Source organism: Intrasporangium mesophilum (assembly GCF_054783095.1).
The window spans coordinates 1-42,105 of the sequence record NZ_BAAGRF010000056.1 but is presented as its reverse complement, the minus strand read 5'-3'; the positions used below and the strand labels follow the sequence as shown (position 1 = coordinate 42,105).

At 68.0% G+C, this 42,105-nt stretch carries 34 protein-coding genes, 2 tRNA genes and 3 pseudogenes; 27 read left to right on the top strand and 12 right to left on the bottom strand.

The genetic code is table 11. From position 1 onward, the window contains the following. Positions 1–2,050 precede the first annotated feature (2,050 nt). The 7 genes from ACYVLP_RS24100 to rpmH form a co-directional block, all read right to left on the bottom strand. A complete protein-coding gene (locus ACYVLP_RS24100; protein WP_460629818.1) occupies positions 2,051–2,800 on the bottom strand; it encodes a ParA family protein in 750 nt (249 codons plus the stop codon). 1,288 nt (positions 2,801–4,088) lie between these two features. Next, positions 4,089–4,880: a 16S rRNA (guanine(527)-N(7))-methyltransferase RsmG gene (gene rsmG, locus ACYVLP_RS24095; protein WP_460629817.1), complete on the bottom strand. Its 792-nt coding sequence runs from the start codon at positions 4,878–4,880 to the stop codon at positions 4,089–4,091. An 84-nt stretch (positions 4,881–4,964) separates the two neighbouring features. Beyond that, entirely contained in the window at positions 4,965–5,522 is a 558-nt protein-coding gene (locus ACYVLP_RS24090) for a Jag family protein (RefSeq protein WP_460629820.1), read from the bottom strand. Between the two features lie 309 nt (positions 5,523–5,831). Continuing rightward, complete coding sequence (gene yidC / locus ACYVLP_RS24085) at positions 5,832–6,821, bottom strand: membrane protein insertase YidC (protein WP_460629816.1); 990 nt, start codon at positions 6,819–6,821, stop codon at positions 5,832–5,834. Between the two features lie 84 nt (positions 6,822–6,905). After that, positions 6,906–7,226: a membrane protein insertion efficiency factor YidD gene (yidD, locus tag ACYVLP_RS24080; protein ID WP_452271870.1), complete on the bottom strand. Its 321-nt coding sequence runs from the start codon at positions 7,224–7,226 to the stop codon at positions 6,906–6,908. Next, complete coding sequence (gene rnpA / locus ACYVLP_RS24075; protein WP_460629815.1) at positions 7,223–7,573, bottom strand: ribonuclease P protein component; 351 nt, start codon at positions 7,571–7,573, stop codon at positions 7,223–7,225. The genes yidD and rnpA overlap by 4 nt, the downstream gene beginning before the upstream one ends. Before the next feature lie 18 nt (positions 7,574–7,591). Next, positions 7,592–7,729, bottom strand: coding sequence for a 50S ribosomal protein L34 (rpmH, locus tag ACYVLP_RS24070; protein ID WP_010849920.1), 138 nt, complete (start codon positions 7,727–7,729; stop codon positions 7,592–7,594). A 563-nt stretch (positions 7,730–8,292) separates the two neighbouring features. Here rpmH and dnaA point away from each other — a divergent pair. Then, positions 8,293–10,062 carry a chromosomal replication initiator protein DnaA gene (gene dnaA / locus ACYVLP_RS24065; protein ID WP_460629814.1) on the top strand — a complete coding sequence of 590 codons (1,770 nt, stop codon included), beginning with the start codon at positions 8,293–8,295 and terminating at the stop codon, positions 10,060–10,062. Between the two features lie 40 nt (positions 10,063–10,102). Here the strand turns inward: dnaA and ACYVLP_RS24060 are convergent, their stop codons facing one another. Beyond that, positions 10,103–11,074 carry an NAD-dependent epimerase/dehydratase family protein gene (locus ACYVLP_RS24060; protein ID WP_460629813.1) on the bottom strand — a complete coding sequence of 324 codons (972 nt, stop codon included), beginning with the start codon at positions 11,072–11,074 and terminating at the stop codon, positions 10,103–10,105. A 117-nt stretch (positions 11,075–11,191) separates the two neighbouring features. Here ACYVLP_RS24060 and ACYVLP_RS24055 point away from each other — a divergent pair, with 117 nt between their 5' ends. The 17 genes and pseudogenes from ACYVLP_RS24055 to ACYVLP_RS23975 all read left to right on the top strand — a co-directional run. Further along, complete coding sequence (locus ACYVLP_RS24055) at positions 11,192–11,881, top strand: TetR/AcrR family transcriptional regulator (protein WP_460629812.1); 690 nt, start codon at positions 11,192–11,194, stop codon at positions 11,879–11,881. A 654-nt stretch (positions 11,882–12,535) separates the two neighbouring features. Then, entirely contained in the window at positions 12,536–13,663 is a 1,128-nt protein-coding gene (gene dnaN, locus ACYVLP_RS24050; RefSeq protein WP_460629811.1) for a DNA polymerase III subunit beta, read from the top strand. A 187-nt stretch (positions 13,664–13,850) separates the two neighbouring features. Then, positions 13,851–14,990, top strand: a complete 1,140-nt coding sequence (gnd, locus tag ACYVLP_RS24045; RefSeq protein WP_460629810.1) for a phosphogluconate dehydrogenase (NAD(+)-dependent, decarboxylating) — start codon at positions 13,851–13,853, stop codon at positions 14,988–14,990. A 48-nt stretch (positions 14,991–15,038) separates the two neighbouring features. Further along, positions 15,039–16,280 carry a DNA replication/repair protein RecF gene (gene recF, locus ACYVLP_RS24040; RefSeq protein WP_460629809.1) on the top strand — a complete coding sequence of 414 codons (1,242 nt, stop codon included), beginning with the start codon at positions 15,039–15,041 and terminating at the stop codon, positions 16,278–16,280. Beyond that, on the top strand, positions 16,273–16,887 hold the full coding sequence (locus tag ACYVLP_RS24035) for a DciA family protein (protein WP_460629808.1): 615 nt from the start codon (positions 16,273–16,275) through the stop codon (positions 16,885–16,887). Before recF ends, ACYVLP_RS24035 begins: the two co-directional genes overlap by 8 nt. 194 nt (positions 16,888–17,081) lie before the next feature. After that, on the top strand, positions 17,082–17,549 hold the full coding sequence (locus ACYVLP_RS24030; protein WP_460629807.1) for a hypothetical protein: 468 nt from the start codon (positions 17,082–17,084) through the stop codon (positions 17,547–17,549). A 104-nt stretch (positions 17,550–17,653) separates the two neighbouring features. Then, positions 17,654–19,420, top strand: coding sequence for a hypothetical protein (locus tag ACYVLP_RS24025; RefSeq protein WP_460629806.1), 1,767 nt, complete (start codon positions 17,654–17,656; stop codon positions 19,418–19,420). Continuing rightward, positions 19,417–20,073 carry an ABC transporter ATP-binding protein gene (locus ACYVLP_RS24020; protein ID WP_460629805.1) on the top strand — a complete coding sequence of 219 codons (657 nt, stop codon included), beginning with the start codon at positions 19,417–19,419 and terminating at the stop codon, positions 20,071–20,073. The genes ACYVLP_RS24025 and ACYVLP_RS24020 overlap by 4 nt, the downstream gene beginning before the upstream one ends. Next, the gene (locus ACYVLP_RS24015; RefSeq protein ID WP_460629804.1) at positions 20,073–21,263 is read left to right on the top strand and encodes an FtsX-like permease family protein; all 1,191 of its coding nucleotides are present in this window, start codon (positions 20,073–20,075) and stop codon (positions 21,261–21,263) included. The genes ACYVLP_RS24020 and ACYVLP_RS24015 overlap by 1 nt, the downstream gene beginning before the upstream one ends. 78 nt (positions 21,264–21,341) lie before the next feature. Next, on the top strand, positions 21,342–22,850 hold the full coding sequence (locus tag ACYVLP_RS24010; protein ID WP_460629803.1) for a protealysin inhibitor emfourin: 1,509 nt from the start codon (positions 21,342–21,344) through the stop codon (positions 22,848–22,850). Between the two features lie 450 nt (positions 22,851–23,300). Beyond that, positions 23,301–25,382: a DNA topoisomerase (ATP-hydrolyzing) subunit B gene (gene gyrB / locus ACYVLP_RS24005; RefSeq protein WP_460629819.1), complete on the top strand. Its 2,082-nt coding sequence runs from the start codon at positions 23,301–23,303 to the stop codon at positions 25,380–25,382. A gap of 147 nt (positions 25,383–25,529) precedes the next feature. Further along, positions 25,530–28,388 (top strand): DNA gyrase subunit A, encoded by a 2,859-nt coding sequence (gene gyrA, locus ACYVLP_RS24000; protein WP_460629802.1) that lies wholly within the window; start codon positions 25,530–25,532, stop codon positions 28,386–28,388. Next, on the top strand, positions 28,385–29,308 hold the full coding sequence (locus ACYVLP_RS23995; RefSeq protein ID WP_460629801.1) for a DUF3566 domain-containing protein: 924 nt from the start codon (positions 28,385–28,387) through the stop codon (positions 29,306–29,308). Before gyrA ends, ACYVLP_RS23995 begins: the two co-directional genes overlap by 4 nt. 326 nt (positions 29,309–29,634) lie before the next feature. Further along, positions 29,635–29,711 (top strand) — tRNA-Ile (locus tag ACYVLP_RS23990). Between the two features lie 29 nt (positions 29,712–29,740). Next, positions 29,741–29,971: a DLW-39 family protein gene (locus ACYVLP_RS23985; RefSeq protein ID WP_460629800.1), complete on the top strand. Its 231-nt coding sequence runs from the start codon at positions 29,741–29,743 to the stop codon at positions 29,969–29,971. 30 nt (positions 29,972–30,001) lie between these two features. Then, a tRNA-Ala gene (locus ACYVLP_RS23980) sits at positions 30,002–30,077 on the top strand. Positions 30,078–30,365: 288 nt separating this feature from the next. Beyond that, positions 30,366–30,905: pseudogene (locus tag ACYVLP_RS23975) on the top strand (helix-turn-helix domain-containing protein); the annotation flags it as partial. A gap of 254 nt (positions 30,906–31,159) precedes the next feature. Here the strand turns inward: ACYVLP_RS23975 and ACYVLP_RS23970 are convergent. Next, positions 31,160–31,258: pseudogene (locus ACYVLP_RS23970) on the bottom strand (transposase); the annotation flags it as partial. Between the two features lie 54 nt (positions 31,259–31,312). Further along, positions 31,313–31,801, bottom strand: coding sequence for a helix-turn-helix domain-containing protein (locus tag ACYVLP_RS23965; protein WP_460629799.1), 489 nt, complete (start codon positions 31,799–31,801; stop codon positions 31,313–31,315). 132 nt (positions 31,802–31,933) lie between these two features. Here ACYVLP_RS23965 and ACYVLP_RS23960 point away from each other — a divergent pair, with 132 nt between their 5' ends. The 9 genes from ACYVLP_RS23960 (at position 31,934) to ACYVLP_RS23920 (ending at position 40,248) form a co-directional block, all read left to right on the top strand. Next, the gene (locus ACYVLP_RS23960; protein WP_460629798.1) at positions 31,934–33,154 is read left to right on the top strand and encodes a P-loop NTPase family protein; all 1,221 of its coding nucleotides are present in this window, start codon (positions 31,934–31,936) and stop codon (positions 33,152–33,154) included. Beyond that, entirely contained in the window at positions 33,151–34,527 is a 1,377-nt protein-coding gene (locus tag ACYVLP_RS23955) for an ATP-binding protein (protein WP_460629797.1), read from the top strand. Before ACYVLP_RS23960 ends, ACYVLP_RS23955 begins: the two co-directional genes overlap by 4 nt. A gap of 26 nt (positions 34,528–34,553) precedes the next feature. After that, a complete protein-coding gene (locus tag ACYVLP_RS23950) occupies positions 34,554–35,762 on the top strand; it encodes a hypothetical protein (protein WP_460629796.1) in 1,209 nt (402 codons plus the stop codon). Further along, positions 35,755–36,828, top strand: coding sequence for an ATP-binding protein (locus tag ACYVLP_RS23945; RefSeq protein ID WP_460629795.1), 1,074 nt, complete (start codon positions 35,755–35,757; stop codon positions 36,826–36,828). The genes ACYVLP_RS23950 and ACYVLP_RS23945 overlap by 8 nt, the downstream gene beginning before the upstream one ends. Before the next feature lie 19 nt (positions 36,829–36,847). After that, complete coding sequence (locus tag ACYVLP_RS23940) at positions 36,848–37,414, top strand: hypothetical protein (RefSeq protein ID WP_460629794.1); 567 nt, start codon at positions 36,848–36,850, stop codon at positions 37,412–37,414. 92 nt (positions 37,415–37,506) lie between these two features. Then, positions 37,507–38,322 (top strand): hypothetical protein, encoded by an 816-nt coding sequence (locus ACYVLP_RS23935; RefSeq protein WP_460629793.1) that lies wholly within the window; start codon positions 37,507–37,509, stop codon positions 38,320–38,322. Positions 38,323–38,354: 32 nt separating this feature from the next. Then, positions 38,355–38,852 (top strand): NYN domain-containing protein, encoded by a 498-nt coding sequence (locus tag ACYVLP_RS23930; RefSeq protein ID WP_460629792.1) that lies wholly within the window; start codon positions 38,355–38,357, stop codon positions 38,850–38,852. Next, the gene (locus ACYVLP_RS23925; RefSeq protein WP_460629791.1) at positions 38,849–39,205 is read left to right on the top strand and encodes a hypothetical protein; all 357 of its coding nucleotides are present in this window, start codon (positions 38,849–38,851) and stop codon (positions 39,203–39,205) included. Before ACYVLP_RS23930 ends, ACYVLP_RS23925 begins: the two co-directional genes overlap by 4 nt. Positions 39,206–39,444: 239 nt before the next feature. After that, positions 39,445–40,248, top strand: coding sequence for a protein NO VEIN domain-containing protein (locus ACYVLP_RS23920; RefSeq protein WP_460629790.1), 804 nt, complete (start codon positions 39,445–39,447; stop codon positions 40,246–40,248). A 578-nt stretch (positions 40,249–40,826) separates the two neighbouring features. Here the strand turns inward: ACYVLP_RS23920 and ACYVLP_RS23915 are convergent. Both ACYVLP_RS23915 and ACYVLP_RS23910 read right to left on the bottom strand, forming a co-directional pair. Continuing rightward, positions 40,827–41,123 carry a hypothetical protein gene (locus ACYVLP_RS23915; RefSeq protein WP_460629789.1) on the bottom strand — a complete coding sequence of 99 codons (297 nt, stop codon included), beginning with the start codon at positions 41,121–41,123 and terminating at the stop codon, positions 40,827–40,829. A gap of 278 nt (positions 41,124–41,401) precedes the next feature. Then, positions 41,402–41,919 (bottom strand): annotated as a pseudogene (locus tag ACYVLP_RS23910) (helix-turn-helix domain-containing protein); the annotation flags it as partial. Between the last annotated feature and the right edge of the window lie 186 nt (positions 41,920–42,105).

Genomic DNA, 42,105 nt, shown 5'->3' with positions numbered 1-42,105 from the left:
CGGTCGGGCCTCGTCTCGGTCGGGCCTCGTCTCGGTCGGGCCTCGTCTCGGTCGGGCCTCGTCTCGGTCGGGCCTCGTCTCGGGTCTGCCACATCGCTGAACGCCAAGGCCGGCCTTCGGCGTGCGCTCGCTGCCGGGACTACAGACCACGAGGGTGCGCCCGGCACCTTAGAGACGCCGTTCTGTTTCACGTGAAACACTCGCGCGCCTGGACCGGCTCCTGAGTTCGCCCCACCCTCGGTTCGACTGAGTACCGCCGCTCAGCGCTCGGGAGCGGTGCGAGGCCGAAGCTGCCCTCGCCGCCGGACTGGACCAGCACCAGGCATCGCGCGTGGGCCGACGGTCAACCACTGCCAGAACGCCGCGCCAGACACCAGACAGGATCGGTGCTGGCGACTGCCGGGCGCTCCCCTGCCGTTGCCAGCGCATGTCCAGCTCGAGGGATGCTGTGTCGGACAGGAGCACCACCGGCCCGGGAACCTCCGAGGCCGCGCCCGACACGCCTCACGCCCGACACCCCCCTCGCCCGACCCCTCGCCCGACCCCTCGCCCGACACGCCCCTCGCCCCACTGGCCAAGCTCTTCAACGTCCGTGGCAATTACAGGGCCGCTCCAAGGCATCAGCTCCTCGTGTCCGCGTAGTGCGTTGAGCCCTGTGAATCGGGGGGCCCAGCCCGTACGAGAAGATCCCTCGCCGCATCAATGGCCTTGCTGGGCGGGGCTGCCATGCCCGGCCCACCGTGCGCGGCCCACCGTTTCACGTGAAACGCCCACCAGCGCCGACCGGCTCATGGTTCGACCTGGGAGCGGATGGGCTGAAGCCGCCCATACCTCGACGGCTGTATCCGTAGCCATCGGACTCGACCACCCCTCCCCGCGTCGTCGCCGCGTGCCCGCCGGTCCAGCCGCCGACGGCTGCGAATGCGCTGGCCGTGACTCCACGCCATCGGTGGTGGCGGCCGCCAGGCACTTCGCGGCCACACCAGGCGCATGATCAGTTCGCGGCGGAGCCGGACGGCCTGGCCGATCACGCGGTAGCCAAGCTGCCGCAGTTGGGGCATCGCCGGAGCGACGGCATACAGCGCATCTTCGAGGGTTGTCGCAGCACCCAGGTCCGCTGGAGCGTCCGCAATCACACCCCTGGTGCGGACCGGCCTTGCCCTGTTCTCACGGACACCCGTCACAGTGGGCTTCGGCCAGACGGCACCACGTTAACCTCCCGCCCGGCAGCGGGATCCCCTTCGGGGCGTGCGGGTGTCGATCCTGCGATCGACTCACTGGGGACGCGCCTCGTTTCACGTGAAACGCTTGCGGCGCCGCGATGCTTCTACAGCCTCGCCAGACCCGAACACGCCATGGTCACGACACGTTGGCCCTCGCCCGAGTCCCCAGTCGCTGCGCAGCTCTCGGCCGTCCCCGGGCCGGAGGGAGCCCCAACGACGCCGACGGGTGGGGTTGGTCCATCACCCCATAGGCAGAGCCCGCCGGCTCACTGCGCCGGTCACTCGTCGCCCGATTCGCATCCCGCCCAGCATCCGGCTGGGGGTCCGGGCTGGACGTCACGTCCGCAGTCTTCGGCGGCCGTTCCGCCTCCACCCGATCGCGCCTTACCGCACCGAGGTGGTAGCGCGAGACGTGGCGACCCTCGGCGAGGTGGCGACTGCCCTGCGGTCACGACCGCCGTGACGCGCCCGCTGATCGCTCTCGACACCCTCACCTCGTCACACCCCTCCCCCGTCGACCAGCTCAGGGTCCGCGAGCCGAGCCGTCCCGCTGCGCCCGCGGAGCGCCCTCGGAGGCCGAACCACGGCAGTGCCCCGCCGCTGGACCGATGCACGTGACAGGTCACCCGCCAGGTTTGACCACACCACCGCATCATGACCGCCTCACCACCACAGCGACGACCAGCGACGACCAGCGACGACCAGCGACGACCAGCGACGACCAGCGACGACGACCACCCAATTCGCCGGCCCCCGACGCGGTTTCACGTGAAACGGGGCCGCCACCAGGCGGTGGCGACCCCGTTTCACGGGTAGTACGTCGCTCGTCAGACGCGACCCTGCGCGCCCCGGTCGGCGATCTCACCGGCGGCCTCGAGGTAGGCGAGGGCACCACTGCTGGTCGGGTCATAGGTCATGACCGTCTCGCCGAAGCTCGGGGCCTCGGACACGCGGACCGAACGGGGGACCGTCGTCCGAAGCACCTGCTCGGGGAAGTGCTCCCGGACCTCGTCTGCCACCTGCGCGGACAGCCGGGTTCGGCCGTCATACATCGTGAGCAGGATCGTCGAGACGTGCAGCGGTGGGTTCAGGTGAGCCTTGACCAGCTCGATGTTCTTGAGCAGCTGCGACAGGCCCTCGAGTGCGTAGTACTCGCACTGGATCGGGATGAACACCTCGCTGGCCGCCACCATCGCGTTGACGGTGAGCAGGCCCAGGCTCGGCGGGCAGTCGATGAGGATGTAGTCGAAGGAATGTCCGGTCTCGGTGGCAGCGGCGATCGCCTTCTGGAGGCGCGACTCGCGGGCGACGAGGGAGACCAGCTCGATCTCCGCTCCTGCGAGGTCGATGGTCGCCGGGGCGCAGTAGAGGTTGTCAACCGTCGTGCACGGCTGGATCACCTCCAGCAACGGCGTGCCCTCGACAATGACGTCGTAGATCGATGGCACCTCCGCGTGGTGGTCGATGCCGAGGGCGGTGCTGGCGTTGCCCTGAGGATCCAGGTCGATCACCAGCGCTCGGAGACCTGCCTGAGCGAGTGCGGCTGCCACGTTGACGGTCGTCGTGGTCTTTCCCACGCCACCCTTCTGGTTGGCCACGGTGAGGACGCGGGGGGCCGCCGGCTTGGGAAATGGACGCCCTGTCAGCTGAATGCGTCGGTGTGCGTTCTCGGCTAGATCTCGTGCATGCGGGGCGTCGTCGTCATCGACACTGGCGGTCGTAGGAAGCGCATCTCGGTCAACGATGCGGCTACCGAAACGGTGTGCACCAATGCGGTCATCCACAGCGTTTTCCCCAACCTCTGAAATGCCCATTTCCCGTTCGGAGGCCCCGATTTCGGCCCCGTCATCCACGGCGCTGTCCACAGGCTCACGAACCACCAGGGAGTCTTGCGAAGCGTCCGACAAGGGTTCCGTCGCACGGGTCGAAGCACTCCCGGTGACCGTCCCGAACGAGTCTCGGTCGAGGTCCTGGGGTGCGCTCTCAGCGACCCCGTCCGTCAGTTCAGACCCTGCGCCGGGCACCTCCACCTCGACCACCTTCGCCTCATCCAGCTCCCCGACGGGGCGCCCCGCTTCCGCCATCTGTTCGTCCTGCGAGTCGAGCTCTGCCCATGAGCCGGCGGCGTCACCCGTCGCCGCCGCCGCGGTCATGGCGCCAGGGTCCATCGAACCTGCGGTCTGTCCCTGAGGCGCTGACAACGCCTCGTGCCACCCGTCCGTCGGGCCGTCAAGATCCCCACGCGCTGGATCTCCCGCCGCGGCCGGGTCCGGGTGAGTCACCGCTTCTGACCAGTCGTCGACGCCAGGTGCGACCACGGACACGGACTCAGGTCCCGACGGCCCGTGCTCGTCCGCGGCCGGCTCGGCCGGCTCCGGGCGCGTCTCCGCTTCTGACCAGTCGTCGACGCCAGGTGCGACCACGGACGCCGACTCAAGTCCCGACCGCTCGTGCTCGGACGGGGCTGGCTCGGTCGACTCCACGTCCCCGGCCGAGCCGCCACCCGGAGCCACAGACATCGGCGTGGCGCCCGCGGGAGCGTTGCCCCCGGGCGCGGCATCACCCGGCGCGACCTCTGTGGAGGAGGCATCCGCGATGGCCGGATCAGCCACCGGCTCCACCGCAGCACCAACCCCCGGCGCAGCATCCGCCCCCGGCGCAGGAGGCGCCGACATGGCGCCCGTTTCACGTGAAACGCCAAGCATGCGAGCCAACCAGCCAAGTCGACGGTGCTCCGGACCGGGCTCTGGCTCGCTCGGCCATCCGAGGTTGGTCGACATCGTCACGAGGGGAGCACCTCCGGTCTCGGGGGTCGAACCGCAGGCCACGTCACGCGCGGCGGCCTACGAAAGGGTCTGGACACGATCATGGCTGATGACGACGGCGGGTGGTTGCCGCCGGGCCGGACTGGCGCGATCCGCCTCGCCGATCCGCCCGCCGACGGGCGGAACCCGCGCTGCTCGTGGGCCGCGATCGAAAGCGCCGACGGTCCAGCGTCTCGCCGATAGTCGCGCGCAGCACGATCGTCGGCTCCTCCAACAGCCCGTCACCGTACTGGTCGACCGCCGCCTCCACCACGCCGAGCCGGGTCAGTGCAGTTCTCGACTCTTCGAGCTCCGAGGCTGCTCGTGAGCCCTTGAGTGCGAGCAAGCTGCCCCTCGGCATCAGCAGCGGAAGGGTCCACTCGGCCAGCTGCACGATGCCAGACACGGCCCGGGCAGTGACCCAGGGCGCCGCGATCCGGTCCCACATCGACTCGGCGCGCGCGGTGTGCACCGAGACGTTGGTCAGTCCGAGCTGTGCCACTGTTCCCGAGAGCCAGCCCGTGCGACGTGCGAGGGGTTCGACGAGATGGAGGTCCAGGTCGGGGCGGACGATGGCCAGGGCGAGGCCCGGCAGGCCGGCGCCTGACCCGATGTCGATGACCTGCTGCGCTTCCCCGGTAGGCGGGATGGCGTCCGCGACGACCGCGCAGTTGAGCACGTGACGATCCCAGAGACGCGGCGCCTCCCGGGGCCCGATCAGACCATGGCTGATGCCGGTGTCCGCCAGGATGGCGACGAACTCCTCGGCCAGCCCGAGCCGGTCGCCGAAGATCGGCGCCGCCACGGCGGGAGTCTCCGGCACGCCGGTCGGTCTGTCGGTGCCCTCGTCCACGCCCTACGCCTCCATCTCAGGACCAGCGATGCGGCGGCCTCCAGCGGAGGCCACCGGTCACACGAAAGGAACGGGCGCTGCGACTCAGTCGCCGGCCGGCAGGATCACGACGTACCGCTTGGGCTCGACACCCTCGGACTCGGAGACCAGCCCGGCGGCGGCGACCTCGTCATGCACCACCTTGCGCTCGAAGGCGCTCATCGGCTCCAGGGATCGCTTGGACCCGGACTCCTTGACCTCGGCGATGGCCTGCTTCGCGAGGGCCACGAGCGTGGACCGGCGATGCGCCCGGTGGCCCGCGATGTCGAGCATGAGCCGGCTCCGCTCGCCCGTCTCGGCCTGAACCGCCAGCCGCGTCAGCTCCTGCAGCGCCTCGAGCACCTTGCCGTCAGCCCCGACCAGGCGCCTGGGCACGCGCCCCTCCTCGGAGTCGACGATCGCCACGGCCGCGCGGTCACCGTCCACATCGACGTCGATGTCGCCGTCGAGATCGGCAATGTCGAGCAGCGTCTCGAGGAAGTCAGCCGCAACCTCGCCCTCGCGCTCCAACTGGCGGACGCGGGTCTTGCGGTCGACCTTCCCGGACGCCGCCGGCTCAGCCCCCGCCTGGTCGCTGTCGCCGCCATCAGCGGTCGGCGCTATCGAGTCGTCGTCGCGGTCCGACCCGGCGGCCGCGAGCTCCTCGACATCCGGCACATCGGCATCCGGCACGTCCACGTCCGGCACATCGGCATCCGGCGCGTGGTGGCTCGCGAGGCCCTGCTCGTCGGAGTCGCTGGCCGACTCGACCGAGTCTGCCTGGTCGTCCTGCGCGTGCGGGTCGAGATGGGTTGCCTGTGTGTCGCTCATAGCGAGACTCCTTCGTTCATCATGGCCCACCGACCTGTGGAAAACTTACGTTTCCGCAGGTCAGAGGCCCGATGGTCCTGTGGATAAGATGGTGGGTAACCGCTATCGCCGGGTCTTCGGCGGCGCCGTCTTCGAGCGCTTCTTACCCTTCGGCTGCTGCCGCTGGCCAGTCCTTGGCGCATCGTCCGGCACGGTCTCAGCGGCGCTGTCGAGACCGGGGACCGTGAGCTCCTCGAAGGTCTTGCCCTGGCGCTCCAGTCGCCTCCGCCGCGCTGCCTCGGCCTCCGACCCCGGAGCGGGCATGTTGCGGATGACGTAGAACTGCTGACCCATGGTCCACAGGTTCGTCGTGAGCCAGTAGATGAGGACACCGATCGGGAAGTTGATGCCGGAGATCGCGAAGAAGAACGGCATCACGTAGAGCAGGACCTTCTGCTGCTTCGCGAACGGGTTGTCGAGCGCAGCCGCCGGCATGTTCTTGCGCATCAGCTGGTACTGCGTCGTGAACGTCGTGGCCGACATGAGGACGATGAGGACGGCCGACAGAATCTTGACGTTGAGGTTGCCGTTGGCGGTGACGAAGCTGTCGGACAGGTGCACGCCGAAGATCGTCGAGCCCTCGATCTGCGCCGCGACCTGCTGCGTGATCGGCCCGATGCCCGGCTGCTTGCCCTCGGCCTGGGCCTTGAGGTTGTTGAGCAGCTGGAACAGCGCGAAGAAGAACGGGCTCTGGATGAGGATCGGCAGACAGCTGCTGAACGGGTTGGTCCCCGTGCGCCGGTAGAGATCCATGATCTCCTGCTGCTGCGCCTTCTGGGACTCCGGGTCGCGCTTGCCCTTGTACTTCTTCTGGATCTTCTGCATCTCGGGCTGGATGAGCTGCATCCGCCGCGAGGAGTGGATCTGCCTGACGAACAGGGGAATGAGCAGGATCCGCACGACCACGGTGAGGCCGACGATCGACAGCGCCCACGCCCAGCCGGACCAGTCCCCCTTGAGACCGAGGGTCTCGAAGAACCAGTGCCATCCGTACATGACCCATGCTTCACCGAGCTTGATCGGATAGAGCAGGGTGTTGAAGAACTCGCTCAACGTGCTTCCTCTGTCATCTGGTGCGGCGGCGACATCCGGGCCGGACGGCCGCTCACCACTGGTCGGCAACGATATGCCGCTTGGTCAGGTCGTGTGATCTTGGTGCTCGTCCGCGTCGGCATCACGCGGACGGAAGTCCTCGGGCTTCCAGTCGTTGCGCTCGGCCCATGTCATCGGAACGGGGTCGACGCCGCCGGGGTTCCACGGATGGCACCGCCCGAGCCGGCGAAGGGCCAGCCAGCCCCCGCGGATCGGGCCGAACCGCGTCAGGGCGGTGACGGCATACGCCGAGCAGCTGGGGTAGAAGCGGCAGCTGGGCGGGGACAGCGGGGAGATGAACCGCTGGTACAGGCGCACGCCGAGCACCAGCGGCGCGGCCAGGACCTGGTTGACGGTGACGCTCATCGCGCACACGCCTTCTCGATCTGTCGGCCGAGGGCCGTGTCAAGGTCGGCGAAGGTCGCCGCGGCAGCGGCCGGGTTTGCGCGCACGACGACGTCGAACCCCGAGGGTATGCCGCTCAGCCGGGTCGCGACGCCAGCGCGCAGGCGACGCTTGGTGCGGTTGCGCACGACGGCGTTGCCGACGGCGCGCGACACAACAAAACCGACACGCGGCGGAAGATCCGCACGCGCATCGGTCCGGTTGGCATGCACGACGATGAGTCGCCCGCCTGCTCTGCTGGCGCCGGGCCCTCGGACTGCCGACGTGAAGTCCGCCCGGTCACGCAGGCGGTGACGTGCCGGCAGCACGTCGAGGCCCTCGGCGGCTCAGGCCGAGAGCTCGGCGCGGCCCTTGCGACGGCGGGCGGCGAGGATGGCGCGGCCGGCGCGGGTGCGCATGCGCAGGCGGAAGCCGTGCGTCTTGGCGCGGCGACGGTTGTTCGGCTGGAAGGTGCGCTTGCTCACGAGGATCTCCGTAGGTCGCGGGTGTCCGGTCGACGGGCATCGACCGCACTCCCGTGGGGTGGGGCTGGCTGTGGTCTTCGGCGACCGCAATCGGCAAACCCGTGGAGTTCCGAGGAGGTGGTCCGGCCAGGGCTCTGGCTGGACCCGGCGATCGGGGCCATGGGCATGCGAAAGAGGTCGCAGACACGCTCGGTCAACGATACGGGAGCCGCTGAAGGAGGGTCAAACCGGCCAGGTCGGCCTGCGGCGCCACACCCCAAACGACCGATCTTCGGATGCGTCCGTCAGAATGCAAGACGACACGCCGAACAGTGCGAGGATCTGTGGACAAGCCGATTGTCAGGCCCGTCGGTGGGTTGTAGGTTTTCGAGCCTTACGAGCCTTGGCAAGCCATACACAGGCTGTGGACAAACGTGTGGACAACAAGGCATCGTTCAGCAGGAACGCCGTATGTCGGACCGCCCGGAGGCGCTGTCGCCGCAGCTCCGAGGGGCACCGAGGTCCCGAGCCGACTTGCCAAATCCGAACGGGCGCAACCGAATCAGCAGGGGTAGGTGGATCAGGTGGCCGAGGCAGGCGTCGACTACGCGGAGATCTGGCAGCAGACTCTCGGCACCCTGGACTCGATCGGCCTGTCCAATCGTGAGCGAGCCTTCGTCCGGCTCTGTCGCCTGGTCGGCGTGCTCGACCAGACAGCCGTCGTCCGCGCGCCGAACTCCTTCACGAAGGACTTCCTCGAGGACCGCGTCCGCGACCAGGTCAACGCGGCCCTGGCCGACCAGCTCGGCCACCCGGTTCAGCTGGCCGTCTCGGTCGACGAGAGCCTCGAGACCGACCTCGGGATGATCACCGACGAGCCCACCGGCCAGCCGGCGCTGTCGGACGCCGCCCGGGGCCCCGTGCGGGGCTACACCTCGGGCGGCCTGCCCGGCCAGACGGCATACAACCCGCTGCGGGACCTCGAGGAGAGCGCTCCCGCGCTCAATGGCGCAGACCTCGACGACCCCTACCAGCTCGGCTACACCGACTCACCGCTCGCGCCGCCCTACCGTCCCGGGATGCCGCCGGCCACGAGGCCCGGCATCAACCCGGCGCTGGGTCACGCGCCGGCACACGGACCCACCTCCCTCGACGCCCACGCGTCGACCCATCCCGGCACGCACCCGGCGACCCATGCACCGAGCCATCCGGCGCAGCGCCTTGCCGGCGGGAACGGTCACGGGATGGACACCGACCACCCGCTCAGCGGCGGGGAGAGCGGCCCCCTGCGCCAGCAGCGACCTGAGCCCACGGTGTCCGGGGACACCCGGCTCAACCCGAAGTACACGTTCGACACCTTCGTCATCGGTGCGAGCAACCGCTTCGCCCACGCGGCCGCGGTCGCCGTCGCGGAGGCGCCCGCCAAGGCCTACAACCCGCTCTTCGTCTACGGCGAGTCGGGCCTGGGCAAGACCCACCTGCTGCACGCGATCGGCCACTACGCGCGCACGATGTTTCCCAACGTCCGGGTCCGCTACGTCAACTCCGAAGAGTTCACCAACGACTTCATCAACAGCATCCGCGACGACAAGGCCAGCGCCTTCCAGGCCCGCTACCGCAGCGTCGATGTGCTGCTCATCGACGACATCCAGTTCCTCCAGGGCAAGCTGCAGACGCAGGAGGAGTTCTTCCACACCTTCAACACGCTGCACAACGCCAACAAGCAGATCGTCATCACGAGCGACCTGCCGCCGCGCGAGCTGTCCGGCTTCGAGGACCGCATGCGCACCCGGTTCGAGTCGGGCCTGCTCACCGACGTCCAGCCGCCTGACCTCGAGACCCGCATCGCCATCCTGCGCAAGAAGGCCATCCAGGACCGCATGAAGGTCCCGGACGACGTCCTGGAGTACATCGCCACGAACTTCTCGACCAACATCCGCGAGCTCGAGGGCGCGCTGATCCGGGTCACCGCGTTCAGCAACCTCAACCGGCAGTCGATCGACCTGCCGCTCGCCGAGATCGTGCTCAAGGACGTCCTGCCCAACGAGACCCCGAACCAGGTCACGGCGGCGACGATCATGGCGGTCACCGCCGCCTACTACGCGGTGACCCTGGAGGACCTCTGTGGCTCGTCGCGCTCACGACAGCTGGTGACCGCTCGGCAGATCGCGATGTACCTGTGCCGCGAGATGACCGACCTGTCGCTGCCCAAGATCGGCCAGCACTTCGGTGGCCGCGACCATACGACGGTCATGCACGCCGACCGCAAGATCCGCGAGCTGATGGGCGAGCGGCGCGCCATCTACAACCAGGTCACCGAGCTGACCAACCGCATCCGCCAGCAGTCCCACTGACCTGGGTGGGCTCGCCGGCCCACCCACCCGGGTATGCCGCTCAGCCGGCGAGCGCCTGCACCGTGGCCGTGAGCGCCTCCTCCCACGGCGTGGCCGTGAGCCCGAACGTCTCCTCCGTGAGGGACGCGTCGAGGACGAAGGGCCGCTCGAACTGGTGCCGCGTCTCGCGCAGCTCGCGCATGATCGGCACAACCGAGCCCAGCGCCGTGCCGAGCGGGCGGGGCACCGCCCAGACCCGCTTGGCCGGCTTGCCGGCGATGCGCGCCGTGTCCGCTGCAACCGCCCGCATGGACTTCGCGGGCGCGCTCGGGACGTGCCAGATCCGGCCCCAGGACCGGTCGTCGGTGGCAAGCGTGGCCGCGAGCGCACCGATGTCGGCCAGGTAGGTCCACGTGTGCGGCGCGTCCGGCCGACCCATCGGCAGCATGACCATCTTGCCGGCGGCGGCCCGGGAGATGACGAAGTCGTTGAGCACGCTCATCCCGCGAGTGGCCTCGGGGCCGAAGTAGTCGCTGGCCCGCAGCTCGGTCGCGCGGATCCGACCGGACTCGTGCAGGGCGAGCGCGTCGCGCCACATTCGCGAGCGCAGTTCTCCCTTGTGCCCGTTCGGGCGCTCGGGGTCGCCGGGGCGCATGGGCCCGTCGACCTGTCCGTAGGGATAGAGGTTGCCGATCGTGACCAGGCCTGCGCCGCTGCGCTCGGCGGCCGCCAGGATCGCCTGAGCGACCGGCGGCCAGTCCGTGTCCCACGTCGTGTACTTCGGCGGGTTGATCGCGTTGGTGATGCTGGCCGCCCCCTGGGCGAGCTGGGTCAGCGCGTCCGCATCAGCGGCGTCGACAGCCACCACGGTCACCGGGTCGGCCTGTCCGGCGGGGACGGTGTTCCGCGCCCACGGACGGTCACGGACTGTCCCGGAGCGGGAGGCGAGGGTGACGGTGTGGCCGAGCTCGACGAGCCGGGCCGTGGTCATGCGGCCGATGCCGCCCGCTCCGAGGACGAGGTGGTGAGACATGGTCCAAGCTCCTTCGTAGAAATGTGAGCACTGCTCTCGAATCAACTATGACGACTGTTGGGGCGAAAAACAAGAGCAGTGCTCACATTTCTCGTGATCCTGTGGAAGGCTCTGTGCATGGGCGTACGAGATGAGAACCGGGCCGCCGTCGAAGCCGAGATCCTGCGGGTCGGACGCGAGCACCTCGGACGCTATGGCGCCGCTGCCATCAGTCTCCGAGCGGTCGCCCGCGATCTCGGGATGGTGTCCTCGGGGATCTACCGCTACGTCGACGGTCGCGACGAGCTGCTCACACGACTCATCATCCACGCCTACACCGCTCTCGCAGCCGAGGTCGCGGCAGCACATGACCGCGTCGACGCGGTCGATCTCGCCGGCCGATGGGACGCCATCGGCCGAGCCGTGCGGCGCTGGGCACTCGAGTTTCCCTATGACTACGCCTTGATCTACGGCTCACCAGTGCCCGACTATGCCGCTCCGGCCGAACGCACCAGCGGGCCGGGCACCGCCGTGCTGGCCCTGGTGACCCGCTTGCTCGATGACATCGCACGTTCCTCTGCTGGCCCGCCCGTCGATGCCTCGGCCGGCGAGGGTGCAACCGCTGCGGTCGGCGACCTGCTGGCCGACGACTTCTTTGCCGGGACCGCGATCGACGCCGTCCTGCTCGCCAGGGGACTGTCGGCGTGGACGCTGCTCATCGGCGCGGTGTCCAGCGAGGTCTTCGGCCAGCTCGGCGACCTCGGCGACCCGGAAGCACTCTTCGAGTGGCATCTCGCACAGGCCCGCGGCCTCGTGCTCCCCGACTGACTCCACCGTGGTGCACATTCCTCCACAGCCCCATCCACAGCTGTGTGCACAGCGTGACCTCCTCGTGACTCCGGGCTGTGGAACCGGTCGATGACGTGATGGTGATCTGTTTTCCACTGACTGTGGACAACTCTGTGGAAGCGGAGACCGCCTCCATACACAGGCGACCTACCACCAATGGGCGCAAACAGGACATCTTGGCCGCAGGCGCACCGGCGTATTCCACACAGCTCTGTGGAAATCTGTGGACGAACCGCCTCAGGCTGCGGACAACCCACGCCGCGACTGTGAGGACTCTGTGCACTGTCATCCGTCATCCACACCGGCATCGAACACCCCTGTCATTCCGCACACAGCTCGTGCACAAGCCGACTCGCAACGTGACCTGCCTGGACGCCGGTTGTCCACAGGATCCACAGCGCCTACGACTATGACGAGACCCTCTGAATAACAGGAAGCCCCGACAACGAGGGTCCGGCCCGCGCTCACGCCCTCTGCCGTGCCTGACGGCACGGTCGACCATCTGGTCCACGACCCGTCCGATCACCCGTCCGCAACCGCCTCATCCGTTGTTCGTGGTGTTTGTGGTGTCTGTCGCCGCCAAGGACTAGTGTCTGAGCCCCATCTGTCGTTCCTCGTCGAAGTGAGTGCACCGTGAAGTTCCGGGTTGAGCGAGACGTCCTGGCCGAGGCCGTGACCTGGGTGGCGCGCGGCCTGCCGGCCCGTCCGCCGGTGCCGGTGCTCGCTGGGGTGCTCGTCGAGGCGAGCGAAGAAGGATCGCTCACGCTGTCGGCCTTCGACTACGAGGTGTCCGCCAAGATCACCGTCCCGGCCGACGTGGCCGAGGCCGGGCAGGTGCTGGTCCTGGGTCGACTGCTCGCGGACATCTCCCGCAACCTGCCCAACAAGCCCATCGACGTCGGGACCGACGGCACCAAGCTCAACGTCACCTGCGGGTCCTCGCGGTTCAGCCTGCGAGAGATGCCGGTCGCGGACTACCCGACCCTGCCGGCCGCACCCGAGGCGAGCGGCACGATCGCCGGCGACGTCTTCACCCAGGCCGTCGCGCAGGTCTCTGTCGCGGCCGACCGCGGCGACACCCTGCCGATCCTGACCGGGGTGCGCATGGAGGTCGAGGGTGACAAGATCACGCTCCTGGCCACGGACCGCTACCGCCTCGCCATGCGTGAGCTGACCTGGAGCCCGGTGGCAACCGACGCCAGCCACATCGCGCTGATCCCCGCACGGCAGCTCTCGGAGACAGCCAAGGCGCTCGGAGCCTCGGGGAGCGTCGAGATCGCCCTCGGTCACGGCGGTGACGGCCTGATCGGCTTCGAGGCCGGCCAGCGCCGGGCGACCACGCGCCTGCTCGACGGCGAGTACCCGAAGGTCACCTCGATCTTCCCGACCTCCGTGGACACCGAGGCGGTCATCGAGACGGCTGCGCTCGAGGAGGCGGTCAAGCGGGTTGCCCTCGTCGCGGAGCGCAACACGCCCGTGCTGCTGAAGTTCACCGACGGCCAGGTCGCGATCGAGGCCGGCACGGGCGACGACGCGCAGGCCTCCGAAGCCGTCGAGGCGACCCTCACGGGTCCCGAGATCCAGATCGCGTTCAACCCGCAGTTCCTGCTCGATGGGCTGCACGCGGTCGGCACGGCATACAGCCGCCTGGCCTTCACCCAGCCGAGCCGGCCGGCCGTGCTCACCGGGCAGGACGAGGCGGAGGGTGAGCCCGACGGGTCCTACCGCTACGTGCTCATGCCGGTTCGCTTCGCCAGCTGACCCCCATCCTGATCCCCAGCGCCGGTAGCCGACCGTCCGGACTGCCGCGCCCTCCCGGGCTGCCCGAGCGATCGCACGATGACGCGCCACCTCGCACGATGACGCACCGAGGCCATTCGGTGCGGCGCCTCCCTCGCAGGCGTAGCCTCGAACCGCCCCGCTCGCTCCCGTCAGAAAGGCACGCGACATGCAGCTCGGTCTCATCGGTCTCGGCAAGATGGGCGGCAACATGCGCGAGCGGTTGCGCCGCGCGGGACACGAGGTGGTCGGGTTCGACCACCACCCGGAGGTGCGTGACGTCGCGACGCTCCCGGCTCTCGTCAAGGCCCTCGAAGCCCCGCGCGTCGTGTGGGTGATGGTCCCTGCTGGCAACCCGACCCGGGAGACCGTCGCCAAGCTCGGCGACCTGCTCGAGCCCGGTGACCTCGTCATCGATGGCGGAAACTCCCGCTTCACCGACGACTTCGAGAACGCCAAGCTGCTCGCGTCGAAGAAGATCGGCTACGTCGACTGCGGCGTGAGCGGCGGCATCTGGGGCCTGGAGAACGGCTACGGCCTCATGTGCGGGGGCGACAAGAAGTGGGTCACCCGCGCGATGCCGATCTTCGACGCGCTGCGCCCGGAGGGTCCGCGCGAGGAAGGCTTCGTCCACGCGGGCAAGGTCGGCGCCGGCCACTACACGAAGATGGTCCACAACGGGATCGAGTACGGCCTCATGGCGGCGTATGCCGAGGGGTACGAGCTGCTCGAGAAGAAGGACATCGTCACCGACGTCCCCGGCGCCTTCAAGGCCTGGAGCCGGGGAACGGTCGTGCGGTCCTGGCTGCTCGACCTCATGGTGGCCGCGCTCGAGGAGGACCCACACCTCGACGGCGTGTCGGACTACACCAACGACTCCGGTGAGGGCCGGTGGACCGTCGAGGAGGCCATCGCACTGTCGGTGCCGATGCCGGTGATCTCGGCGTCGCTGTTCGCCCGGTTCGCCTCGCGGCAACAGGTCTCACCGACGATGCAGGCGGTCGCCGCCCTTCGCGGCCAGTTCGGCGGCCACCAGGTGATGACCATCGCCGAGGGCGAGAGCCTGCGGCGCGATGCCGCCGAGGCGGTGAAGGAGGCCGACGCGAGGAAGGGCTCGCCTGAGAAGGCGACTCTCAAGCATGCTGGGGTGAAGGCGAGCGCCGCCAGGAAGTCGGCCGCCAGGAAGTCGACGGCCACCAAGTCGACGGCCACCAAGTCGACGGCCACCAAGTCGACGGCCACCAAGTCGACGGCCACCAAGTCGACGGCCTCGAGGTCGACTGCCAAGCGCGCTGCCAAGAAGGCCTGACGGCGCCGCTGCCCTGAGCGCCGCCGCCCTGAGGAAGATCGCCCTGCGTTGCATGTCCGCCACCTGACCCTCAAGGACTTCCGGAGCTACCCGAGCGCTGAGCTCGCGCTGACGCCGGGGGTCACGACGCTGGTCGGCCTCAACGGCCAGGGCAAGACCAACCTCGTCGAGGCCGTCGGCTACCTCGCCACGCTCGGATCGCACCGGGTCGCCACGGACCAGCCACTCGTCCGTTTCGGCACCGGTCAGGCGGTGATCCGGGCCGCGGTCGTCCGTGATGACCGCGAGACGATGGTGGAGCTCGAGATCACCCCGGGCCGGGCGAACCGAGCACGTCTGGGCCGCGCCCCGGTCGCGCGTCCCCGAGACGTGCTCGGGACGCTGCGCACCGTGCTCTTCGCACCGGAGGACCTCGCCCTCGTCAAGGGCGACCCGTCCGAGCGACGCCGGTTCCTCGACGAGCTGTTGGTGCAGCGCCAGCCGAGGTGGTCGGGGGTGCGGTCCGACTACGACAAGATCCTCAAGCAGCGCAACGCTCTGCTGAAGTCGGCGGCGCCGGTCCTGCGCAAGGGCTCCCGACGCGCGCCCCGCCCCGGTGACCCGCCGGTCGAAGAGGCGCGCGAGTCGGCGCTGCACACCCTCGACATCTGGAACGACCATCTCGCGACCGTCGGCTCGCAGCTGGTCTACGCCCGCCTGCGGCTGCTGCGCGACCTCGTGCCTGACCTCGCCGAGTGCTACGACGCCGTGAGCAACGCCAGCTCGAACGCCCGGGCCACCTACCGGAGCTCGCTGCACGAAGACCTCGCCAAGCGGATCGCCGAGGGTGAGGTGCCCGAGATCGACGAGCTGCGCAGCGGCGTGCTCGACACCCTGGAGTCGCTGCGCGCCAACGAGATCGAGCGAGGGATCTCGCTCGTCGGCCCCCATCGCGACGACGTGGTGCTCTCGTTGGGAGACCTGCCCGCCAAGGGCTATGCGAGCCACGGCGAGTCCTGGTCCTTTGCGCTGGGACTCAAGCTGGCGGCATACCGCCTCCTGCGGCGCGACCTCGGCGATGACCCCGTGCTCGTGCTCGACGACGTGTTCGCGGAACTGGACTCCGGGCGCCGGGAGCGGCTGGCCGCGCTCATCGCCGACTGCGAGCAGGTCCTCATCACGGCCGCCGTCGGCGCCGATGTCCCACAGGTGCTTCGGGAACGGGGCACGACGTATGCCGTCGAGCTGGGTCAGGTGAACCAGCAGCCGTATGCCGCGGACGACCTGGACGACGAGCAGCGCGATGGCTGACCGACCAGGGCCGAGAGCAGGCGGACCGGGGACACCGCAGGAGTCGGCACGAGTCACGGAGTCGCCCAAGCCGGACGACCTGCCGGTCCCGAACGACGAGGACACGCGGATCGCCGACGCGGCCGCCTCGGCTCTGGCCCGCGCCCGGGCCGCGGCCGCCGAGCGGGGGCTGCGTCCGGGCATGAAGCCACGCAAGCGGCGCCGGGCCGCCCAGACCGGCACCGCATTGTCCGGGCCCGACCGGGACGGCCGGGATCCGGCGCTGCTCGGGGACCAGCTCGACCGGCTCCTCGTGGACCGGGGTTGGAAGGTCGACGTCGCCGTCGGCTCGGTCATGGGTCGCTGGCTCGAGATCGTCGGGCCTGACATCGCCGCGCACGTGGAGCCGCTGACCTTTGTGGACGGGGTCCTGACCGTGCGCGCCGACTCGACGGCGTGGGCCACCCAGATGCGCCTGCTCGGCTCGTCGCTGCTTGCACGGGTCGAGGAAGAGATCGGCGCAGGCGCCGTGACCGAGCTCAAGGTCGTCGGACCGAGCGCTCCCTCGTGGAGCCACGGTGGACGGCGCTCCCCCGACTCCCGAGGCCCACGCGACACCTACGGCTAGGAGCTCGGCACAGACGCTTGGCAGGTACATCCACTGCCCTAAGCGACTTTGACGAGTTCCTGCAGAGATTCCCCAGAGTGAATCCCAGCAACCGTCGGTCGTGTCAGATACGGTCTCACCGGCGACATCGTCGCTGTCAGGGACGTCAAGCAGGGCGAACGCGCTCTCCCCTGACCACGCGTCAGGGGTAGGACATGAAGAAGTTCGCAGCGCAGGTAGCGGTCGTCGGCCTCGGCCTCGGGCTCCTCGGGACGGCCGGCCCGGCTTTCGCGGTGTCAGACAGCTCGTCCACTCGCATCCCGAACACCGGGGCGATCCTGCAGGCGAACGCGTGGGAGTGCAGCGCATTCGTCGACAAGTGCTCGTTCGCGACCTCATCCAAGGCACTCAAGAACGGAAGCGCCTACAAGGTCTACACGATCACGAACGCCGCGACGATCAGCGCGCACGGCATCGCTGTGAGTATCTCGACCAGCCCGTCGGGCTCCATCGTCGACAGCGACACCCGTCGCATCTCGTGGACGAACTACAACACGTGGATCTCTGACATCAGCGGCATCGCTGACCCGTCGTGGAACACCCTCTGGATGTCGACCTGCTCCGATGCCTGGGTCTACACGCTGGGGGTCAAGGCCGCCGCGAGCGCCTGCGCGGGCAACTGACCACGGCACGACCGTCACGCAGACGACACCGCAGCGCCCATGACACGAAACGGCTGGGCGGGCTCCTTGCCTGAGGCTCGCCCAGCCGGGAAGGCCCCCGTAACGTGACAACGAGAACCAAGGTCGTCGGCGCGCTCGTCGCCCTCCTAGCATTGACGATGGGGACGCGACTGGCCGGACAGCTCGGCTCGAGCCCGCCTCCGCCGGACCCTGATCTCATCCTGGCGCGCAGCCTCGCCGAGGACCTGGCCAAGCTCCGGGACCCCGCCGGCCTGGTCGCCGTCGAGCAGACGGACCGTCGCGCGCGCGCCAGCTTGTACAACTCCGCGCACATCCTGCGAGCGATGCGGCTTGCTGGGATCCCTGCGCCACGGCCCGACGACCAGGACCTCGCTGCCGCGGTTCGCGACGAGGCGCCCGCGGTCGACCCACTCTGGGCCTGGGAGTGGGCATGCGACGCAGCCGGCGAAGGACGGCTGCGAGTGGCACAGACGGACAAGGATGCCGTGGCCAAACGCCTGGATGCCCTGCTGTCGACGCCTTCGAAGGAGACCGACGAGGAGTCCCGGACCGGCCACCTCGTCGACGCGGTGACGCTCGCGCGGTGTTTCGGGCTCGAGGACGTCGAGACCTCCGTCGTCCGGCAGCTCGCGTCGGCGCGCACTTTCACCCCGGAAGAACGGGTTCGCCTGCACGACCTCGGCGTGCCCTTTCCAGGGACATCCATGCCGACGACCTCCGTGCCGGTCACCCCCGGCCCGAAACCAGCAGATGAATGCCGCGGCTGGGATGCCATCCAGGGTCCGGCAGCCTGGGTGCTGGGCCAGGTGGGTGGCCAGGTGAGCGACCAGCGCCCCACCCCAACGGTGTGTCTGACGAGGCCACCGGCCGGCGTGATGGAGCCGCAGGCGGTGTACTGGCTCGCCCGCGCCGGGACGGCCGACCCGGTGGTGCGGGCCGCGGCGATCAGTGCTCTCGGACCGTGGCGGTCCAAGCTGCTCCCGACCGGACTGGTCAGCGACGCACCCGTCTCACAGGGGAGCCTCCAGTCGACGGTGATCGCCGCGCAACTCTTCGGCAGTCTCGGTGCTGTTGCTGAAACTCCGGCCTGGCTGCGGGACGTGTTCGTCAGACGCGCCGAGACGGCTGGGACCTCGACATCGACCGGCCCGGCGACGGGCGACTCGACGGGCGACTCGACGGGCGACTCGACGGGCGACTCGACGGGCCTGTCGGCAGATCCGCAGCGCGCGGATGACGAGACGATCCTGGTGGCACTCGGCTGCCGCGCGATCGGCTCCTCCTGCCCACGCGTGATCGCCGCCGCGTCAGCCATCCTCGAGCGACCGCTTTCCACCGAGATCGACAGCGGCGGGCAGGCCCGTCAATGGATCATGGTCACCGATGCCCGGACCCGGCTCGGCATCGACACCGCCGAGCGGGCCAAGGTCGACACGTCAGGTGAGCCGTGGGTCCAGCGCGGTGCGGTCCGCGCGCGTCTCGCGGCGGCCCTGTGTCAGCTCGGACAATGTGCCACCGGGGACTCGATGGGCTCGGGTGCGCCGATCGACCAGGCTCGGCGGGCCCTCGAGGCCGGCCAGCTCGAGCTGGCGACGGCCCTGCTTCGGCTCGAAGGAGCCCGCCAGGAGCGGGTGTCGCGCCTCGACCTGTCGCCGGTCACCTCCCGACTCGGGCGCTTCCGAGCGGCCGGCACGAGCGCCATGTTCAGCTGGACCCCCGGCGGCCCACCCTCGGTGGCCGCCACCCAGGCCGTCTACGACTCGGCCCTCGCGCTGGGTCTGCGGGCGTCGGACCTGCTCAGCGCGGCCGCCGCACCGGCGGCGACGGGCGGCTCGGAGAGCCGCTCATGACACTCACCCAGCCCGCCCTCGCCTTCGTCGATGTCACCTACGCCTACCCGGACGGACCCACGTTCGGGCCGATAACCCGAACCATCCACTGGGGCGAGTGCTGCATCCTCACGGGACGCTCGGGCACGGGCAAGTCAACGATCCTCGCGCTCGCCGCCCTCTTGCTGAGCCCCAGCGCCGGGTCCATCAGCCTCGCGGGCACCGAGACGGGCCGGCTGACGGGCGACAGCCGCGATGCCCTGAGGTCGTCCTGGGCCCGGGTCGTCTGGCAGGACGCCGGGCTCATCCCGTACCTCACCTCGTGGGAGAACGTCGCAGCGCAGCTCGGCGCACCTCACCGCAGCCACCGCCAGACCGCCGTCGCGGCTCTCGAGTCCGTCGGCATGGCCGAGCACGCCGACACGCTCCCGCAGCGGCTGTCGGGCGGCCAGCGCCAGCGGGTCGGCATCGCGCGCGGTCTCGTCGGGAAGCCGCCGATCCTGCTCGCCGACGAGCCGACGGCAAACCTCGATGCCGCCTCCGCCCGGCTCGTCGGTCAGGCGATCACTTCGGTCGTGGAGCGCGGAGGGGCGGCGCTCGTCGCGACGCACGACCTAGAGCTCGTGCGGGTCGGCGCGACTCGCTGGGCCCTGGACCAACAGGTGCTCCGGTGATGTCGAGGAGGGCCCGTGCCTGGGCCCCGTTCACCCTGCGGCGGGGCGTCGTCGCCGGTCCGGTCGCCCTCGTGGTGCTGGCGGTGCTCATGATGCTCGGCTGCCTGTGCCTCGTCGCGAGCGCCTCCGTGTCCAGGTCGGTGGCACAGGACTACGTTGCGCGGGGGACGCTCGGTCAGGTCGAGGTCACCGAACCGGTCGACGCCCAGGAGGTTCGGTACCTGACTCGGGACGCCACGGCCGGGTTCGCACGGCTGCCCGGAGTCACCGGCGTTGCTGTGCGGTACCGGTGCTCCCTGCCCTGGGGCGAGCGTGCGGCCATCCTCGCCGGCACGACGTGGTCACCGATCGACAAGGTGACCTTGGTCGCCGGGCGCGCGGTACAGCGCAACGGCGAGATCGTCCTGCCCGAACGGGTCCAGGGCATGAGTGCGCGAGAGCGCCTCGGATCAACGATCACCATCGACGCGGTGTCACGGGTCGCGCAGGGCCAGGGGCGCACGACGGAGGAGGCGTTCCGGGTCGTCGGGATCTACTCGCTGGCGCACGCGCCGGAACGGCCGGACACGGCATACCTCAGCCGCGCCGACGCGCTCCGGCTCGCCGCAGCCCGTGAGGGCCTGGCTCCCGAGGACTTCGACCGCACCCGCGGAGCCGACTCGATCGTGCTCCAGACGGCGTCCACCGAGACCGCCCGAGCGGTCGCCGAGCAGCTCCGCGGGCAGCATTTCGACGCCCGGGCGACGGCCGACCGCGTCGCGGATGTGAGCGGCGCGCCGGGGCTGGTCCGGATGGCTGGATCGGTGCTCGCCGTGGCCGCCGGCCTCGTCGTCGCGCTGAGCGTCGCGATGCGGGCCGGGGAGGCAGGCACGCGCCGCCTGCGCGAGCTGGCCCTGTTGCGCGGCCTCGGTTGGACGGTCGGCGACCTCCGGTCGTTGCTGGTGATCGAGAGCGCCCTCGTGACGGTCGTCAGCGTCGTGCTCGGGTATGCCGCAGGCCTCCCACTCTCTGTCGTGGTCGTCAGGCCGCTGCTGGACCTGCTTGGCCTTTCGGGTGGCGTCACCGTGCCGGTCGCGCTGCTCACGGCGGTTGCTGCCGCTCTGGTGCTGACGACGTCGGTCGCAACCCTGCTGGCCGTGCGACGCTCGCTGGCGAAGGATCCCTATCTCGTCGCGCGAAGTCAGGTGTGAACCGCCACCCCGCTCGGGGGCAGGACGTCCAAGGCTGAGTGGGAGGCGGTTGTCAGCGATCCGTCGCAGACTGTCGGCATGAGGAGTCACTCCCACCCAAAGGCGACCATTCGACCGCACTGCGCCATCGTCCCGCCATACATGCTCGAGGCGTTGGCCCGCAGCGGCAAGCCTGCCCTCGCCGCTCCGGCGCTCGAGGCGCTCGCACACGACGCGGCGCTGCGTCAGTCGCGCCGGACGCCGACGGCGATGCCGACGACGCGCCGGCCTCCGCGTCCGGCGACGGGTGAGGAGGGGGCGGCTGCCGCCTCCCCACGCCGCACCATCTCCGACGCGCAGGGCAGCCAGAGCACCCCCGGGCGCCAGGTGCGCGCCGAGGGAGAGCCGGCATCGAGCGACGTTGCGGTGAACGAGGCCTACGACGGGCTCGGAGCGACCTGGACCCTGTGGGAGACGGCATACGACCGGGACTCGCTCGACGGCAAGGGGTTGCCGCTGCTCGCGACGGTTCACTACGGCCGCAGCTACGACAACGCCTTCTGGGACGGCACCCAGATGGTCTTCGGCGACGGCGATGGCATCGTGTTCCAGCGGTTCACGCGCAGCCTCGATGTCATCGGGCACGAGCTCGCGCACGGCGTGACCGAGCACACCGCGGGGCTGCTCTACCAGGGGCAGTCGGGTGCGCTCAACGAGTCGATCTCAGACGTCTTCGGCGTGCTGGTGAAGCAGCGTGCGCTCGGCCAGTCCGCGGCCGAGGCCGACTGGCTCATCGGTGCCGAGCTGCTCATGCCGTCGGTCCAGGGCAGGGCGCTGCGCGACATGCTCAACCCCGGCACGGCATACGACGACCCGCAGCTCGGCAAGGACCCGCAGCCGGCCTCCATGGCCGACTACGTCCAGACCGACGACGACAACGGCGGCGTCCACATCAACTCCGGCATCCCCAACCGCGCCTTCGCGCTCGCGGCCCGCGCCATCGGCGGTAACGCCTGGGACGACGCCGGGCACATCTGGTATGCCGTCCTGTCGGGTGACGGGATCAAGGCGGACTGCGACTTCGCGACCTTCGCGGGCCTGACCGTTGTTGCGGCGGTGGCCGCCTTCGGGTCCGAGTCGACGCAGCACCACGCCGTGCGCGGCGCGTGGGAGCAGGTTGGTGTGCTCGAGCCGGGCTCACCGGACGGCGGGTCGGCCGCCACCGGGCCCACGGCGTCCACCGAGGACGGCTCCGACGATGGCTCCGACGATGGCTCGCCCGACGCTCCACCGAGCGGACCGGCTCATGGCGAGGTCCCGGGGGTGGACGCCCACCTGCTGCTGCGGCGGACCGGTGGCTTCGCGGGACTCGTCCGCGAGCGCCACGTCGCGCTCGGAGACCTGCCTGAGCGGGATGCCAAGGACTGGCAGCACCTGCTCGCGGCTCCGACCCTGCAGCGGATCGCCGCGCTGGAGGAGCGTGCCCAGCCCGACGCATACTGCTACTCGATCGTCTGCGAGCAGGTCGACCTCGACGTCAACGTCGCCGAGCCGCACCTGCCCGAGGCCATCCACCAGCTATTCGAGCGGACGCTCGAGCAGGGCTGAAGCGCGTCCGTCGCGGATCCGGGAGAATGGGGCGGGAGGCGTCTCGGCGGGGACCCAACCCGGTTCCACGGAAGGCGTCACAGGCGCGTCGGGAGGGCAGGGCGTGAGCCCCCCCTCGGATCTTGGGGTTCGGACGCCGGAAAATGGCCGTTTCACGCGTCTGAGGGCACGGTTGGTGCCCCCGGACCGTTAGAATGACAGGGACTCGGCTCGACCGGCCGCAGAGAGCGCTCTGACACCTGGTCGGGCCGTCCCGATGTCACCGATGCGGTGACGGCGGGTCCGGACAGGCCATCGCGGCTCGGCCGGACCACCGTGCAAGAACCAAGGAGAGACGTGTCCGAGGCCGCCCAGACGCCCGACCAGCAGAACGACACCACCCCCGACACGCTCGGCGCGACCCCTACGGACCCGCCCGTCGCTCCCTCCCCTCCTTCCACTCCGTCCACGGTGCCCTCGGCCACCGCGATCGACACGCGCCCCAACGGCGTCGACTACGACGCGAGCGCGATCACCGTGCTCGAAGGACTCGAGGCCGTGCGCAAGCGCCCGGGCATGTACATCGGCTCGACCGGTGAGCGCGGTCTGCACCACCTCGTCTACGAGATCGTCGACAACTCGGTCGACGAGGCCTTGGCCGGGTTCGCCGACACGATCGACGTCACCCTGCTGGCCGACGGCGGAGTCCGGGTCAAGGACAACGGTCGTGGCATCCCGACCGACATCCACCCGGTCGAGAAGATCAGCGCCGTCGAGCTCGTCCTGACCCAGCTGCACGCCGGCGGCAAGTTCGGCGGCGGCGGGTACAAGGTGTCCGGTGGCCTGCACGGCGTCGGATCCTCCGTCGTCAACGCGCTGTCGACCAAGCTCAAGGCCGCGGTCCGCCAGAAGGGCCACGTGCATCGGATGAGCTTCTCGATGGGCGTCCCTGACGGGCCGCTGCGCGAGGAGGAGGCGACCGACGAGACAGGCACGACCATCACGTTCTGGGCCAACCCGGACATCTTCGACTCGGTCGACTACGACTTCGAGACGCTCCGGGCACGGTTTCAGCAGATGGCGTTCCTCAACAAGGGTCTGACGATCAACCTCGTCGACGAGCGCGTCGACCAGGCCGACGCAGCGGAGGAGGACCTCGACGACCTGGAGGCCGACCTCACCGAGGTCGAGGAGGAGGGCGACAACGGGCACGACGTCCCGGCGGCCGAGAAGAAGAAGCTCAAGGCCAAGAAGGTCACCTACCGCTATGACGGAGGCCTCGTCGACTACGTCAACCATCTCAACAGCAGCAAGCGCACCGAGCCGGTGCACCCCGAGGTCATCTCGATCGAGGTCGAGGACGAGGCCAGGTCGCTCAGCCTCGAGCTCGCGATGCAGTGGACGACCGCCTACAGCGAGTCGGTCCACACCTACGCCAACACGATCAACACCCACGAGGGCGGCACGCACGAGGAGGGTTTCCGTGCGGCGATGACCAAGCTCATCAACGAGTTCGCCCGCAAGCAGAACCTCCTCAAGGACAAGGAGGAGAACCTCACCGGCGACGATGTTCGCGAGGGTCTCACCGCGGTCATCTCGGTCAAGCTCGGAGAGCCGCAGTTCGAGGGCCAGACGAAGACGAAGCTCGGCAACTCCGAGGTCAAGGGCTTCGTCCAGCGCGCGATGACCGACGAGTTCGGGCACTGGCTCGAGGCCCACCCCAACGAGGGCAAGGACATCGTCCGCAAGTCGATCCAGGCCGCGGCGGCCCGGATGGCGGCCCGCAAGGCGCGCGAGGCGACACGGCGAAAGGGCCTGCTGGAGTCCGGTGGCCTTCCGGGCAAGCTCAAGGACTGCCAGAGCAAGGACCCCAGCATCTCCGAGGTCTTCATCGTCGAGGGCGACTCCGCCGGCGGGTCGGCCACGCAGGCGCGCAATCCGCGCACGCAGGCGATCCTGCCGATCCGCGGCAAGATCCTCAACGTCGAGAAGGCGCGGATCGACAAGATCCTGGCCAACAACGAGGTGCAGGCCCTCATCTCGGCGTTCGGCACCGGGATCGGCGAGGACTTCGACCTGGCCAGGGCGCGCTACCACAAGATCGTGCTCATGGCCGATGCGGACGTCGACGGCATGCACATCCGCACCCTCCTGCTGACGCTGCTCTTCCGCTTCATGCGCCCGCTCATCGAGGCTGGCTACGTCTACCTCGCGCAGCCGCCGCTCTACCGGATCCGCTGGGCGAACGCCCCGGCCCACCAGTTCGCGTACAGCGACCGGGAGCGCGACGGCCTGATCGAGCTGGGCAAGGCCCGGGGGTGGCGCCTTCCGAAGGACAACCCGGTCCAGCGCTACAAGGGCCTCGGCGAGATGAACTTCCAGGAGCTCGGCGAGACGACCATGGACCCGGAGACGCGGACCCTGCTGCAGGTGACGCTCGACGATGCGGCCAAGGCGGACGAGGTGTTTGCGGTGCTCATGGGCGAGGACGTCGAGTCGCGTCGCACCTTCATCCAGAAGAACGCCCGCGACGTGAAGAACCTCGACGTGTGAACCCATGGGGCTCACGGCCGCGAACGGCCTGAGCCCCGACCCCCGAAAAGCCCACCAGGCTGGGACCTCCAGGCTCGACCACGTCGACCCACCGGAATACCTCAGCATGGACTGCACGAAGCGTATTGAGAGACAAAGGGACCTGACGTGAGCGACGACCTGCCTCCCATCGACGGAGACGACGTCAACGAGACGCCCGACGAGACGCCCGACGAGACGCCCGACGACCTCGGCTCGGAACCGGAGGACGAGGGGGACCCGAACGCCACGGCGGTGATCGCGCGGGAGCCCGGTGAGCACGACCGGGTGGAACCGGTGGACCTCAACACCGAGATGCAGCGCTCGTACATCGAGTACGCGATGTCGGTCATCGTCAGCCGTGCGCTGCCCGACGTCCGTGACGGCCTGAAGCCGGTGCACCGGCGCATCGTGTACGCGATGTACGACGGCGGGTACCGGCCCGACCGGGGCTACAACAAGTGTGCCCGCGTCGTCGGCGATGTCATGGGCCACTACCACCCGCACGGCGACACCGCGATCTATGACGCCCTGGTGCGCCTGGTCCAGGACTGGTCGCTGCGCTACCCGCTTGTCGACGGCCAGGGCAACTTCGGCTCGCGCGGCAACGACGGTGCGGCCGCCCCGCGGTACACCGAGTGTCGGATGGCCTCGATCGCCATGGAGATGGTCCGCGACATCGAGCAGGACACCGTCGACTTCGTCCCCAACTACGACGGCAAGACGATGCAGCCGTCCGTACTGCCGAGCCGCTTCCCGAACCTGCTCGTCAACGGCTCGGCAGGGATCGCCGTGGGGATGGCGACCCAGATCCCGCCGCACAACCTGCGCGAGGTCGCGGCCGGCGCGCAGTTCCACCTCCAGAACCCCGAGCTGCCCCGGGAGGAGCTGCTCGAGCACCTGCTCGGCATCATCAAAGGCCCCGACTTCCCGACCGGCGCAACGATCGTGGGCCAGCGCGGCATCGAGGACGCCTACCGCACTGGACGCGGCTCCATCCTCATGCGGGCCGTCGTCAACGTCGAGGAGGTCGGCAACCGACAGGCACTGGTTGTCACCGAGCTTCCGTACCAGGTCAACCCCGACATGCTGGCGCAGAAGATCGCCGACCTCGTCAAGGACGGCAAGGTCGCGGGCATCGCCGACCTCGAGGACCACACCTCGGGGCGCAACGGCTTGCGACTGGTCATCCTGCTCAAGCGCGACGCCGTCGCCAAGGTCGTGCTCAACAACCTCTACAAGCACACCCAGCTGCAGACGACGTTCGGCGCGAACATGCTCGCGCTCGTCGACGACGTCCCCCGCACCCTGCCGCTCGACGCGTTCATCCGGCACTGGGTGGATCACCAGATCGAGGTCATCGTCCGGCGTACGACGTTCCGGCTCCGCCGGGCGGAGGCTGAGATCCACATCCTGCGTGGTCTGCTCAAGGCGCTCGACCGCCTGGACGACGTCATCGCGCTGATCCGCGGCTCCCGCACCGTCGACATCGCCCGCACCGGCCTCATCGAGATGCTCGAGATCGACGAGGACCAGGCCAACGCGATCCTCAACATGCAGCTGCGCCGGCTCGCAGCCCTCGAGCGCGAGCGGCTGCAGCAGGACCACGACGCGCTGCAGGTGCAGATCGATGAGTACAACGCGATCCTCGCCTCGCCCGAGTGGCAGCGGCAGATCGTCTCGGAGGAGCTGCAGGCCATCGTCGACAAGTACGGCGACGAGCGGCGCACGACGATCATGCCGTTCGACGGCGACATGTCGATGGAGGACCTCATCCCCGAGGAGGACGTCGTCGTCACGATCACCCGGGGCGGGTACGCCAAGCGCACGCGCGTCGACCAGTACCGCTCCCAGCGGCGCGGCGGCAAGGGTGTGCGCGGCGCGACGCTGCGCGGGGAGGACGTCGTCGAGCACTTCTTCACGACGACGACCCACCACTGGCTGCTCTTCTTCACCAACCTCGGCCGCGTCTACCGGGCCAAGGCGTACGAGCTGCCCGAGGGGTCGCGCGACAGCAAGGGCCAGCACGTGGCGAACCTGCTCGCCTTCCAGCCCGGTGAGCAGATCGCCCAGGTGCTCGCGATCAAGGACTACCAGTCGGCCGACTATCTCGTGCTCGCCACCGGTGGTGGTCTGGTCAAGAAGACGCGCCTGCAGGACTACGACTCGAACCGCTCGGGCGGGCTGATCGCGATCAACCTGCGCGACGGCGACGAGCTGGTGGGCGCTGGGCTCTCCTCGAGCCGCGACGACCTGCTGCTCGTGTCGCGCAAGGGCCAGTCGCTGCGGTTCACGGCGACCGACTCGGCGCTGCGGCCGATGGGGCGGTCCACGTCCGGCGTGACCGGCATGAAGTTCCGGCCCGGCGACGACCTGCTGGCCATGTCGGTCGTCGAGGAGGGCGAGGAGCTCGACGTCTTCGTCGTCTTCGAGAACGGCCTGGCCAAGCGCACCCCGGTCTCCGAGTACCGCCTCCAGGGCCGTGGCGGCTTGGGCATCCAGGTCGCGAAGCTCTCCGAGAAGGGCGGTGACCTGGTCGGCGCGCTGACCGTCGTCGACACCGACGAGGTCATGGTCGTCATGGAGAAGGGCAAGATCGTGCGGTCCCGGGTCGACGAGGTGCGTCACACCGGCCGGTCCACGCAAGGGGTGCGGTTCGCGACGCCTGACAAGGGTGACGCGATCGTCGCGGTGGCCCGAAACGCCGAGGCGGCGGTGGCCTCCGAGGTGGGCATCGACCCCGAGGGGGCCGACGTGGGCGACGGTGCCGGCGGAGGCGACAGGGCCGACGGAGGCGACGCGCCCGGCGGAGGAGCGGAAGGCGCCCCTGGAACGGGCGAAGGTAGCACTTCGGACACGACAAGCGTGTCGGAGGGCTCCACTCCGGGAGCGTCCGTTACGGTTCCTGGGCCCGATGGCGTACCGTCAGACGAAACCTCGACAATCGAGGACAGTTCGTCCGATGGCGACAACGGAGGTGACGAATGAGCACGACGAGCTCTGATGGGCCGTTCGGTGCGACCGGATACGGGACCAGCCCGGCCCTGAGCAGTGGCTCGACGTCGCCGAGCTCGACGAGCAGCTCTTCGGGTGCGTCCGGCTCGACAGGAGCCTCGCGTGAGTCCACGTCGGGGTCATCCGGTTCGTCTGATGCGTCCGGCACGGCTGGCTCCGGCGACTACTCGTCGAACGGCGCGGGCTACTACGGCACGAACGGCTCGCCGTACAGCTCGAGCGCGGCCGGCACCGGCTCGTCGAGCAGCTACAGCTCTGGCTCGAGCTCCTCGAGCGGCTACAGCTCTTCGGCGTACGGCGCCACCGGCTCGACGACCCCGATCAGCACGCCCGGGTCCACTGGCACGGGCAGCACCTCCGGCGCTCCTGACAACGGTGGCACCGAGCTGTCCCGCGGCGCGGTGACCACGCGCACCGCTCCGACTGCGCGGGTGTCGCCCGGTGCCGGCGGAGCTGCCGGTGCTGGCGGCGCGCGCGCCGCGGCGGGCTCGCGGACGGCCAGCACGGCGGCAGCGCGCAAGCACCGTGGCCCTCGCCGGGTGCGCCTCGCCGTGGCTCGAGTCGACCCGTGGTCAGTCATGAAGATGAGCTTCCTGCTCTCGGTCGCCCTCGGCATCGCCGGCGTCGTCCTCACGGCTGTGCTGTGGATGATCCTGTCGACGATGAACGTGTTCACCGACGTCGAGGGCGTGCTCCAGTCGCTCCAGACGACGACGTCCGACCCGTTCTCGATCAAGGACTACGTCGGCTTCGGCCGGGTCGTGTCCCTGTCGATCGTCATTGGGGTCATCGACGTGATCCTCATGACCGCGATCGCGACCGTCATGGCATTCCTCTACAACATCTGCTCCGCGCTCGTCGGAGGCGTGCAGCTCACCCTCACCGACGACTGACGCCACCCCTGCCGACCCCGGCCCCGCTGGGACGGTGGCGTATGCCGTGACCCCGCCTCCCGGCATACCTCGGGGCTCGCGGTCGCCGGCCGACTGCGCCCGCGCGTCGGGCTGACCTAGGTGCGTCGCGTTGAGGCATCGCATCGAGGTCAGGCCGGCGCTTCTGGGGAGCTGTTCGGTCCGGGGGTCGCTGGGACGTGGCAGCGGCTCGACTGTGGCAGCGGGGCTGGGCCGTTTTGGTGCAGGCGAGGGGCATCGGGTAACGTTTCCCCTCGCGTCCGGTCATCAGGACCACCGTGTTCGATCGGTCGCGCGAAGGTGACGATGGGCCTATAGCTCAGACGGTTAGAGCGCTTCCCTGATAAGGAAGAGGTCGGAGGTTCAAGTCCTCCTAGGCCCACCATCACCACCACCGCGGAAGGGGATCCTCGAATGGTGAAGCGTCTACTCCTCATCGGTGCAGCCGTTGCCGGCGTCGTGTTCCTGCGCCGGAAGGCGCGTCAGCAGCAGGCCGAGCAGGACCTGTGGACGCAGGCCACGGACGACGTCGACACGTCGACCGCTGCGCCCGCACCTGCACCGGAGCCCGTCGCCGAAGCGACGGAGCCCGTACCGACACCGGCAGCTCCTACTGCCACAGACGAGGCAACGACCTCGTCCTGATCCAGCCAGGGCCTCTGGCCCGCTGGACCAGGGGCCATGGCGCAATTGGTAGCGCACCTGCTTTGCAAGCAGGGGGTTAGGGGTTCGAGTCCCCTTGGCTCCACCACAGGTCAGAGGCCCTTTTCCGATTTCGGAGAGGGCTTCTTTCATGCCCATACCCCAGAAAAGTACTGCAGCGGCGATCGTTGCCATTGTGCAGTTCCGGTTCATGCTTGACCATTGGGTTCCGGCTCCTGCCTTCCAGGTTCAGGACGCGGGTTCGGTTCCTGCGCGACAGTCGTTCCGGTAGGTGCGTGACAGTCCTGCCGAAGGTCCTGCCCCTGTGAGCGGTTGCTGTGCTGTCGCGGTGCGCTCTTTCGTGGCCCTGAACGGGGGTCGCGGAAGGAGCGCGTGAATGTTGCGGGAGCTGGGCGTGAGCGAGCTGCGGTACCGGGCGGTGCTGGAGGTGTTGGACGGGGCGACGGTCACCGAGGTCGCCCGCCGGTTCGGGGTGGCTCGTCAGACGGTGCACGTGTGGTTGCGTCTGTACGCAATGGACGGGGCGGTGCTGAACCTGCAGGACCGGTCCTCGCGGCCGCACACGTGTCCGCATCAGATGCCGGCGGTGGTGGAGGCGCGGGTGCTGACGATCCGCGATGCGAACCCGCGGTGGGGTCCGGACCGGATCTGGTACCAGCTGCAGCGCGAGGGCATCGTGCCGGTTCCGGGTCGGTCGGGGGTGTACCGGGCGCTGGTACGTAACGGCCGGATCGACCCGGCGCGTCGGCGTCGTCGGCGCAGCGACTACCGGCGCTGGGAGCGGACCCGGCCGATGGAGCTATGGCAGATGGACGTGGTCGGTGGGGTGCACCTGGCCGGCTTGGCCGGCGGGGTCCAGGTGAAGGTGGTGAACGGGATCGATGACAACTCCCGGTTCGTTGAACCGCCCCGGGTTCAGTGGAGAGTCAGGTGTGCTTCCTCGACGGGTGCCGCGGAAGGGTTGCTGGCAGCGTAGTAGGCGGCCTCGAACTGCGCAGTGGGATGTCGTCACACCAGGAGTGCAGGCGTTCCCGGTTGTACCAGCCGACCCATTTGAGAACCTCGAACTCGACGTGCTCGAGGGTCCGCCATGGCCCCTGCCGTCTGATCAGCTTGGTCTTGAAGAGCCGGCTATGGATCAGTGCCGAGGCCTGCACGATCGCGTCCAAGGAACACCAAATTGAGGCTGTCGGGCAGCTCCTTGAGGCCGTCGTAGACGATGAAGAACACGTCGGCCACGCCACGGTTGCGCAGCTTGGTCAGCACGTTCATCCCGAGCCTGGCCTATGCACCGCCGCCTTTTGCCAGCGCCACTGCATGCCGCTACTTGTCGATCGCGCGCCGGATGGCCTCGAAAATGAAGAGGTAATCCATGGCAGATCGTGGTCGCCGGCCATCGACGGAGATGCCTTTGAGGCATTCCCGCCAAGCTCGCTCGAGGGCCTCAGGCGTCGTGCGCCAGGACTTTGCGTCGGCCTCGATCGATGACTCGAACTGTGGTGAGGCGAGCAGCGTGGTGAGCGCCTCAGGGAGCGTCTCGGTCGGCAACTTCGAAGTCTCGCTCGGTCCCAGCAAGTCCTCCACGGTGATGTTCAGGGCCAGGGCGATCTGTCGCACCTTATCGAGTGTCGGGTTAGAAAGGACGCCCCTCTCGAGGTCCGACAGGTAGGTGATCGAGACGCCTGTCTGCTCGAAGACGTCACGGAGGGTCATCGCCTGGTCACGACGGGCAGCGCGAAGGCGGCGACCCAACTCCGTCGCCTCGCTGCGGGGCTTCGCGGTCCCTCGACCCTGGGTGGACTTAGGCACCATCGCTCCGATTCGTTGTGGCAGAAGTTGTGACTGCAGGTTCCGTTGACACCGTAGCGAAACTGTGCGATCGTCGCAACTCCCGGCACCAGCCGGACCGTTGTTCAGATCTGCGAGGGGTCACCAATGAGGTCGTTGCAGGAGTACTTCCACCTGACCAAGGACGCGTTCGATATCGATCCCTTCCGGGACGCCGACGCCTACTTTGGCTACCAGCCGTTGCAGGACAAGATCATGCAGCGGCTCGCGGCCGACTTCGTACAGCAGCGTCACGTCCCGAAGTTCTTCCTGTTCGGGCGGTACGGCAGCGGCAAGACACATACGCTGAGCCACATCCGCCATGCGCTCAAGAACGACGCGGAGTTCGTTGGCGTGTTCCAACCTACCGAGCCCATCTACACCGAAGTTCCGCCGCTCAAGGGTCGAGAGACCTGGCACAAGATGCACGAACATCTCCTGGATGCGATCGGGAAGTCGCTGATCAAGGACGCCATCAAAGCACTGATGGCGGAGGCATCGATGGCAGACCCAGGTGCGGCAGGAGACGTTCCCGCAGCTCTCGAAGCCCGCGAGGTGCTGCGGTTCGGAGACGCCTCTCTGCGCACGAGTCAGGCGAGCATCTTCCGGGCCATGCTCTTCGGCGGGAACCAGGAAGTGGTCGCTTGGGAGTGGCTGAAGGGGAAGCCGCTGAGCACCGACCAAGCAACAACCCTGGGGACCGAGACGAACCTCACCGAACCCTCCGACTACGTCAACGCGCTCCTCAACGTGGCCAGCCTGATCCACAAGGGCCTTGGACGGAAGGTCGTCATACTGCTCGACGAGGCCGAGATGTTCCGCTCGGTCACGCACGCTGACTCGCATCAGGAGTTCCTGTGGGCCGTCCGCAGGCTGATGGAGAACGAAAATGACGTTCTCGGCCTCATCGCTGGCTTCCAGCAGGAGGGCGGGATGGGTGACGCTCCTGAAGTGTTCACTGATGACTCCGTTAAGACACGCGTCGGCGATGACGGCTACATCGACCTCGGCGACCTCGTCCAGGAAGAGGTCGACGTTAAGGCGTTCATGGCGAGCGTGCTCGATCGACTGGTCGACCAGGACGCCGCGCGGGTCACGATCGCCAATGAGGGACTCCCCACCGAGCCCGAGTTCTTCCCGTTCACCGAAGAGGTGGTGGATCGCATCGCCGAGTTCATCATCGAGGACCCAGAGCGGCAGAGCCCGAGGAACATCAAGAGCCTGCTGGCGTCCGCAGTGGTGCGGACGTGGCAGGAAGGGGCCAACACCTCGAGCACCTTGCTTTGCGACACGGACCTGGTCGAGAAGGTCCTCTACCCCAACGACCTCTCGCTGTGAGCCGCAAGTTTCGTGCTGAGCCACCGTTGGCCCGGCGCAGCAAGAACGTGGAACTGGGCGATCTCACCGAATGGGCGCACCTCGGCAGGCTCGCAGAACTCGGGCCCCGCAAGGCTGTGCGACTCGGTGTCGGCATGGAACGCGTCCTCGCCATCGTGGGCAAGCGTGGCTCAGGCAAGTCATTCACGCTCGGCAGCGTCCTCGAGAGCTTGTCTACGACCGAGCCGGCCACAACTATCGGCAGTATTTCGAAGGAGCGCGGCGTGCTCCTCTTCGACACGCTGAACATCTTCCAGTGGATGGGCCGAGCGGTTGCGGACGATACACCTTCAGCCCACATCGCCGAACAGGCTCGTGCCCTGCGAGCGTGGTCGCTCGATACCGTTCCCATCGACGTCGACCTGTGGGTGCCCTCAGGCTACGAGGATCGCCTTCACCAGGCGGCCCTGCCGTTCCGCATCCGCACGAGCGACATGACAGCCGGCGATTGGACTGCGCTCATGGGCCTGGATGCAGTCCAAGACGTCATGGGGCAGCTCGTGACTGCTGTTCTGGACAAAGTCGTGCGGCGCGGCTGGACCAAGGCCGACGGGACAGCGATCGCGGCACAGCCCGACTATGCGATCTCGAATCTCCTCGAATGCCTCGCCGAGGATCCCGACCTTCAGGCCGACTACATGCCCGGAAGCATCCGTGCGATCAGGCAGCGGCTTACCTCCTACGACGCCTCGCCGCTCTTCGCCTCGACAGGCACGACTTTGGCTGAATTGGTCCAGCCCGGACGCCTTTCGGCGCTCCTGCTCTCTGGCGTCCCCGACGACGTGCGGATGGTGTGCATCTTCCTCACCATACGCAAGCTTCTCCAGGCCCGCGCCGACGCGTCGGAGGCAGCCAAGTCGATCCGCCTCGGCGCCCTCGATGCGGAGCACGCGGCCAAGGCTCGCGCAACCGTTTTAGCCGCACCTCCCAAGTCCTGGGTGGTGATCGATGAGGCTCAGAACGTCTTCCCGAGCGAGCGGCAAACGGCCGCGTCAGCGACGCTTCTACGGTTCGTGAGGGAAGGTCGGAACTTCGGACTCTCCCTTGCTTTTACAACGCAACAGCCAACGGCCTTGGATCCTCGGATCATGGCTCAGGTGGACACAATGCTGGTGCACACGCTCACCGTCCAGAAGGACATCGCGGCTGTGCTAAGCAACCTCAAGTCCAAGGAGCCGGTCCGTATCGAACTGAACAGTCGCCCCCTCTCTACCGCCGATGCGATCCGCGACCTCGACGTGGGTCAGTGCCTCGTCTCAAGCGTGGACGCCGATCGAGCGTTCTTCATGGACGTGCGCCCCCGGGTCTCGGTCCACGGGGGGTTCGAGGGTTGACTATGCGTTGGCTAGCGGCAGGTCGGGTGAGTTCTCAGCGAGTTGGCGCATGGCTCGCGGTCATCGCGGCCGTCCAGGACGGACATCCGCGGACATCAGAGGCTGCGGCCAAGCTCACCAGAGAACTGCTGGCCAAGCCAGTTGCGATCACACCCGATCTGGCCGGAAACGTGTGGGACTACGTGCAGGGGCAGCACCTCTGGGAGCGCTATCGCGGACTGCGAGGCGGAACCAATCACGACCTCGCCGGAAAGCACATCGAGGTGCAGGACGCGTGGTTGTCCGACCCAGCGCTCCCGGCGGCGTCTGGTGCGATCACCGACAAGGTCGCGGACGAGCCCGTGCTTCTCGCCGCCGGGCTGAAACTCGTACGGGACAAGAACCACACCCTTACCGACCGAGGGAGAGCGCTCGCGTTAGCCGGACGCGCACAACTGGGCGGGCTCACGTCGGCGGATCTGGCGTCCAACCCGTTCATCATCACCCCGGGCGTGCGGGTCATTGCCCTACACGCCCTGGTCGACGCAGACTTCGATTTTCTTCAGGCGTTCTATTCGGGGCTCATCGAGCGCGACGGAAGGACCCAATTCAGCCGCATGGAGGTCGCGATGGGACTCGGCGAGACCTGTCAAGCACTCCGCGTCTTATGGGCCAAGCGAGCCAGGACCGCGGCTGACCGTGAGCGAGTGCGTCGCCTGGCCGCGCTCGCGAAGACCATTCCAAAAGCCAAAGAGAGTAAGACGTGGGGCGGGGGCCGCACACCCGACCAACTAGCCACCGTCCGCCTTGAACCCCTAGTGGATCTCGGCTTGCTTCGCCGGAGGGACAGGTTCAAGTACGAGTACGAGCTCGACTCCGCCAATCCCTTCTTCCGCCACCTGCTCGCGGCCACATCGGCAGAAGCCTTCTTGGAGAGTGAACTTGTGAGGTCACTGACGGCTGCCTGGGGTACGAGCCACAGTCGAGCAACTTCGGACGAGGTGTGGGAGCGAATCGTCGCAGCCCACGCTGAGCTGAAGACGGGAATGGGGTACGCCTCCGCGAGGGAGTTGGTGCTGCTGGCGATCGCCCGGGGGCTCGATGACGGCTCAACGTACTTCGAAGTGGGCGAGGGCCTCGATGTGATCCGCGACAAGCAGAAGCAGGACCCGCGTCGCATCCGGTACGGAGGCGCCCGGGGTGGCGGCATGTCTTATGTGAAGATCGGTTCTTCGGGGAGGACCTGGAATGGGTGACGGAAATTTCGAGCACGTGAACCTGCGGGCGTGGCCGTTTAACGTTGTGGCTAACCACGACTCGGCCGAGGTGTGGGTTGGCCGACCGGATGCCCTCAAGCGGATCAGGCGCCTCGTCCGCGGAGCCACTCGCGTTGGCGCCTCCCAGATCGTGTTCCTCTGGGCAAGCTTTGGATCGGGCAAGACCCACGCCCTGCGCTACATGCAGCGACAAGCAGAGGCCGAGGCTGGCCTCGAGCCCTTATACGTGGTGGTGCCACGAGGCATCAAGAGTTTCAAGGGTATCTATCAGTCCATTATCGACGAGGCCGCCACGTCAGGCCTGCTCGCCCGCCTCGGGGGCGACCTGTTCGCCACGGTCGGCGGTGACCCCGAGGACGACCTGTCGCGTGCCCTCGTGCGCATCTTCGCCGGCGGGGCGCAGGCGAGAACGGCACAGAACTGGCTGCGGGGTGAGAAACTGCCGATGGCAGAGCTACGTGCAGTCGGGCTCGGGCGTCGCCTTGAGACGGTGGCGGACGTAATCACGGTTCTCAACGACCTCGTGGCGCTCGTAGCGTCCCGCCAAGGGCATCTGCTGCTGCTCCTGGACGAGGTGCAGGAACTGGGGGAGCTTCCCGCCAAGCAGTTGGCGGAGAGCGTGGGCGGCATCCACAAGGTGTTCGACCGGAACTCCACCGGGTTGACGGTCGTCCTCGCATTCACCACTGGAGCGAAGAGCACCGTCCGCAACATCATCGGCGAAACGATCTACGACCGCGCGTCGGAGACGATCGATCTCCCACCGCTATCGGCAGAGCAGGGCCTAGAACTGATCTCGGGTCTCTTAAGCGAGTGGGCCATCGATCGGTCTCGTGCGCCATGGCCGTTTACGGAGGAAGCGCTCGTGGCGCTTGTCGCCCAGCTCGACATCTCGCACACGGCCCTCACGCCCCGATCGCTTATCCACGCGTTCAACTCCGTCCTTCGGGATGCTGAGGACGACATCTGGGAGGGCGAGATCAACGAGATCTCTCCGGAGTACGCCCTCGCCGCCGCTCGGGCGGTCGCCGATGGCTCGGCCTAAAGCGTCGCCCCGCGACGTCGTGACCGCGCGGGACAGCCACGTCCTTCTCGGTGCCATTGGAGCACCACGGCTCAAGCCGGAGGCGGCGGTGCAGCGGGGCCTGATCGTCCGGCAGAAGGTCGAGGGCATGTGGATTTACGCCGTCGACGACGCCCTGATCGAGACGGCGATTCGCGAAATGGAAGGGCTATGCCTCGCCGAGGCACACAACGCCTTTCTCGGCCTCATCGCCCACCTGGCCGGTCGAGCCCGGAAGCACGTCAGCTGCACCCTGCACCCGCAGGCCGCGCAGCAGGTTCTGAAGCTCCACATTCGGCGAGGCACGTTCGGGGGCCTCGGGTTGCTCACCAAGCATTACGAGCCATACATCGCAGTGTTCGCAGAAGATGAACGCGAGGAGGTCGACCGGATTCTGAGGCTATCGGTGCAGCGCCTAGAGGAGTTCGGAGCCCTCGAGTCCGATGAAGTGCCACCGACAAACGCTCCCCGAGGGCAAAAGGTGTGGCGGGACGTAGTCCTGCGCCACCTCGAGTTCCAAGGTTGGGGCTGGATGGAGCAAGGCCGGCTCGTCGGCGGCTGCCCGTGAGCATAGAACGCCGCGCTCTCCCCAAGCTGAGCTATGTCGCCACCAGTGCAGGGCCGTGCCTGGTAAGCGCGTTGCTGCCTGGAGACGAACTGGTGCTTGTGAAGGGAGACGGCTCACTCGGGTCGGCGCCCATCACCGCCATCGAGGACATCGGTTTGGCACCGTGCGCCCACCTGCTCAGCAAGGCGGGCCACTTGGTCGCTCCCATTGGGAGCCGCATCACTTCCAGCACAGGACACCACACTGCCGAGGAACTCCTTGTCGAGTACCGCGCGTCTCGTCGTGTACGGCTCGAGATCATCTCGCACGCCGACCTCCCGCACGTCAGCAAGCTGGGGTCGGCCAGGATGGGAGCCGCGTCGGCGTTCGGGCTCTTCAATGGGCAGGTGCTGATTCCTCAGCCGGTTGCCACGCTCCGGGGACATGAGCGGGCGCTAGGGAATCTCCTTAAGACCTTCGACGAGCCGGTAGAGCGGGTACAGAGGGAGGGATGGCTCGTCCTGCGATCAGGCAGGCGGTTAGCCGACCTCGCGCCCGGGCGTCCCATGGACCTGGCGGCCGAAGCGAACCCTTTGACCACCCTGATGGCGTGGGAAGCCACCGGGGAAGGGTGGAGCATCCGGAGCCCACTCACGCGCGTCGCCTGGACCCAGCGCGCTCTGGCATCGCTTGCGGCGGCGGGGATTGGTGTGTCGGTCGCCTGGCAACCCGGATATCTGCCCGTCGAGGCGCGGATCGCGCTCGGGGCAGCCGTGCTGGGCCACTACGACGTCGTAGCGGCGCAATCTGGCGATGAACCGTGCCTGGGCGTCGACGTCGAAGGGAGAGGCGCCCTCGTTCTGGGTGGTGCCATGGTCGACGCAAGGTTTGATCCGGTACACCGGAGCAACGTTCAGACTTTCCGTTGACACCGGATACGGGTGAGCCGTATGGTTGCCTCATGACTCCGGTGAGAACGAAAGGTGCGGACGCTAGGCAAGGTTGCTTCTCGAAGGGGCGGACGCTCCACCTGGTCGACATCGAGAACCTGCTCGGCGACGCATACAGCAGCGAGGCGGCTGTCGCGGAGTTTCTAGCCCGATATCGCCACCGCCACGTTCAGTGCGGCGACCAGGTGGTCATCGCCGCTAACCCGCACCTGGGAGTGATTGCCAAGCTGGCCTGGCCCCAGGCCCTTGTCCGCTGGGCGAGGGGCCCTGACGGAGCGGACCAGGCCCTCATCAACGAAGCGAACCCGGCAGAGATCGGCCGACGCTTCGACCGACTCGTGGTCGCATCCGGTGACCACATCTTTGAGGCACTGGTCAAGCAGGTGCGCGCACTGGGCGTAGCCGTCTTGGTGGTCCACCGCCCCGGCTCGCTCTCGAAGCGCCTCAGGAGAAGCACCACCACGGTGGCCTTGGAGGCACCCGTCGCATTGGATTTGGAGGCGGCGTGACAGCGGCCAAGGGTCGGGAGGCGGCCTGCGGGGTGCTCGTAAGGGATCGTTCCGTCGAGATAGGCCGCCTGGTTCTGGACGATCAGGTGGTGGTCGATGCCGTTCGCACCGCGTTTGACGCGGGCGGCCCGGACGAAGTCCACGGCATGGTCTGCTCGGCCCTGTACATCGGCGTCAGAGCGATGGCCGACGCGAGCGGACGACTCGACTCCGTGGCCCTACAGGAGCACGTGCAGCGGCTGGGGGTGCGGGTCGACGGTGCCACTTCCGCGGCGGTCGAGGCCGTCCGGCTCGCCGTCGAGCGGGCAGTGACCGAGGACAGGCGCGGAGCTCGTGTCAGGAAGCCTAGCTGATTTTGGCTTTCTGATTGCTTGGCGCAGGTGGTTCCTCTGTCCCACGTCCGCTGGCCGATGCCGGTGAGCCACTCGAGCGGGGCAGAGATCGCGACCCGAGTTGGCAGCGCCGACAGGCAGGTCATTCCGCGATCCAACGGTCGACGTGCCACAACTTCCGCGGTTTCGCACCATGGCTATGGATCCTGCGCCACCATCAGGACGTGGCATCTGGACCCTGGACTGACGAAGAGATCCGCGTGACGGTCGACGTCTACTTCCGGATGTTGACGCTTGAGCTGGCCGGGGAGAGATACACCAAGACCGAGTTCCGCCGCGAGGTAGAACGTGACGTGGCTCGATCCTCGGGCGCCATCGAATACAAATTCAACAACGTCTCGGCGGTTCTCGACGAGATGGGCGCCGTTTGGATTCCCGGCTACAAGCCGCTGCGCAATGTGCAAGATCGCCTCCGCACCGTTGTGCGGGAGCGGTTCGAGGCGGACGCCGACCTGCGTTCGTTCATGTTGAAGGCCATAGCGGACAGCGGCGTTGTCCGGTCCGAACTTGGGGCTGAGGTAGATCCGCCTGCTGCTGATTGGCCGAAGGGCCACCGCAGTCGCGTCGGCGTCCTCGATGTGAGCTTCGCAGCGATCGAGGCGGCGAACCGCGCGCTCGGTCGCGCAGGTGAAGAGACCGTGCTGAATGCTGAGCGAGAGCGCCTAAGCATCGGCGGGCGGAGCGACCTCGCCGCTGAGGTTCGCCACATTTCCGTGCTTGACGGCGATGGCCTGGGTTACGACATCCAGTCCTTCCATGCTCTGACAGACGAGCCAGTGTTCATCGAGGTCAAGACCACCCGGTACGCCAAGGAGGTGCCGTTCTACATCTCCGAGAACGAGGTAGAGGCGTCGAACGACCTCGGTCCGTCGTACCAGCTGTGGCGCTTGTACCGGTACGGCAAACCGGACAAGGGCTACTACAGACTGCCGGGCCCGTTGTCCCGGCATGCGCAGTTGAAGCCAGACACCTACCGGGGGCTGCCCTCAACCAGTACGGCCTAGGAGGCAGACGACCGCCAATACGGACGCTGGACGGCTTCGGGATCCTCGTGCCCGCAGAAGCGAAACGCCGTCCAGCCCGGGGCTCGCAGGCCCTTCGTTGTGTCGCATGACGAATGACATTTGCCTAGTCTTTCGGACCTACACGGCGCGTTCGACCGCGCGATTGTGCAGTGTTCTGGGCACGCGCGCCCGTAGCAGCCATCGATGAAGACGGCGATGGGCCGTTTAGTGAAGAGGATGTCGTCGGTCCGACGAAGCGAGGCTCCGGGCGATGCGCGACTCGGAAACATAGGCTCGCCGCGGGGGAGCCGTCGTCGTGCATCAGGCTGGGGCGACGTAACGGGACCCCTTCCTCTGCATGACCTTTGCGGGAGGCAAGATTGCTGGCCCAGCCCTTGTACGCAGCCATGCTATTCAGCACCCTCCCGCAGCAGATAGGTCCAACGCCCGGTTGCTCGCAGACTCATCGAGGCCGCTGGAACCTGGCGGCGAAAGACTCGGCGTCTTAAGTGACTTCCGTGAAACGAAGCATCCAGACAATCTCGTCCTGCGCGTGATCTTGCTGCGAAGGGAGCGACTTATCGGGGGCGCAACTTTTCGACTGCTTCTTTGATCGCCTCAAGACCTTCGCGAGTTACTGTTGAGCCTCCCCCGGATGGCGTGAGCCTACTATCAAAGACGTCGGCGCGGTACGGAAGGTTCGCGGCCGTCACTATGCGCTGCGCAAGCTCGGGCATCGTGCCGTTGGAGTCGAGTCCGAACCGCCTGCAGACCCCAACGAACAGCGACTTGTACACCGACGAGCCGACACCACGACCGGGATCGGGGATATTCGCGAGGCTCGCAATGGACGTGATCAGGCGTTCTTTGCTCACACCCTCACCATAGGGGGGAGGCGATGCCATGTCATGCAAACAGCCTTCCGCCGGCCTCGCACTGATGGATGGTGTAGGCCCGGTCGTCGTTAGCCAGACCGCCGTGAGCCCCTCTACTTCGACGGACGGGACGAACAGGCCCTCCATCACAAGGTCTCATACTCCGCGTCGTCATAAACGTCTCGCCTGCTCGAGCGCTCGCTCTGGGTCGTCTGTTATAACCCCGTCGATCCCATGCCTACGTGACTCAGCATCGTCGACGAGATCGATGCTGGCTCGATCCCGCCGACGATGTCGATCCCGCACGGCTGAATCGGGCCCGGCCGCTCGAACCGCACATACGCGCTCTTCCGCTTCTTCCGCGGCCGGGGCCGCAACAGGCCCTGCCGGATCAAGATCCGATCGATCGTGCGCTCGCAGGCACCACAACCCCCGCGACCGGATGGCGCATCAACTCCATCCGGTTCCGGCGCGACGCCCATCGCGGATGCCTGCGACGCATCTCCGTCACGGCAGCCTCGACCACCGATGCCACCTGCTGCGGGCACGACACCGGCCAATGCGACCGGTCCGCCAACCCCGCCAGCTGATCGGTCAGATACCGACCCACCCACCGATGCACCGTCGAGCGGTGCACCCCACACCCCGCCGCTACCTCGGTGACATCCGTACGCGCCAACACCGCTCGGACCGCGTCCAACCGCTGCTCCGCGAGAGACAAGACAACCAGCGCGAGTCCCGGCCTCCTCGAGTCCGGACGCCCACGGTGACTCCCGAACCCACGGTGCCGACCCACGCCCTGTGGCACATGAGCTGACGGTCGACTGTCGCGCATCACCCGACGGAGCGCAGACATATGCCGTGCCGATCCCGACAACTTTCTGTACGGCTTCAAGATGTGTCGACGACGCTCGAAAACGAGGCCATAGCGACGGTCGAAAACGAGGCCACCCAGACAGATTGGATGGGTGATCTCAGTGGA

What these genes read in the sequence shown, in the direction of transcription:
- ACYVLP_RS23995 (WP_460629801.1), top strand. Translation starts at nt 28,385, where the DNA reads ATGAGCACGACGAGCTCTGATGGGCCGTTCGGTGCGACCGGATACGGG.
- ACYVLP_RS24030 (WP_460629807.1), top strand. Translation starts at nt 17,082, where the DNA reads ATGAAGAAGTTCGCAGCGCAGGTAGCGGTCGTCGGCCTCGGCCTCGGG.
- ACYVLP_RS24015 (WP_460629804.1), top strand. Translation starts at nt 20,073, where the DNA reads ATGTCGAGGAGGGCCCGTGCCTGGGCCCCGTTCACCCTGCGGCGGGGC.
- ACYVLP_RS24060 (WP_460629813.1), bottom strand. Translation starts at nt 11,074, where the DNA reads ATGTCTCACCACCTCGTCCTCGGAGCGGGCGGCATCGGCCGCATGACC.
- ACYVLP_RS23945 (WP_460629795.1), top strand. Translation starts at nt 35,755, where the DNA reads ATGGGTGACGGAAATTTCGAGCACGTGAACCTGCGGGCGTGGCCGTTT.
- ACYVLP_RS23930 (WP_460629792.1), top strand. Translation starts at nt 38,355, where the DNA reads ATGACTCCGGTGAGAACGAAAGGTGCGGACGCTAGGCAAGGTTGCTTC.
- ACYVLP_RS23965 (WP_460629799.1), bottom strand. Translation starts at nt 31,801, where the DNA reads ATGGTGCCTAAGTCCACCCAGGGTCGAGGGACCGCGAAGCCCCGCAGC.
- ACYVLP_RS23985 (WP_460629800.1), top strand. Translation starts at nt 29,741, where the DNA reads ATGGTGAAGCGTCTACTCCTCATCGGTGCAGCCGTTGCCGGCGTCGTG.
- ACYVLP_RS24055 (WP_460629812.1), top strand. Translation starts at nt 11,192, where the DNA reads ATGGGCGTACGAGATGAGAACCGGGCCGCCGTCGAAGCCGAGATCCTG.
- ACYVLP_RS24020 (WP_460629805.1), top strand. Translation starts at nt 19,417, where the DNA reads ATGACACTCACCCAGCCCGCCCTCGCCTTCGTCGATGTCACCTACGCC.
- ACYVLP_RS24010 (WP_460629803.1), top strand. Translation starts at nt 21,342, where the DNA reads ATGAGGAGTCACTCCCACCCAAAGGCGACCATTCGACCGCACTGCGCC.
- ACYVLP_RS24035 (WP_460629808.1), top strand. Translation starts at nt 16,273, where the DNA reads ATGGCTGACCGACCAGGGCCGAGAGCAGGCGGACCGGGGACACCGCAG.
- gnd (WP_460629810.1), top strand. Translation starts at nt 13,851, where the DNA reads ATGCAGCTCGGTCTCATCGGTCTCGGCAAGATGGGCGGCAACATGCGC.
- yidD (WP_452271870.1), bottom strand. Translation starts at nt 7,226, where the DNA reads ATGAGCGTCACCGTCAACCAGGTCCTGGCCGCGCCGCTGGTGCTCGGC.